Genomic DNA, 57,671 nt, shown 5'->3' on the forward strand with positions numbered 1-57,671 from the left:
GTTTTATACGACGCTTTACCTTCTAGATAAGCCAGGACAGCTTCTAATTTCTCTTCAGTTGAGTATTTAGCCAAAAAAACTACACCTCCAATTGTTAGACTGTGTCTAACAATTGGGGTGCAGTTCATCTCTGTGGCTCCTTTTATGAATTAAAGTAAAATTTCTAGAACGAAATCCAGTCTAATCTGAAAATTTGTTTCTTTATAAGGAACAGTGTAAACCGTTTGAAGGTAAGGCCGCTTCTTATTCTTAACGGATAATTCCCCGAATCTCATCCAAACTCTTAATATTCTCCTTCTCCATAAAGCTCTGCAGTCCGGCAAGAAGATCTTCTCCCGCACGTAGGTTCATGAAGTTGTAAGTACCGACCTGAACGACTTCCGCACCGGCCATGATGAATTCAATGATATCGGATGCCGACGAGATTCCACCCATACCCATAACGGGAATCGTTACTTGCCGGGCAACCTGATGCACCATGCGCAGGGCAATGGGTTTGATGGCCGGGCCGGACAAGCCGGCGTACAGATTCGAGAAGACGCTCCGGCGCTGATGAATATCGATCTTCATACCCGAAAAAGTATTCACCAAAGAGACGCAATCCGCGCCTTCCTCTTCGCACATGACCGCCATCTCTACGATATTTTCCGCATTGGGCGACAGCTTCACGGCAAGAGGCAGCGATGTGACCTGACGCACTTCACGGACGACTTCTCTGGCAATGGCTGTTTGGATGCCGAAGGCCATGCCGCCTTCCTTCACGTTGGGGCAGGAGATGTTCAGTTCGATCATATCTATGGCACGAAGCCCCGCTTTACGGCGTTCTTCGGTATCCTTCGTTATTTTCTGCGCACCCCGCACATATTCCTCGATGCTGCTCCCGCCCAGATTGGCAATTTTAACGGGCTCGATCGTTTCCCAGAACTTCATTCCTTCGGCGAGAAAGGCATCGATTCCCGGGTTCTCCAAACCGACGCTGTTCATCATGCCCCCGGATGTTTCCCACACACGAGTTCCGCTATTTCCAGGGCGAGGCTCAAGGGTCAGACCCTTGGACGCAATCCCTCCAAGCTTATTGATATCGTAGTACTTGGCGTATTCTTGTCCAAATCCGAACGTTCCGGATGCCATCACGATGGGATTGTTGAATGGAATGCCGGCGATATTACAAGCTAAGTTCCGCATGCCACTGCACCTCCTCCGCTAGAAATACAGGACCATCCGTACACACCTTGCGATTGCCGTTCTTGTTCATCACGGTGCAAACGTAACATGCCCCAATGCCGCATGCCATCCGTTTCTCAAAAGAGACATACACCTTCGTGTCCTGCCCTTCCGCCATCCTCGCAGCTTCCTTCATCATGCCGAGTGGACCGCACACAAATGCGTATTCGTATGAGCTTAGATCCAAGGCATCCAGCACACTGCCGCCGATCTGTACTACAAGCTTGTCCGTGTAGGGTTTAAAAGCATCCGTCAAATAGGATTGATCCTGGAAGCCAAGATATATATCCGGTTTATCCAGCTGCTTGGCGGTATACAGTAAAGGAGCAATGCCTATCCCGCCTCCTATAAGGGCAACCCGTCCTTTAACATGCGGAAATCCATTGCCTAATGGGCCCTCCAATTGGATGCTGTCCCCTTTATGAAGCTTTGCCAATAAGCGAGTGCCTTCTCCGGCAATTTTATATAGGAATTGAATGCTGTCTTTCTCTATGTTGAAAATACTAATGGGACGAGACAGTATAGGGGCATCCTGCCAAGCCCGCATCATAAAAAATTGCCCCATACGTGCTTCTTGAAATTGTCCCTCCACCGTCATGAGGTAAATGCCATCACAGATGCGTTCGTTGGAAAGAATCGTATACACAAGCATGCTCCTTTTTTCACGACTATGGAAAGTCTGATCTAGATGTCATATGGATAGAAAAATCGCGTGTTCTTTCTCCTATCTACTATGCCTGCTCCTTGATCCATCTGACCGTGATACGCATCACTTTCTTGTATAGAAAATTATTGATTTGACCATGCTGTCAATAATTCTATTGCTTCTAACCGCTGAGGCCACGTCTGATCCATAATACGCAGCAGCTCGCGGCTTCTTGCGCGGCCCGGGAATCGGAAAGCCGACCAGGGTTCCCGGGGCAATCGATATAATGCGGCAATTAATTTTCGCTCGGCGCGGCTTAAAGTTCTGCGTTCTTCGTATCCCTTCAGGAACGATTGGATGAACTTGGGATTGAATTGAGTTGTGTTCATGATCGATTTGGCTGTATCGACATAGGTGGAGCCAATCCGGATCCGGTCCCAGTCGATGATAAACAGACGGCCACCATCAGAAATAATGACGTTAGGTGAGGTAACATCGTTGTGAATCAGTGCAGGACGAGCCTTTTCCTGCTTCATCAGATTTACGATTTGCGGGTTTGCAAGATCAGTCCATGCCCGGTCCGAAAGAGACTTGTAGGATTCCCCATACTTACTGACCCATTGTTTGTACCCTGCTCTGTGGGAAGAGTGTGCCATGCCCTTACGGGAGAGACGATCCTGAGTTTTCCATAATTGAATTTGCTCAAAGGTAGGGGACCGCTTCGTACTTTTTATTCCGGTGGGTGTGGTATGAAGCACGGCGAGGGCAAGGCCCAGCTGTTCAAAGTCTCCCGCCGTTTCCAGGCGGCGCCCCTTAATCCATTCTGTTATATAGAAAGGCCTTCCCTGACTTAATATCCATAATGCGTCCGAATGGGACGGAAGCCATTTAGGCATATAACGGTACTCGCTGTTCATTAAGAGCTTGATATAACCTGCAGCTGTGCTAATTTGCGTCACAGTACCTGGGTGAAGGAGTTCACTCCGGAAAAAGGGTTTTAGCGCGTAGGTCCCAGCGTCTGTTTGCACCTGAATAACAGCGTTTTTACGGTAAAAGGAGGCGATCGGCGTTGATTTCAGCATGTTCAGACCGAATTGACGGGTGATGCTGCGAATTTGTGTGCTTTTGTAGGTATCAGCCATAGAATGAGCTCCTTTCATCGTAAATCGGATCTCTCTGTGAAGGCGGGCGATGGACGTTTGTTCATATTATATTCGCCCGAGAATAGAGTGTATGGATGAATGCCGTGTTCGAATCAAATACATTAGAGATATGCTGCACCATTTTCCGATCGATGAACGATCAAATATTTGCGGGGGTGAGTGAATTGGATCAACTCAAAAAACAGCGGGTAAACTACGGCATCGATGCGCCCGTCGTCGTACGTAACATTTTGCTGATCGGTGCTGGATTTCTCCTTCTTGGCATCGCGGCTTTTTTTATTTTTCCGAGACAGCTGCAATGGATGGGGATCGTGATTGGACTCATTTGCTTATTTTCCTTTCTGGTCGTTTCGGCCGAGGCATTGTACATGATATGGAGCAGCAAAGTAGGGAAGTTTCGCGAGCGGGAGAGGTTGCTTGATCTTGTGGCGCTTCGCGGCGACGAGAAGGTCCTGGATGTCGGATGCGGGCGGGGGCTTGTGCTGAATGCGGCCGCCCACAGGCTAACCACGGGAAAAGCAGTCGGCATCGATATTTGGAACAAGCAGGACCAGTCGGGGAACAACCCCGAAGTGACGCGTAGAAACTCCCTTATCGAAGGAGTGGCAGAGCGGGTAGAAATCGTGAATGGCGATGCGAGGAGCATGCCTTTTGTGGATAATGAATTCGATGTCGTCGTTTCCAGCCTAGCCATTCATAACATTCCTAGTTCCGATGATCGGTACCGGGCTATCAGCGAGGTTATGCGCGTACTTAAGACCGGCGGCCGCTTTGCTATTCTTGATTTCCAGCATACACGAGATTATGCGGAAGCATTCAAAACGCTCGGTGCTGTCCATGTACGAATTGTCGGGCCGCACTGGCTGATTTTTCCTCCTGTTAGGATCGTAACGGGTCGAAAAGGAACTTAAATTTAAATCTTGAATATCTAATGTAATCGGATAGTTAAAAATTTGAAGACAGACAGGAGTTAGATACGATGATAAAAGGTTTCGGGGGAATATTTTGGAGAACTAAGAATCTTGAAGTTATAAAAAAATGGTACAGTGAAGTATTGAAGATTGAAATAGAAAATTGGAATGGGACTGTGATAAAACCCCAATTAGGAAATGAGACCATCTTTTCTTTCTTTACCGAGAATGACAGTTATTTTCCAACAGATCAACAAGTGATGTTAAATTTCCAAGTACATAATCTAAACGAGACTATTCAGCATCTTGAACATATTGGTGTACCTCTTGCAAAGAAAGAAGAGATTAGTGAATTTGGAAAGTTTATTTGGATTGAAGATCCTGAAGGTCGACTGGTCGAGCTTTGGGAGAAATAACGAGTTGTAAATTTGGATAGGACCACGTGAGCACAGCTCCCGTCCCTTTGGGATGGGGCTGTTTCTTTGGACATCAAGGGAATTTTCGAATAAAAGCAGCAATTGACTGTTCGCCTTGTATTCGAACGCGATGGAGAGTTAAATATCCCTGTTTTTTCTCGGCGTAACCAGGTTTTGTCGTTACGGCAAACTCAAATCCAGCACGCTTAACCACCTGTACTACATCCTGATTGAACTTACCGGATGGATAAGCAAAAGCAATTGTGGGATGCCCCAATCTCTTCTCCAGCCTCTGTTTAGCTCCACAAACCTCATCCACAAGTTGTAACTGGTTGATTTTTGTTAATTCTACATGATGCCTTGTATGCACACCAATTTCAATGGAACCGGATTGTTCCATTTCTTTTATTTGACTCCAATTCAAGTGATTGGGTGAACCAATAAAATCGCTGGTGGCAAATATCGTTGCTTTCATTTGAAGCTTTTTTAAAATGGGATAAGCGACTGAGAAATTATCCAAATAGCCATCGTCAAAAGTAATCAATATCGGTTTATCCGGAAGCTCTTCATTCGTTTTCCATTTCATTAAATCCTTGAACGTAATGGTATTGTACCCAGTATTCTTTAAATGCTCCATTTGTTTATAAAATACCTCCGGAGGCACAAAAAGCGTAGATTGATTGATGCCAATCGAATGGTACATCAGAATCGGAATAGATTCTGTGTTGACTCGTGAGATCGAATGAGTTTTTGGTGCAGATTGATTTTTCTCTATTTGCGATGGGTCAGGAGGACTCGCTTTTTGTTCGCATCCGCTTATTAACATAATAAGTAACGACAGAAAAATGTGCATAGTATGCAATTTACTCAACCTCCTCAGTATAAATAACTTGTACATTTCAGTACAAAAAAAACTGGGAGTTTTATCAATGTTACTCGGTTTTGAGTGTAAAGTTGATTACACCTATTCATTACCTATATCCGATACATTGCCAATAGCAGAGGTTCCGGCCTCCTTACATAAATAGCTGACCATCCGGTGAAGGCGTACAGAACGAAGTTGACCAACTTAGGATGTCGTCGGCCCCTTTCCCTGGGCGAAGAGCTGGTCCGCCGCTTGTTGTTGCCGGAATTGTCCCGGGGTAAGTCCAGTCCTGGCTTTGAACAATTTGTTGAAATAGCTGACATTTGCGTACCCGATTTCCCGGCAAATCTCCTCAACGGAAGCGCCTGGCTGCTTCAAAAGCTCCATGGCCCGCTTGATGCGAAGCTGGATGAGATAATCATTGACGGTCATGCCCTTAGACTCCTTGAAGATGCGCCCTAAATAAGATGAGCTGCGCTGTACATATTCCGCCACCATATCCACGGAAATATTCTTGTTGTAGTTGGCGTCCATGTATTCCGTCGCCAGCTGGAGGGTTACATCCGTCATTTTGGAGCGCTTCTCCCGGTGGTAGGCAATGATCTTACTGCAAATAGCCAAGAGGCACTTTTCCATATCCTGTACCGTCTCCGCGCGCGCCAGCGCATCGGTGTAGGATGACCGTTCGCCGAACACCATGGTCATCTCGCCGCCGGTCTGGACCAGGGTCTTGACGATCTCTCCGCTCAGTTGTACATACAGCTGCTGAATATTGGCCTTTCCGAGCTTCTGTCCCAGTACCTCCCGGGTGACCGCCCGGATGGCCGAGGTGCATTCCTCCATATCGGTCTGCATCAGGGCTTGCAGGAGCTTTGTTTCTAGTGCATATGGGTAATAATAAGCCCCTTCCTCCGATTTCCATTCATCAAGTATGGAATAAGGCAGAATTTCGCCTTTTCCAATGTAGATTTTCAAATTCAGCGCCTCCAGTGTATCCTTGTAGGCGGTGCGGACCGATGCCTCCCCTGAGTGAATGCGGCTGACGGCCATGGTCACGGAGATGCCGTAACGGGTGAGAAGATACTGCTTCAGCCTCCTGGCTTGTTCCATCGGGAAGGTATCATCCTTCTCCAGAGGTACGGAGAGGAGGATGACCGTCCGCCTTCCGTCTTTGGCGAAGATCTCGCCGTCGATATCGGCACCCAGCTCTTCCATAAGTCCATAATGGAGCAGATGGAAGTGGAACGTATCGTCCGGCCCCTTCATCGGATAAGGTTCCTCCAGCTCGAGCGTGAGGATGGCGAAATGGTTGAAATCGAGCCGGAGCCCCAATAGCTCGCCCGCGTGGTCCGGTCTGCTGACAGGATCGTCCCTGCCGACGCTCTGAATTAAATCGTTCAGATACTTCTCCTTGATGGCCGTCCGGTTGCCGATGAGCAGTTCATCAACCTTGCGTTTCTCTTTCATTAGCAGTTCACGGTTGCGGGTCATCAGCTCGAAGGAATGCCGGATGAAGCCAGCCTCGTCTCCGTTGTGTGTCGTCCTGGATTCTTCGTGTCGTTCGGCTTCTTCCGAGCCTACAATATAGGAAATCACGCTTTGAAGCGGTCGGTACAATCTTCTGGACAAGTAATAGGAAATAGCAACAGCAGCTGTAATGTAAGTTAACGCAACGGTCCATACCATGATTTTAATACGGTCCATGCCATGCAGAAGGACGGAGCGCTCGGTGATATTGACAAATCTCCAGCCGGTCAATTCCGAGGTGGTGTAAGTGACGATCTGATCGTCCCTGCCGATGTAGAAGCCGCTCTCCGATGTCATACGGTCCGCATCCAATTGCCCGAGGAGCATTTCTCCGTTAGGGGCATCAGAGTAGAGCAGTTCCCCCTTTGGACCGAGTACCATGCTTGTTCCCTTCTTGCTCTGGTAATGGCTTAAGTAGTTGGAGAACAGTAGGTCCAGATTCAGATTGATGACGATGGCACCCTCCACTTGGCCGATCAGCGGCATCTTCTGGAGAAGGGAGGTAGCGGGATGGTCTGGTGAAAAGCCGTTCTGCCGGCCGGTTATCCAAACGGTACGGGATTCCGAATCTTGATTCCAGACATCTAGCCAGGACCGGTCTGCAAAGCTCAAAATCGGGGACGTCTTCACCTCGGGACGCGATGTCAGGACAAGCTCCAGCGGGGCATAATACAAATAAATGGAATCAATGTACGGGCTGAGCTTTTTTTGTTCTTCCACAAAGGCGGATAAATCGATTAGGGAGCTTACGGAGAGCTTGCCGCCTATGGTCCGATACAAGTAGGATTGGGCCATGAGCAGGCTTGTGGTGGCATTTCTAATGGTGGTCAGCTCCTTGTGAATCAACTCCTGCTGCTGGGTCAAGGTGGATTTATTATACTCGATGGAGTTTCGAACGCTGTTGTCGGCCGAAATCCTGTAAGTAATCGTAGAAATGAGAACGACGGTGGTCAAGGCGATGGCGGTCATAGACAGGAGAAGCTTGACGAACATCGAGTTGTTCTTGATTGCCCAGGTTCCCCGCATGGCAATCCCCCTTTCTTATATTGTGGCAACGCTTACAAATTCAAAACTCAACCGATCTAAAAACACCGTTAAAGTGAATTATATCTCACAGAGGCGTCATTCGGACAGATGAAAACCGAAAAACATACTAAAAACGGAATAACATCATTCGGTTCAAAAGCGTTCGGTAGCCAAAAACATAATAAAAATGGAATGAGAGGATTGTGTATCGGGAAGGAGAAAGCTTATGTTAAAAATGTAATCGCTCCCATTCCAGCCGGGTCGTAATGCTGGGTGCGGATCACTTCATCCTATTACAGGGGGGATATTCTTTTGAACAAAAGAATCAAATTCGTAAGTGCTGTCTTCCTGGCGGTAAGTATAGCAGCCAGCCTGCTCACCGGCTGCAATTCTGGAGCAGACACCGCAAGCCCGGGTACAAGTACAGGAGAATCGCCGGCTGCGAAATCCAAGCCGGTGGAAATCACTTGGGGAATCCATTTCCAGGCTGCCGGAGTGGTGAATGACTCCGAAATTCAGAAGTGGCTGGAACAGAAGTTCAACGTTAAGATCAAACCGGTGAAGGTAACCGACGCCAGCATTGCATCCGGGGAGGTTCCGGACATCTTTATGCTGGGTGATCCCGCCAACGTGGCAGCTTATCAGAACCAGGGCGTGCTGATGAGCATCGATCCGAACATGCTGAAAGAGAAAATGCCGGAGTATTACACAGATATCGAGAAAAAGAGCGAGCTGTTCCAAACCGTCACGATTGATAACAAGCTGTGGGCCATCCCAATGTTCATCGATCTGAAGCCGTACGACTTGGGCATGCTTTGGCGCAAGGACTGGCTGGATAAGGTCGGCATCGGGAAAGTGCCGGAGACATTGGATGAATTCGAGAAGGCCGTCTATGCCTTTGCCCAGAAGGATCCCGACGGTAACGGGGTAAAGGATACGTACGGTTTGACCGGCACGGCCACCTCCACTTGGTCATCTGGCTTCTATTCGATCTTCGGAGCGTTCGGAGTGGAGCCAACTATGTGGATGGAGAGAAACGGTCAAATCGTGAACGGATCGATTATGCCGGAGACGAAGGAAGCTTTGGCTAAGCTGCGGCAGTGGTATGCGGACGGAGTGATCGATCCAGAATTCATCACTGATACACAGGATTCATACCGCAAGAAACTTTACAACAACCGGATCGGCGTAATCGAGGAGCAAATTAGCAAAGGCGCGCTCCCGGAATCTTCAACGGTGAAGGAAATGCAGGCCTTGAACCCAGATGCCAAGCTGGTGTTCGCCAAAAATCCGAAAGGCCCCGGCGGAGATGGCTCCTGGGATTGGGGAGTGAAGAGTAACTTCATCGTCATCGGCAGCAAAGTGCAGGATCAGCCTGAGAAGCTTGAAAAACTGTTCGAGATCCTGCGGGCGGAGAGCAGCGATGAGGAGACCATCAACATGACCAGCCTAGGAGTGAAAGGGACTCATTGGGACTTTGCGGAGAGCGGGGCTGCTTCAGGCGCCACGAAGTTCATACCCGGTTTTGAGAAGCAGGAGCAGCGCGACCAGCTCGGCATCCGCCTGTTCTCACTCGGAAACATTACGACCCAGGCTTATCGGGACAAATACTCCAATCCAGCGTTGAACGAGGCGATCAAAGCCACCTCTTCCGCTCCAAGGTGGACCGATGCGCTGCTGTTCTCGTCACTGCCTTCCGATGGGAAGTACAAGAAAGACCTGACATCACTTATGCAGAAATACTTCGCCCAAATCATCAGCGGCGAAATCCCGCTGAGCGATTTCGATACATTCGTAGCTGAATGGAAGGCCAAGGGCGGCGACGAGCTGACCAAGGAAGCCAATGATATGTACCAAAATCAGTTCAAAAAATAACGGGAAGTGCGTCATGAAAACCATAAAAAAACACGGAGAGCTGCTCACGCTGTTTCTTTTCTCCTTCGCATTCTTCTTCATATTTAAATACGGACCCTTATATGGAGTCATCATCGCCTTCAAGGATTTCCGGGTGGTAGACGGAATATGGGGGAGTCCGTGGGTTGGATTCCAACATTTTCAAGAATTGTTTCAAAATAACGAGTTTTATCGACTGCTAAAAAACACTTTGCTATTGAACTTGTACCAGCTGATCTTTGCCTTTCCCGCACCGATAATCCTGGCGCTTCTGTTAAACGAGGTCCGGTCCCGGCATTTCCAGAGGTTCATCCAGACGACCATGTACTTGCCCCATTTCGTATCCTGGGTCATCATGTCTGGCCTGATCATCTATTTCCTCTCACCGACCTCCGGGATTGTGGGCGAAATCATGGGATGGTTTGGATTGGAGCCGGTATTCTTTATGGGAAAGAAAGAGTATTTCCGCTCGATCGTGGTCGTTTCCGCCATTCTGAAGGATCTGGGCTGGGGCTCGATCATCTATTTCGCCGCTTTATCGGGAATCAATCCGGAGCTGCAGGAATCGGCCATCATCGACGGGGCGAACCGCTGGCAGCGGATCATTCGGATCAATATCCCGTCAATCATGCCTACCGTGGCGATTATGTTCATCTTAAGTCTGGGCGGTTTCTTGAGTGCGAATTTCGAACAAATCATCAATCTGCTCAACCCGGTCACCTATGAAACCGGTGACGTGATCGATACTTATGTCTACCGGGTTGGCCTGCAGCAATTCCAATACAGTTACACCGCGGCCATCGGCCTGTTCAAATCGGTGGTAGGGCTTCTGCTTATATTGGGGGCCAATCTGACCGTACGGAAACTGAGCCGCGGAGAGAGCGGGCTATGGTAAAAGCAGGAGGAAGCCAGTCATGAAAATGAAAAGATGGCAAGATCTAATAGCTCCAGGTATCATCTATTTCGCGTTATCGGTATTGGCGCTCATTGTCGTGTACCCGTTCATCCACGTCCTTTCCGTCTCTTTCAGCGGACGGGGTGAAGCCCTCCGGAGCGGGTTTCATTTTTATCCGCGGGACTTCGAATGGGGGGCATACCGGGAACTGCTGGATTATCCGTTTATCTGGTCGGGTTATGCAAATACGCTGTTCCGCATGGTGGTAGGGACGGCCTTAACGCTTCTCGTTACCGTCTGCGCCGCTTATCCGCTTTCGCGTCCCGATTTTCCCATGAAGCGCGTGCTTGTTCTGCTTCTGCTGTTCACTATGATCTTCGACGGGGGGATTGTGCCCAATTATCTATTGATGAAGGAATTGCACCTGCTCAACACACGCTGGGTCTACGTGCTACCATCTGCGGCCAATGCGTTTCAGGTGCTGGTGATGATCTCGTTCTTCCGATCGATTCCGGATGCGCTGATCGAAGCGGCCCGCATCGACGGGGCCAGAGACTTACGGATCCTGTTCCGCATTGTGCTGCCGCTGTCCATCCCATCCCTCGTAACGATCGGACTCTGGTCTTTGGTTCACCACATCAATGCCTTCATGGATAATCTGCTCTATGTCACCGACCAGTCAAAGTTCGTGCTGCAGCAGATAGTCCGCCAGATTCTCATCGAGAACAGACTGGACCCGTTTACAACGGCGACGGACATCACCCCTCCCGCACCAGAGAGCTTGAAAATGGCGGCGGTGATCATTTGCTCTTTACCAGTGCTCGTGTTGTATCCGTTTTTGCTTCAATATTTTGAGAAGGGAACAATGATCGGATCTGTGAAGGGGTAGGGACATGGCAAATGCCGATTTTAAAGTACATCTTGATAGGGAGGGAATCATACTCATGAAGAGAAGACGGATCATGGTTTTATTGATCATCGTTTTGTTATTAGGGTGTGTGCCGGTTCCGGGAGTTTATGCGGAGGAAACTGAGAACCCTGGGACTGTCTTCTATGTATCAATTGATGGAAACGATTTGAATCCCGGAACGGAGGAGGCTCCCTTCCACACCCTGGAAAAGGCCAGGGACACGATCCGGCAAATGAAGCTGGAATCGAGGCTGCCGGAAGGTGGAGTCACGGTCTATTTGAGAAGCGGCACGTATAACCGAAGCGAAAGCTTTCTTCTAGAGGAACAGGATTCGGGTTCGGCGGATAAGCGGATTACCTACCGGGCTTATCCGGGTGAAAGTGTGCGATTGAACGGCGGTCTGGAGCTTCAAAAGAGCTGGTTCACCCCGGTGACGGACCCGGCGGTCCTGAATCGGATCATCAGCACCGATGCCAGAACGAAGGTGCTGCAGGCGGACTTAAAAGGACACGGCATCACCGATTACGGTGTATTGAGCCGACACGGTTATTATAAAGCCAATGACGTCAGCCAGGTCCCCCCGATGGAACTGTATGTCGACGGCCAAGGCATGACGCTGGCCCGCTGGCCCAACAAGGGGACGGTCCAGATGGGCACCATTTTGGATCCGGGCCCGACCCGCAAGGATCCGGACCTGCAGATGCGCGGAGGCACCTTTAACTACACTTATCAACGGCCGGATCTCTGGACGCAGGCGGACGATATCTGGCTGGACGGCATTTTCGGCTACAGCTGGGAATGGTCGTACAACAAAGTCGCGGCTATCGATACGAACAACAAGACCATCACCTTGGCGTACGGGGAAATGAGCGGCCTGTTTAAAAACTGGTACCCTGACTTCCATTTTGCCCAGAACTTGCTGGAAGAGATGGATATGCCGGGTGAGTATTATATCGACCGGAGCCAAGGCCTGCTTTACTTCATGCCTACGGCCGCTTTTGAAGGAGATCATCCCGAAATCACCGTATCCTTGCTGAAGACCCCGATGATCAATGCCGTCAATGCCTCGTATGTGACCTTTGAGGACCTGATCCTGGAGAACGGCCGGGACTCGGCGGCGGTCATCATGGGCGGCAATAGCATGCAATTGGTCCATTGTGAAATTCGCAACTTCACCAACGGAGGCGTGCTGATCAATACTCAAAGCCGTTGGATGTACAACGACTTCGCCAAGGCGACGGGGGTGAACCATGCCGTTATCAGCTCCCATATCCATCATATCGGGGGCACGGGAGTCATTCTGAACGGCGGGGATAGGCTGACGCTTGAACAGGGCAACAATGCGGTGGAGAACAGCCATATCCATGATTTTGCCTACTACCATAAAGCCTATAACCCCAGTGTGATCCTGACCGGAGCGGGGAACCGGGTCTCCCACAGCGAGATCCATGACGCCCCCCATCCAGGAATTCTGATCTTCGGCAACGACCATCTGGTGGAGTACAACAACATTTATGACGTCTGCAAAACATTCTCGGACCTCGGCGCCATCTATATGAACCTGGGAGAATCGCCCCAGGAGCGAGGGTCGATGATCCGGAGGAATTACTTTCACCACATCGGGGAAGGCAAGGCCGGAGTTCAAGGCGTATATCCAGACAACTTCACCATGGGGCTTACCATTGAAGAAAATATTTTCTACCGGATGGGTAATTCCGCCATATTGAACAACGGAGGCGCTCATATCCGGACCCGCAACAACCTCTTTGTCGACGCCAAAGTACCGTACGATTATGCGGATTTGTACTTGGGCGACGGCTCGGATCAGCAGATCGCCAAGAACTATATGCCCAAGTGGCAGGCTTTGTTCGAGAAATACAACAACTTCGAAGGGATGCCGCACTTGGTGAAATACCCGGAGCTGGCGGATTTCTTCACGGAAAACCGGTATTATCCGGACACCAACACGTTCCAGAACAACGTGGTGTACAACCCAACGAAACCACGAAGCAGCACGACGAATGCGCAGGGTGCATATGACAAGTACAATTTGGTCCAATACGCGAACAACTGGGTGACAGATCATGATCCAGGCTTTGTGAACCTGGCGGGCGGCGACCTGAATCTAAAGGCGGATGCGGAGGTGTTCCAGAAGATACCGGGCTTCCAAGCGGTCCCTTTCAGCGAAATCGGAATTATGGGCAAAGCCGGTCCTTATTTGGCTCCAGACAGAATCCCTGTCCAGGGAATCAAACTGTATGACGAGAACGTGACCATCGGCATAGGGAAGTCGTATCCTTTGTATTCGGCGGTACTTCCGTGGAACGCTACAAACCCGGTGCTGCAGTATACTTCCAGCGACCCTTCCGTCGTGAAGGTGGATGCGGACGGCAAGCTGAAGGGGGTTAATCTGGGGAATGCCACCGTTACGGCAGTCTCCGCCGAAAACCCACTTCTTAAGGATGAGGTTCAAGTTACGGTCGAAGTCGGGGACGGTATCATCGATTATACAGACTTCGAGACCGGACGGAACAGCTGGCCGAGCGACCCGAACCGGAGCATCGTAGAGGTTGACGGTGGCAACCACATGTATAAGCTGCTCAAAGGGGCGACAGCTCTGAACGAGAATGATTTTAACAACTACGAGCTGACATTTAAGCTTAAGACGCCGATTGTGATTCCGGATGAAGCTACGTTCTATGTGTTTGACCGGCTGAATCCCAGCGGAAGCGGAGGCAGGATCGGGTACCGGAAGTATGCCGACGGGACCTCATCTTGGATTCTTTATAACTCGACCTGGGCCACCGTAAAGCAGAATACGCTGGCTACTTCGGATTTGCAGCCGGATACCGTCTACAACATGAAGGTCATCGTCAAGGGATCGGAAATTAGCATCTATGCCGATAACAAGCTTAAGCTCAAGGCCAGCGATTCGACATTTAACTCTTCCGGCAAGGTAGGGTTTTATGCCGGAGGCTTTGGCGGGCTCCTGTTCGACGATATCAAATTCTCGGTTCCCACAACGGATGTGTCTGGTTTGCTGCTGGATGAGAGCAGTGTCAACATGGTGATGGGGGAACAGCACCAGCTGCAGGTCAAATTTGATCCGTCCGATGCCGAGAACCGCGATGTCGTCTGGCAAACCTCCCGACCGGAGATTGCTTCCGTCGATGCAAGCGGGTTGGTAACCGCTTTGGCCGAAGGAGAGACCGAAATTACCGTTACATCGGTTGCAAATCCGGCAGCCACTACTTCAGCCCGGGTCCACGTATCGAATATTCTGCACTTTACGGATTTCGATTCGGGGGCGAACGGATGGCCGGTGGATCCGAACCGCAGCATCGTAACCGTGAACGGTAATAAGAAATACAAAATCCTGAAGGGCGCTTCCGCTCTTCATCCGAAGATGTTTACGGATTATGACCTGACCTTCAAACTGAAGACCCCAGCTGTCATGCCGGATCTGGGAACACTCTACGTGTATGACCGTTCCGTCTCCGGAACATCGGGCAAAATCGGCTACAAGAAGTTGGCGGACGGCACCTCGCAGTGGATTCTATACAACGCGGCTTGGTCCACCTTGAAAACGACAAACCTGCCTTACGAGGATCTGAAGCCGGATACTGAGTATAACATTCGCATTCTGGCAGATGGCGCCGATATCCGCGTGTACGTAAACGGCGAATTGAGGCTCGAGGGCTCTGATCCCAAACACAATCCGTCGGGAACGGTAGGCTTCTATGTAGGCGGGTTCAGTGAAATCTGGTTCGACGACGTGAAGTTTACGCTGATCGACCGGACCGCTCCCGAGACCACGGCTGTAGTGAACCCGTCGGAACCGGACGGCGCGAACGGATGGTATATCCAGCTCGTTACGCTCTCCTTGAATGCCTCCGATGCAGGGTCGGGAGTAACGTCCACGGAATATAGCGTGGACGGAGGCGACACCTGGATGCCTTATAAAGACTCCTTAACCTTCAGTCAGGATGGCCGCTATTCGATTCTCTATCGTTCGCTGGATCTCGCCGGTAATGCGGAGGAAGCGAAAACCCTTGAGTTCATTCTCGATACCGAGGTCCCCGCCGTTTCTGTTGCGGAACCGGTCGAAAAAGCCTATGCGGACACGGAATCCCTGACTCTGTCCTGGACCGCCTACGATGCGATGTCCGGGATCGATTCCGCGAAGACCACCGCACGGCTGGATGACCGGATCGTTGAGCAGGGGACGGAGGTCCCGCTATATACGCTTTCCTTAGGAAATCATACCTTCACCGTATCCGTCATCGACGAGGCGGGAAATACACAGGAGTCCATCATCACGTTCTCTACTTACGCGGATGCGGACACGCTGAAGGCGCTGGTCTCCCTCTTTAGGGAAAAGTCTTGGATTGACAATGATGGAATCGCAAACAGTCTGATCCAGATGTTGAATAACAGTCAAGCGGAAGCATTCCTCTATGAGGTTCAAGCCCAGAGCGGCAAACATATTACAGAAGTAGCGGCAGCCTACCTGCTTCGGGATGGGCAGGCCGTTGCGAACAGATAAACGTCAAGAAAGGCCTTTTCGATGAAGTTCGGAAAGGCCTTCTTTTGATTTTTTAAATCCCTAATTGCAGCTCGGGGTAAATCCAGGTGTAGGATTGATAATATCCGCTGTTTTTGTTTGTATTGCCTGTGATCGGACGGTAGGGGGAGACGAAACGTTCATAGTCCGGACTCTTGTAAACTTTAGACATGGCTTCGAATAAATCCAGAGGCCATGTATCGGCGGAGAGCGGTGCAGGGAAGATCGGATCATCGTCATACGGCCATTCCTTAAGACGCCCGTCGGTATAATGGAAGAACCGGTCAAGTGCAGTTTTGAGGCTTTTGCCGCCTGGGGAGACCCAATGGAATAAATCCTCGCCTGTTGTGTCTAGAATCAGCTTGGCGGCTGCCGTCGCGGGAGCGAGGGCGAAATAATGATACCATAAGGAATGTTTCCCCCGATGCGTTTCTTCCGGGATGAATCCCTCCAAGGATAGGGAGGAATCGAGATGTTCCTTGAACGCAGTTACCTCTTCTGAAAAGCGGGCTTTGTCATCCATAAAGCGAAACAGGGCTAATTGGGCATATAAGCTCCAGTTCCACCAGTTGTTCCGGAGGGGAATGCGATCCCACTCCGGCAAGCACACCTGGGTCATCCAACGGATATACTGATCTTGCTCCTCCTTGCTCCAGTCTGAGAATTCCTTGATCCACTCCGCCGCCAGGATCAGGCCGACTCCTAGATAGGCGGATACCAGTGGACCATCAGGACCCGTGATTTCTTGATTGACGGCTGCCCAGCCCATGATCAGTTCCTTCGCTTTGCTTGCATAGGCAGCTGTTCCCGTCAGCCGATAGGCCAGTGCAGTCGTATAGGCCGCCCGGGCGTCCGACTCCATCATCCGCTTTGCCGCCGTATGCCCGTCAGCATCCCAATAAAAGCCGGGAATATTCCATGTCGGAACGGCATGACAGTCAACCGACAGACTCTCGTTAGCTTCACCAAGAAGAAGTTCAAGTGCAGTTGAATGTTTCATAAACATGCAATCTTCCTCCCTTAGGATTTTCCATATATACATAGGATTCTGCTTTATAAATCCAGTCTCCTGTTTTTCCATTGCAATGCGTGAAATCATAGCAGGAACAAATGATCGTCTCTTTGTTCGTCATGCCCTACCTAATCGGGCGCTCCGATACTGACCCGGCGAGATTCCCATCTGTTTTCGAAATAGACGTATGAAATAATTAGTATTCTCTATACCGACTTGCACGCCGATTTCAGACACGGAAAGCCCCGTATTTTCCAGAAGAGATTTCGCTTTTTTGATTTGTAGTTCGTGCTTGTATTGAAGCGGACTCAGACCCGTGTATTTTTTCAGGCACCTTGCGAGATAGTCGAAATGGAAATGAAGCGTCTCTTCCATATGTTTCGCATCAAAGGGGCGGGTCAGATGTTGCTGAAGATAGGCGATCGTTTGATCGCAGAGCAGTCTGGAGCGGGAGACGTATTGCGAGCGCACCGCCATTTGCAATTCTGTCAACAAGCCGGCTATCTGTGTCTGAAGCGGTAAGGAAGTTGCGGGTGATAAGGTTTGATGAAGCTCCAGCATCTGCTGCAGGAACGGGAGAATGACTGGGATATGCAGGCCGGTGAATTTAGGAATATACATGACTTGCTGGTGTGGGGTGACATCGAGGTTTGTACTTTTGGTGAAAGGAATGGACCAAGGGATTTGCCCGCTCTCAATCGTTCGGACAGGTGCAGGATGGACAAAGTGAATCCAATAAATTTCGGTTTCTTCCTCACAGGGACGATGTCCGACATGCAGGCGGTTCGGCTCGAGCACAAGTATGGAACCTTCTGTGACTTCGTAAGCCGCATCATCTTCTGACATAAACAAGGTGCCCCTTATCACAAGCAGCATGTCATACACATTGAAGGAGCGGATCAAATGCTGTTGTCCCGGTTGCCAGATGGAGTGACCGATCGTCACTAATTGTGGCAGCGGAGGGATGGTTAGCTCCAGGCAATTCATGACAGGCATCACCTTTCCATATGCGAATTGTATTCCTATTGTATCATGGTCAAAATCCCAAATGGTAGGAAATGTGCTATAAAAAGTCGACTATGCACCTATCCGATCAACGGGGGAACGACTATATTTAGGGTATACGAATGGGAAAGGAAGAGAAATCATGCGATTCCGACAAGTCCATCTTGATTTCCATACTTCAGAGGCGATTGCCCCGATTGGAGTCCGTTTTGACAAAAGGCAGTTTCAGGAGATGCTGAAGCTGGGCCATGTGGATTCCATTACGCTTTTCTCCAAATGCCATCACGGCTGGGCGTATCATCCTTCGGAAGCCAATGAGATCCATCCTGGGTTAAGCTTCGATTTGCTTGCGGCTCAGATCGAGGCCGCCCATGAAATTATCGTAAAGACACCGGTATACTTATCGGCCGGACTGGATGAAAAGCTGGTCAGACGCCATCCGGAATGGCTCATCCGCGACAAGAACGATCGAACGAATTGGGTAGAGGGCTTTATGCAACCAGGCTATCACCAGTTTTGCATGAACTCTCCCTATCTGGATATCCTGATCGAACAGATCCGGGAAGTAGTGTCCCAATATGATCTGGACGGACTGTTTCTCGATATTGTCGGGGTACGCAAATGCTATTGCCATAGTTGTGTAGAGACCTTGCGCCGACAGGGGAAGGACCCGCGTGACGAGGAAGCGATACGGAGGCTGTGGGAGACTACATACGCCACTTATACGGCGAGGGTGAAGGAAGTGGTCGAATCGGTCAAGCCAGGGCTGCCTATCTTCCACAATGGCGGACACATTGCGCGTGGCCGTCGCGATCTGGCTTCTATGAACACACATTTGGAACTAGAGTCGTTGCCAACGGGCGGTTGGGGTTACGACCATTTCCCGCTTTCGGCCCGATACGTACAAACGCTAGGAGTCGATTTTCTTGGCATGACAGGCAAATTTCATACCTCTTGGGGGGAATTCGGCGGCTATAAGCACCCGAACGCGCTCCGTTACGAAACAGCACTCAGCCTCGCGCATGGTGCAAGATGTTCGATCGGTGATCAGCTCCATCCTGACGGACAAATGGATGCAGCGACCTATGAATTGATCGGCAAGGCCTATCGCGAGGTCGAGAGCAAGGAAGCATGGTGTGTGAATGCAACGAACGTCGCGGATGTAGCACTACTGTCATTGGAAGCGACAGGCGTGCACCCGAAAGCCAAAGAGGAAGCGGGACGTTCAACAGATTCCGATGCAGGAGCTGCACGCATGCTGCTGGAGGGGAAATTTCTGTTTGATGTCATTGACAAGGAGCATGATTTCTTAGCTTATCAGGTGTTGATTTTGCCGGATTATGTTGCGGTGGATGACGAGCTGGGGAGCAAACTAAAGAAGTTCCTGCAGCAGGGGGGCAAAATTCTCGCCACAGGCTGGTCCGGGCTTGATACGGAAGGTACCCGCTTCGCCATCGACTTTGGAGTGCGGTATCTGGGGGTTAACCCTTACCGTCCCGATTATTTCCGTCCTTATTTCAAGCTGGAGAGCTTGGGGGAAGCCTCCTTTATTATTTATACCCAAGGACAGAAAATCGAACTTGCCGGGGGTACTGAGCTTGGACGCAGGGAAGACCCGTATTTTAACCGTGATGTCTTTACCTTCTGCTCACACCAGCATACGCCATGCAGCTATGTTTATGGAGGGCCCGGTATGGTGGAAAGTGATTGTGGAATTTATTTGGCATGGAATGTATTTGAGGATTACGCAAACAAAGGAAGTCTGATCCTGAAGGAAACGATCCTGCATGCGCTGAACCGACTACTGCCTAACAAAACACTGCATACCAGTCTGCCTGCGCAAGGCGTTGTCACCCTGCAGGAACAGAAGGAAGAGAAGCGTTTGGTCCAGCACCTGCTGTATGCATCACCGGTTCGCCGTGGAAAAAACATCGAAGTGATCGAGGATATTCTACCTCTATATGATGTTGAGGTTTCCATTCGGACTCTCCATCGCGTGAAGAATGTGTATTTGGCTCCGCAAATGCAGCAGCTTCCTTTCAGGTACGAGAATCAAACGGTCTTCTACACGGTACCCAAGCTGGAGTGCCATCAGATGGTTGTTATCGATTGTGAATGAAATAAGATAGGAAGGGTGCTAAACGATGGACTTCAAGCCACTGTCACAGTTTATCGACCGTATCACCTCCTGGCGGATCCCCTGGGCCGAGGTGCTTGTCCTGTACCGAAACGAAGAGGTGTTCCGCTACCGTAGCGGCTATGCTAACTTGGAAGAAAGCATTTCCATCGACGACCGGCGAATTATTCAGCTTTATTCGTTGACGAAGATTCTGACGTGTACGGCAGCGCTTCAGCTCGTAGAAAAGGGAGCAATGTTGTTGAACGACCCGCTGTCCGACTATTTGCCCGAATACGCCGAGATGACCGTGAAGATGACTCTGCCACACGGTGAAGTCGCATTCGAGAGGGCAAAGAGACCGATCAAGGTACGCGATCTCTTTACCATGACGGCAGGGTTCTCCTATGACATCAAAGCACCTTCTATCCAGGAAGTCGTGAGGCACACCAACGGCAGGGCTCCGACCCGCGAAATTGCGGCGGCATTCGCTAAGGAACCGCTGCTGTTCGAACCAGGCACCCGATGGAACTACAGCCTTTGCCATGACGTTCTCGCCGCTCTAGTCGAGGTGGTGGACGGAAGACGGTTCAGCGCTTATGTTCAGGATGAAATAACCGGACCGCTCGGTATGCGCGATACGGGCTTCGATCTCTCGGATGAAGAGCGAAGCCGTATGGCTCCGCAATATGAATATAGCGATTCGCTAGGCAAGCCTATACGCAAGGATGGGAACGATTATCGAATCGGTACGGAATACGAGAGCGGCGGTGCCGGACTGCTCTCCACCGTAAGCGACTACGCGATGTTTCTGAATGCGCTGACCAATCAGGGAACGAGCCCGGACGGCGTGCGCCTGCTGGCACCGGAGTCGGTGGAGCTGATGCGTACGGATCATCTGACTGAGGAGACGCGCTGTCATTTCTCCTGGGCACAGCTTGCCGGTTATGGCTACGGGCTGGGCGTTCGAACCCATATTTCCAGGGAGAGTAGTGGATCTTTGAGCCCGCTCGGTGAATTCGGCTGGAGCGGCGCCGCCGGTAGCCTGGCCATCATGGATCCGTCATCGCAGCTGACGGTCATGTATGCGCAGCATATGCTGAACAATCAAGAGCCCTATGTACATCCGCGTTTGAGAAATATTGTGTACGCTTGCCTGTAACATATGAAGAGGAGGACTGTGTATGCGAATTCGCTTTGATCGTTTTCCAGGTGGAGTACATAAAGCTCTTACACTCAGTTTTGATGACGGACGGATTTTTGACAGGAGGCTTATAGGGAAGTTTAATGAGTATGGCCTCAAAGGGGCTTTTCACTTAAACAGCGGTACTCTCGGGAAAGAAGGATTCGTTACGCGAGAGGAAGCATGTTCCCTATACATGGGTCATGAAGTATCGTGTCATACCGTTAGTCATCCTTTTCTCGAACAGTCTCCTATGGAACAAATGGTTCAGGAAATCATGGAGGACAGGAAGGGACTGGAGGCCATTGTTGGTTATCCTGTGCGCGGGATGAGCTATCCTTTTGGTACATATAATGATCAACTTGTTTCAATTCTACCTTCGCTCGGTATGGAATATGCCCGGACTGCAACGAGACAGGGTGGGTTTGATATACCATCAGACTTCTTAAGGTGGCATCCGACCTGCCATCATAGTCAGATGGTGGACTATGCAAATCAGTTTGTGGATTTAAAGCAAAGACATACCAAGATGGCTTTGTTTTATGTTTGGGGGCACAGTTATGAATTTGAGAACGACAACAATTGGGAGCTAATTGACCGGTTTGGAGAAATTGTCGCCCGAAAACAAGACATTTGGTTTGCAACAAGCGCTGAAATTGTTTCTTATATACATGCATTGAGACAGCTCCGCTTTTCTGCCGATTACCGAATCGTTCATAACCCATCCGCACAGTGTGTGTGGGTAAGCGTGGAGACAGATGTTGTTGAATTGGCGGCCGGCCAATTGACCGTACTCGGTTAACTCAAGTTTTTCAACTTGTTCATTTCCTCCAGCGTCATTTCATTGCACTTCCTGATAAAGCCAAGAATCAGCTCCATTTCCTGCACGTTATATTGCGAAAAGATCTTGAGCGTTGACTGCATAACCGATTGGAACATGGGTGAAATATGAGTCGTGCCTTCCGGAGCAGGCTTGACGACAACTCGTCTTCGATCGTTCGGATCCTTGTCTCTGACGACATAACCCGCTTTCTCTAAGCGGTCGATAACGCTGGTCACCGCTCCTGTAGTCAGTCCTGTCAGCTCCGCTAACTGACCTGCGGTTACCGGACCGGAGTGGTTTAGAAAATCGAGGCACTTGTGATCAGTGGCGTTAAGGCCTAATTTTTCCGAGATTAGCTGATGAAACATGACGGCTCTCGCGCTGTTTTGGCGTAGTTCGTGAAGCAAAGCCTGCTGCGTAGATGTGAGCTCGGGCACATCGGAAGGGAAATTATCCCTTGACATAAGGAAACCTCCAAGTTATGATGTATTTATCTTAATGAATTAAGATATAATATTCATTAAGAAAGCATTCTTGTTAAGATTCTTACACTCGTCAGTATATCACACCCTTCATGAACCGCCAAACAAAATTCATTTATGGAGAGGAAGATTTTACAATGACAAACCACCAAGAAGACCTGAAAGCTATCGGCGCATTATTTGCAAAGCTGAGCGAGGCTTGGAACAAGGGTGACGGAGAGCTTTACGGTAGCTGCTTTACGGAAGATGCCGATTATGTAACGTTTATGGGACAGCATCTGAAGGGAAGAAAGCAAATCGCCGATGTACATCAAATGCTGTTCTCGGGTCCGCTGAAGGGCACCATCCTCGTATCAAGCGCTACCACCGACTTACAGCCGCGCTTCATCACTCCTGATGTTGCCGTTGTAATCGCGATTGGTGAAGCACGACTCGCCGTGCCTGCCCAAGATCCTAACGACAGAGGATCGATTAATACGAATGTAATTGTCAAGCAGAATGGAGAATGGAAGCTGACCGCTTTCCAAAATTGTCGCATTCAAGAGATGCCAAGAGGAGCGCGGTAAGATGGGTTATGGTTAAGAGGCAGCCGGTGGCTGCCTTTTCTGCACTAACTGGAAGGAAAGTGAATGGTATTAAGTGAGGAGAATTTAGGGAAGCCTATTTACAAATGGAAATGTATGTAGTATTTTCGAAAGAGACCGATCGGTCTTTTTGATGGAGTCAGGGGGATTATGATGAGAAGTGGACAGGATACAAGAAATATGATCATCGAGAAGTCTGCAACTTTATTTAATCTACAGGGATACTCGGGGTCTTCCATGTCGGATATTATGGGTGCAACAGGACTCCAAAAAGGAGGGATTTATCGGCATTTCAAGAATAAGGACGAACTTGCTTTAGAAGCATTTAATCACTCTGTGGAAGTGTTGCGAAGGACGTACCGTTTTGCGATTTCCGGCAAAAAAACAGCCGAAGAAAAATTGCTTGCGGTTTTGTCGATTTATTTGAATATTGTAGAAGAACCTCCGGTGAAAGGCGGATGTCCATTATTAAATACGGCGGTGGACACGGATGACACGCATCCTTTATTAAATTTAAGAGCGCGCGAAGTCATGAATGAGTGGTTGTCTTTTATCCAATCGATTCTCGAAGAAGGAATACAAGCCGAGGAATTCAAATCAGACCTGGATGTTCAGGAAGTATCTATCTTTCTAACATCAACTTTTGAAGGCAGTGTGATGATGGGGAAGCTATACAATGACAACGATTATGTGAAAAAGTATTACAATCAACTTAAACACTACTTAAATTACTGCATCAAGCAGTAATTTTTATGTGTGTTAGAGACCGAACGGTCTCTTTAAGAGAGGAGTTTAATAAATGAAACAACAGTGGAATGTAGGCATATTAATGTTCGATCATGTTGATGTTTTGGATTACTCGGGGCCATTCGAAGTATTTTCATTGACCGTCAGGGATGCCAATCAAGTTTCGGATTTACTGAACAATAGCATTGCATATGAAGACAAACCCTTTATAGTCAAAACGGTCTCGCAGAACGAACTAGTAACCGCACATAATGGGCTCAGAGTACTGACGGATTACAGTTTCAACGATCATCCCAAATTCGATATCCTCGTTGTTCCCGGGGGACCTTTAAAAGCAATCAAGAATTGCGTCAAAAATGTAGAACTACTTCACTGGATCGCGTCTCAGCACCGTTCAGGGGTCATAGTTGCTTCCATTTGCTCAGGCGCGATTTTGCTGGCTGAGGCTGGTCTTCTAAATGATAAAAAAGCAACGACGAATTCGTATGCCATGGGTTACTTAGAGAAGAAGTATCCAGATGTAGAAGTCGTGCAGAATGTGCGATATGTAGATAACGAAGATGTATTAACCTCCGCGGGAGTATCCGCCGGCATCGATATGTCACTCTATATGGTCGCGAAGCTGCTAGGCGAAGACACTGCTCAAACGACCTCAAATACAATAGAATATCCGTATTTTAGAACACTTGCGTAGGAGCTACTTTATTTTTACGAGCAAGGCAGATGGAAAAGAAATGGAAGTTAAAGGAGGGAGATGCTGTTAGGTATGAAGAATAACCCCTGTCTCGCAAGGACAATCTAAACCGGAAAGGATTACATTTCCTTAAGGAAGGGGTTATTACCATGGCAGAGGAACAACCGTCAGTCAAGACGATTGTGGCAATCGGATCGATTCCACTGATTATGACGCTGGGCAACTCCATGCTCATTCCGATATTACCCACAATGAAATCGGAACTTCATCTTTCTTCCTTTCAGGTTAGTCTGACGATTACCGTTTTTTCGCTCGTTGCGGCATTTTGTATTCCGATTCTGGGATATTTGTCCGACCGGTTTTCCCGGAAGGCCATCATTATTCCGTCGCTCCTGCTCTACGGCATTGGAGGTGTCCTCGCGGGATTGGCGGCTGCGTTGTTCCCTAGTCCATATACCTGGATCATGGTTGGGCGGACGCTTCAGGGAATGGGTGCGGCAGGAACGACTCCGATTGCAATGGCGCTTGCGGGGGATTTGTTTAGAGGCTCGGAAGCGAGCCGGGTGCTCGGATTGGTTGAGGCATCCAACGGTTTGGGCAAGGTCATTTCGCCGATTATCGGGTCGCTCATCGCTCTTATTGTCTGGTATGGTGTGTTTTTTGCATTTCCGGTTGTGATGCTGGGGTCTCTGACCCTGACTTGGTTATTTATCGAAGGCAAAAAAACGACCAAAAATCCGCCGCCTTTTAAGAAATACATTCACGGATTGGCAAGCGTGTTCAAGCAAGAGGGTAGATGGCTGTTTACGGCTTATCTGGCCGGTGCGACTTGTCAGTTTACGCTGTTTGGCATCCTGTTCTTTCTGTCGGATGTTTTGGAAGAGCCCCATAACATCGTGGGAGTCGTCAAGGGGCTGGTTCTGGCCATCCCGCTGCTTGTGATGTGCACAACTTCCTACATTACAGGCAGCAAAATCGGAGAAAATCAGAAGCTGATGAAAAGACTGATCGTTTTGGGTTTTATCCTCATGACGATATCTTATGTCCTGTTATCTTTTATCGGACATTTAACGCTGTTCATCTCCGTTCTGGCGATCAGCAGTCTGGGCACCGGGCTTATTCTGCCTTGCATCAACAGTTTTATTACGAAAGCGGTCGGCAAGGAAAGACGGGGATTTGTGACCTCGCTGTATGGATCGGTTCGTTTTTTCGGGGTGGCCATCGGACCGCCGCTGTTCGGATGGATGATGGGATGGTCGCGTATTGGCATGTTCCTGTCCATCGCCGGGCTCACCTTTGTGGTGGGGCTGTTAGCGCTTTTCATGATTCAGGTGAATCAAGGCAAAAAAGAAGGAGGACAGTCCGGCGGCGGCCCTGTCGAGATCAAACGCAAAAAGCCTGTTGGCTTAATGAGTCCTACCCGGTGATTGATAGGCTTGACGGAATTATTTTTCCAAAAAGGCATCTTGGATATGTACGGATTTACTTCTTACTTCTTGCTGCTTCTCCAAGCCATATCGTACCATGGTCTCGTTCTCGGTCTTGAAGAGTGAACCAGCCAGTTAATAATCCGGGTGGAAATCAGTTGGCAGCCGATAGCCAAAATGATGATTTTCCAGTCAATGACGTAAGCGGTAAGGACAAATACAAAACCGTTCATCCAAAATAAAGAGGTACCAGGCTTGATTTTTTTGAACTTATAGAGCGCAAGGGCGGCATATCCGATCCCTCCGTTGGATACCCGCTGCCTCATCAGCATCGAAATGCCTGTCCCGAGAAAGATGGAACCGATGAGCAGATCGATCCATACATTCGAAAAGGGCGGGTTCACGTACACCTCGAAAAAATTAACAGACACCGATGTGACTGTAATGACATACACCGTCCCTATGGCGCTCGTGTTCCCAAGATAATGGGCGGTAAAAATGATAAAAATAAAGTTCGCAAACCAGAACCCGAGGCTCATCGGTAATCCAAACGCATAATTCAATAGAACCGCAATTCCGGATCCGCCTCCAGAAGGGATGGCATGGGGGAATAAAAAGATAGCCATGGCAAAGCCCTGGAGCACGGCTCCGGCGGTAATTAAAGAGAACTTCTTGCAAAGTCGACGGTAAAGCATCGGCCTATTATGGCTCGGGATCATCAGAATTTTCACACCAACTCATCCTTCAGAAAATGTTGTGGCAGGCCAGTCCTGCTGTTATTAGTGTATGCTTGTCTTCTGAAGGGGATGCCGGAAGTTATAGCGAAAATAGAACGACCTGGGTATACACCTCCACCAATCACGAATTCTCTACATACGTTAAGAATATCAAGGCTAACAAGTTGCCGATATTCTTAAGGCGTTGCAGGGGGTGAAACGATGAAGGGATTGCTGGAGAAGGTACAAGCCGAAATCAGCCGTCTTACGGCCCGGATTCATTCAGAGCAGCAAAATAATGGGTCCTGGAAATATGATTTTGAAACCGGTCCGATGACGGATTCCAGCATGATCATTCTCCTCAGCGCCCTTTTTCCGGATGAAAAAGAGCTTCTATCGCAGCTGGCAAGGCGGCTTGTACGCAATCAGGCTGCAGGAGGCGAGTGGAAGCAATACGACGATGATGACGGGCATCTCTCCTCTACTATTGAAGCTTATACCGCACTGCTGTTATCCGGTTACTTGGACCGGGAAGCTCCTCCGATGAAACGGGCCGAGGATTATATTGTCCGCAGCGGCGGCGTTGAAAAATCCCATATCTCCACCAAATTTATGCTGGCCCTGAACGGACTATATCCTTGGCCCTCCTTTTATCCAATTCCGCTGTTTTTAATACGTCTTCCCAAATGGATGCCGCTTAGCTTTTACCGCTGGAGCTCGTACGTAAGGACTCATTTTGCGCCGATTCTCATTTTGGGACATCTCAAATTCACTATGCGGCATCCCTCAGCTGCAGATATCACCCATCTCTATAAAACGCAGAAGTACCGCAAGCTGCACCGGCAAGGGCGCTGGAGCAGATGGTTTGCGACGAAACGAAATCATGAGGCCATCCGCAAGGCCGAGCATTTTATGTTGGAACATATTGAAGGGGACGGTACGCTGTACAGCTATGCGAGCGCCACTTTTTTCATGATTTATGCACTGCTGGCAATCGGCTATAAGCCGGACTCCCCCGTGATTACCCATGCGGTGAAGGGGCTGCTTTCTTTTGTGACGCAGACGGAAGGCGGGGAGATGCATGTCCAAAACTCTCCTTCTACCATATGGGATACGGCGCTTGCTTCATACACGCTACAGGAGGCGGGGCTTCCGGCAGAGGATGAAGCGATTCAACGGGCAGCAGCGTTTTTGCTATCCCTTCAGCACAAAGAGAAGAAGGAGCAGGCAGAGGGCATACTCACGCATATGACAGGCGGCTGGGGATTTTCGGAAAGCAACACGGCGAACCCCGACGTGGACGATACGCAGGCAGTATTGCGGGCGCTAACGCGGTGCATGCCCTTTCATCAAGACTGTAATGAAGCTTGGCAAAAGGGCGTAAGGTACTTATTCTGCATGCAAAATGATGACGGCGGCTGGGCCGCTTTTGAGCGGAACAGTACTTTTTTTGCGAACCGCCTGTTTGCACTTGAAAATTTCGAGGATACGGCGTTTGATCCTTCGGCGGCAGATGTGACCGGACGTACGCTGGAATTTCTGGGGAACCACGTGAAGCTGACGACGAATCATCCAAGGATTCAGGCGGGGGTTCGCTGGCTCTTGCAGCAGCAGCAGCCGGACGGTTCCTGGTATGGACGATGGGGAGTGTCGTATCTGTATGGGACATGGGCTGCGGTGACCGGACTTACAGCAGTTGGATTCCCCGCCACGCATCCTGCGATTCAAAAAGCTACCGATTGGCTGCTCCGCATCAGACAGCCGGACGGAGGGTGGGGCGAGTCCTGCAAAAGTGATGTTGCAAAAAGCTACGTTGCCGCTCCTTATTCCACGGTCGTTCACACCGCATGGGCACTGGATGTGCTCATTGCGGTTTATGACACACCCGTGAAGGAGATCCGGGAAGCCATCTCTCTTATGATTAACTGGAACCAAGAGGGGAGCAGCAAGCGGGTGACGTATCCGACCGGAGCGGGGCTCCCGGGGCATTTTTATATCCAGTATCACAGCTACCCCCGAATTTGGCCTTTGCTGACACTCAGTCACTATAGGGAGAAGTACAAATGCTGCTGAAAACGCCCTATTTGCCAGGAAAACAAGGTATATACCCTGTCCCTATTGCCCGAATCGCATATGCTGGATTAACCGTCTTAAGCCAGGCAAATGAAGTTCTCAAGCAAAGTCCTCGGCTTTAGACGAGAATGGAGCATACGCGAAAGGAGATCACATGTATGGCCCAGCTTGATCCCCGCTTGATGGGAACATTCCGCTGCAAAATGATGGATCCGCGATATTTCCACAAGGTGTGCGGTATTTTACGCGCCCAAAGACTTGAGGATTTAAGATGTCACCACCGTTGCTGTAGCTTGATTGATCGGCTTTCCGATTGTATGGGCGTACCGGTATCGCCTGCCGAACGGGAAAATGCGGCACGGTGGCTGATGGGATGCGGCGTAGATCCTCAAAACCGATTCCACCGCAGACAAATGTGGAACATGCTGTGGGGAAGATATTAGAGAAGCAACAAAATCCGGTACCCTGAGTGGGACCGGATTTTCTTTGTTCAAAGCTGTGGCAGTAGCAGAGCTAATCTTTACTTTTTTGAGAGCAGATTCAACAGATTTTCCGGGATCTTAAGTCTCTCATTATCAAATAGAAATTGAATGTCATCTTTGGAATCGGACTCATGGGACTGCTTGATTTCTTGCATCTCGAGGTGAAGCTGCTCCATGGTTGTGTCGAGCTCATATGCAGTGTCGGCGGCTTTTTTTAAGTCTTCAATCAACCGTTCCGGCACGGTTTTGTAGTATTTATAGAAGATCTTATGCTCGAGACTTGCCCAGAAGTCCATTGCGATGGTACGGATTTGAATTTCAACACACATTGATTCCTCATGGTCGGACAAGAACACAGGGACTTCGACGAGAAGATGAAGGCTTTTGTAGCCGTTTGGCTTAGGGTTCTTAATGTAGTCTTTGACGGATATCGTCTTCAAATCATTCTGGCTTTGCAGCATTTCACTGATTCGGTAAATGTCCGAAATAAAAGAGCAGGTAATCCGTATGCCCGCGATGTCCCGAATGGTATCTTTCATATCAGCAAAAGAGCTTCCCCCGCCTTTGCGCAGCAGCTTTTTCGCAATGCTCTCCATAGATTTCAATCTGGATTTCGTATGTTCGATCGGATTGTAATCATGGAGCAGTTGGAATTCCTCTTGCAAAATTTTGATTTTGGTCTCTACTTCCTTTAAAGCAAACTTATATTTCATCAGAAACCGCTGCATCTCTTTTTGGAGGGCTCTGACTTGTTCAATGGTATTAGGATGTTCTATCATGGTATACCTTCCTTCTAGATCTGATATCGTGAGGCATATAATTACATTATAACTTACTTTAAAATAAGCTTTCCAGCTGCTCGACTGTACAGTTTCTTCAAATGGAAGAAGCTCCTGCCTCATTAGAGGCAAGAGCTTCTTAATAACCCTGTCAAAAAATAAGGGCATTTCAAGTTTGTTGTCAAAAATCAGCAAAGAAATTGTGTATTTCATAACGTGATGGTATACTACACAGTAAAGATGTGTATACATAAACAAAGAGCAAGGATGCTGGTAACATCCTCACTCTTCAACAACAGCCCTAAGAGCGGTCGCTTTTAGGTAATTAGTCGCGAGATAGACCGCAAACCTTTGCAGAGGGCGGTCTATTTCTTTTTAATGTAGGTAAGTAACGCCAGAATGAACATGCCGAAGCTGAACATCAGGATTAATGCGTCTTTGACCTCCATTGGCATCACCTCCCTTCGGGGGAGATTAGCCGACCGCCCATAAGCTTTTTGCTGTTGTTAAAATTTATTATAACATGAATATATTGGGTATAGCTATGCCTACATAAAACATAAAACATATAAATAGTTAAACAGGCAATCGGTTAGATGCCTGTTTTTTTGCGTACGCCAACCGATTAATCATTTTCCCATTCATTTCCGATAAGTCTTATGTGTTGGTTTTTAGCAGAAACCGGATAAACAGATAGCACATTTGCTAAAAAAAGGAGTGGAGATCGTGTTTAAACGGGTAGAGAATGAACTGGAGCTGGCTATGTTTAACGGAATTTGGACAACCGTGTGGCTGGAAAAAGGATTCGAGCTTGAATTTTCTAGGCAAATCCTGGAGAGATATGTGGTCGTTACGGACGAGGGGCATTATGTCGGAACAACGGAGATCAAGCCATACAGCAGTGAAAGTCCTATCAATGAGGTTGCGGCCTTTGATCGGCATCCCAAGGTGATAAACGCTGTAGGTGTCGTAGCTGAAATTGATAAGATGGCGCTGCTTCGTACTTATCGCGGCAATTTTTTATCGGATTTGCTGTCTGCCCTGGTGGAATTTGGGGAGAAGAATAAGCTGAAGTATTTTGTCGCACTGCTTGAACCTGTACTTCTGCGGGCCCTGCGGATCTCGTTCCAAGTACCGCTGGAGAAGGTGGCGAATAAAATTTTTTATAAGGGAGATTACGTCATTCCAACAATTGTGAATGTCGAAGAGGTGTATACCCACAAAGACGATTACCCATGGCTGACTCTTCCCCTGAGCGCTACGTAAACGGGACCAGGAATCTAATCGACAGCTAAGTGTTTATACTTTACAGAAGGGGGAAGAGAAAATGAAAAATGGAGTTCTCACCGAACTGGATAAGCGTAACCGCCTGTTTGTTAAAATTTTATGGATGATGTTGGCCCTTGGCGTTATTACGGATTTGGCGATCGGACTTAGCATGAACATGATTATGCTGCTTGCCGGAGTTGGGCTGGTTACCTGTGGTGCCGCCACATTCATGACCTACCGTCGCTTGTTGGTATCCTACATAAAATATTTTGTAGCTTGTATTTTTACCTCAATCGTATTGCTACTGATCTTGTCCGATCCCCATCCGATCATCAGCACGTATTTCTTGGTTTATGTTAATTTGGCCGTCATGACGCTGTATTCGGACTACAAGCCGATCATTTTTACAGGGGTTTTGGGAGCGGGGGTAACCACGTATTTGTTTATGACGCCTTCTTTTAAGGAACAGCTGTTTCCTGGAGAGTCGCTTGTTTATTTGTACCTTTACCTTGCATTTGCGACGGCGGCCCTGGCATTTTCGGCTGGATTCAGCCAGCGATTGCAGCGGCAGGTGACCGCGAAGCAGCAGGAGACGCTGGAAGCAAAGCATACGGTGGACGGTTTGCTAGACCAGCTCAAAGCTTCCGTACTGTTGTTGAATGAATTCAGCAGCAGCCAGCAGGAGAGTGTACGGGCGACTGGAGATATCTCCAAAGAGGTGACGCTTAGCTTTTCGGAAATGTCGGCGTCTATCGAGAAGGAAACGGATAGCATTATGAATATCAACGAATCGACCCAGATCATTAACGATGCCGTTGGACGTCTGCTCGAAGGGGCCAGCCAGCTGCAGAACTATGCGGCGGACAATGCCAAGCTGACGGAGAGAAGCAGCCAGCAGATCGGAGTTCTGTCCGGCGAGGTTGAAAGCGTACATCGGATGATTGATCATACGGTTCAAATGATGCAGCTTTTGAATAAAGAAAATGACCGCGTCGGGTCCATCGTCATGGTCATCCGTGAGCTTGCCGAGCAGACGAACCTGCTTGCGTTGAATGCGGCCATTGAAGCGGCGCGTGCGGGAGAACATGGGAAGGGATTCGCTGTTGTATCCGGGGAAGTACGGAAGCTTGCCGACAGTTCAAGGAAGGCCGCATCCGAGATTGAGGGGATTCTGTCCGGCATCCGAGGCCAAATCAGCGCCGTTCATGTACAGGTTCTCGACGGCCAGACGGCCGTATCCACCAGCAGTGAGGTCTCGCAGGAAGTGAAGCATTTGATCCAGCTCATTCACGAAAATATGGAGCAGGTGAAGGAGCATGCCGACAATGTCAGCGGATCGACGGACCATCTCCATAAGCGGCAGCTTGATATGGCGGACGACATGGCACATATTGCGGCTGCAACGCAGCAGAACATGGCTTCGGTTGAAGAAATGCACGGAAGCATGCGCGGCCAGGATTCGAAGATCGGCGAGATGGTGAAAGATTATGACAAGCTGGATCAGCTGATATCCGATATGAAACTGCTGGTATCCAAATATTAAAGGCATACGAATATTATCCAAATGAATGATTTGAATGAGAGAGCTCCCGTGAACGCGGGGGCTTTTATTCATGTCCACCAAATAGGTGCACCTACTCAAATAAAAAGGAATGTAAAAATCCTCGGAGTCTTGTAAATATCCTCTGTTCCAGGTTAGGTACGCTCTTTCTATGATAAAGATAGATTCTTCGGCTTCTCTGATGCGAGGACCCGAAAGTCAGACTATCTTACGAACTAAGGGTTCGTAAAGCGGAAGGAGTAACAACATGACGCCGAAATTAGATACGCGCCGCCCCATGATTCAGCCGAAACCAAGCTTACATTCAAGACTGGGCAGACTGGGAAGCTCATCGACGTTTGTAGGCTACCTGTTTGTAGCCCCCATCCTGATTCTTATGGGAATCTGGTTTTATTATCCTCTGTTGCAATCGTTTATGTACAGCTTCCAGGACATCAGCTTTCTAAATCCGGATGCGGCCAAATTTATCGGATTCAGCAACTATATCGAGATTGTTAAAGATAAAGATTTTTGGACAGCTCTAAGCCATTCTGCGCTCCTGACGGTCGTGGCTGTGCCGCTGCAAGCGCTCATCGCGCTCGTGATCGCGGTTAATTTGAACAAGGTACGGCGGCTGAAGGGTGTATTTCGTACGTTGTACTACATGCCTTACATTACTTCGACGATTGCTGTAACGACCGTATTTATGTATTTGTTCATGCAGCATGACGGGATTGCAACCAAAGCATTAACCTGGCTCGGATTCCGGGATGTATCATGGTATGCTGACGTGAAACTCGCGCTACCGTTTCTTATGATTTTAACGATTTGGACCTATGTAGGTTTTTATATGGTGGTGTATCTCGGAGGCCTCCAAACGATTCCGAACGATATTTATGAAGCAGGTCGCGTCGATGGCGCGAACGGCTGGCAGCAATTCTGGAAGCTTACCGTACCGATGCTGAAGCCTGTAACCTTCCTGGTCATCATGTCCGGGATCATCAATGTCATGCAGCTGTTCGACCAGCCGTATGCCTTGGCGAGAAATGGATCGCTCGGCAGTCCAGCGGGCGCAACCAGCACCATTGTGACTTACTTCTATAGTCAGGCGTTCAGCTATAACCGTGCCGGTTATGGCAGCGCAGCCGCATTCATCATCTTCGCCATTATCATTGCACTGTCCATGCTGCAAAAACGATTTGTTCGGGAGGAGATCTAATCATGGATAGTAGAAAGAGTCAGTTCTTCCGTTACTTACTGATGTTCGTTTTTTCGATATTTTTCATCGTACCGTTCGGCTATGCGATCTACACGTCGCTCCTGTCCAAAGCCGATATTGGCAAATTGGTCATGCCGACCCAGTGGACACTTGAAAACTACAAGGACGTTTTTTTTAATTCGGATCTGCTGATCTGGTACAAGAATTCCATTATCGTAACGTTAGGTATCTTGATCGGGAACCTGATTGTGAACACGATGGCTGCTTATTCTTTGGCCCGGCTGAATTACAGGGGTAGAGGAGTAGTGTTTTTCCTGGTGATCGGGATGATGATGGTGCCTTACCAGGTCATGATTATTCCGATTTTCTCGATGATCGTGGATTTGCATTGGATGAACAGCTATTACGGCTTGATTATTCCGTTCCTGTTCCAGGGATTCCTCGTCTTTCTGATGCGGCAGTTTTTCCTGACGATTCCAAAAGAGCTGGAAGAAGCGGCAGAGGTCGACGGGTTGAACAAGATCAGTATTTTCTTCCGGATCATGCTGCCCTTGTCTAAGGGAGCGATTGGCACTCAGATTATTTTCAGCTTTACCGGAACCTGGAACTCCTTCGTATGGCCGGTGACACTTGTGAATGACAGCCGGTGGTATGTGCTGACGGTCGGTCTGAACACGCTGAAAAACCGTTATTTTGAATGGCCGAACGTAACCATGACTGGCGTTGTCCTGCTCACCGTACCGATCATTATCGTATTCCTGATTTTCCAGCGTCAAATGGAGCAAGGGATCGCCACAACAGGTTTGAAAGGATAATTGATTTTTAATAGATGATGACAGACAGGAGGAAGAACATTGATCGAATATACAGCGCAACTTATTCATTGATGAAATCAGTCAATTCGGTGATAATGGTTTCGTTAAATCCGACTTATTTCCACAAACAAAACGGAGGATGGAGTATGCCGAAATGGAAACGCTTCCGGGATCGCAGCATCCGGCAAAAAATGTTTCTGACCTATGCCCTGCTGATTATTGTGCCACTTTTGGTCATCAGTATTTCTTTTTATACCTATGCCATGTCCATCTTTGAGACCCGTATTGTAAAGTCGTTCGAGGAGACGAACCTTCAAATGATTTCGACTGCGGATGCTTTCGTGAGCGGCATGATCAAATCATCGGAGCAGCCTTTTTATGACGAGAAGCTGATGCAAATTTTAGCGAAGGATTATTCCAAATCCGCCTATGAGACGTTTGAAAAAAGCATGGATTTCCGCTATATCAGCGACACCGTCTTCAAAAATTTAATGACATTCAATCCAAACATCGATTCGATCCTGATTTATCCGGAGAACAGCTCGCTCATTTACCGCAGGGGATATGACACGACCTTCAATTATAAGTACACTCCAGTCCATGAACCGTGGTACCAGCAGATTATTAACAATGCGGAAAAGCCGGTGCTCCTTGGCCTGCGCGAGGAAAAGCAGATGTATGCCAATCCTAGGAAGGTTCTGTCCGTAGGTCGGGTATTGGTGGATGCGGATACGTATCAGAAGCTGGGTGTGCTGGTTGTGAATTTCCGCGTGGAGCAGCTGGAGAAATTGTTCAGCGGACTGGATGCCAAGCGGGATGTCAATCAGTTCATTGTGGATGAGAAAGGGACGGTGATATTCAGCACGACGCCGGGCATGATCGGGAAAAATATCAGTCAGCCTCTTTCACAAATTCAGCCAAGCAGCAAGGATTATTATGTCGTTCGCCATGATTCCAAAGTATCCGGGTGGCTTTTTTATAGTGTCATTCACCGTAATCAGCTGTTTGCCGAGATCAATAAGCTCCGCGATTTTACGGCGCTGCTGTTTGTTCTGCTCGTAGCCATTGGATTCGTCATCGCGTTTCTGGTATCCGGCAGCATCTCGAATCCGATTCGAAGACTCAACCGGTTAATGCGCAGGGTGGAGAAGGGAGATTTCAATGTGATGGCCCACCAGGACAGTCTGGATGAAGTCGGTCACTTATCCCGTTCCTTTAACCGGATGACGGTGGAAATTAAAGAACTGATCGAGCAAATCAAGCTCGAGGAGAAGAAGAAACGGAGCGCCGAGTTGAACGCTCTGCAGAATCAAATCAATCCCCATTTTATCTATAACACACTGTCGGTTATTAAATGGATGGCCCAGGCGCAAATGGCCGACAACATTACGGAAGCGATCGATGATATGATCAAGGTTTTGTCTTTCTCTACTCGAAGTACGCAGGAGTTTGTTTCCATAGAAAAGGAAATGGAGTTTATCCGCAACTATGTCGAGTTGCTGCAGCTTCGTTATTACAACGTGTTTGACTGTGAGATTGATGTCGCGCCGGATGTTCTGCATTATAAAACGCTGAAATTTATGGTCCAGCCTTTTGTGGAAAATGCAGTTTTTCACGCTTTTGTCGGCCATGATCGTCCTTATGAATTGCACATACGCGTGGGAAAAACGGATAGCGGCGATATTCAATTCATCATCTGTGACAACGGCATCGGAATCCGGCAAGAGCAGCTTCAGGAGCTGCTTCAGCAGGAATGGTCTGACAAGGAAACCATGAATTCGATAGGCATTGGCAACGTTTCACGGAGACTGAAGCTTCATTATGGAGAAAAGTACGGGGTGGTTATGGACAGCAGCACGGAAGGCGAAGGAACTTCGGTGTGTATTCGGATTCCTGCGATGGAGCAGAGTCCAGCGTCTAGTCCGCCAAGAAAGGAGGAAGTGGTATGAGAATCATGATTGTGGATGATGAGACTTTTATTAGAGTGAACTTCAAGACATTTTTGGACTGGAAGCAAGAAGGTTACTATCTCGTGGGTGAAGCTGCCAATGGGGAAGAAGCGCTGGAAAAGATCGAAGAACTTCGACCTCATGTCGTATTTCTCGACATTCGGATGCCGGTTCTGGGCGGACTTGACGTGCTTCGGCAGCTGCAGCAGAGGAATGCTTCCTGCAAAGTGATTATTCTCAGCAGCCACAACGAGTTTGACTATGCCAGAGAAGCGCTCAGACTGGGAGCTTGCGACTATATTCATAAGCCTAATTTGACTCGAGATGCAGTGATTGAAGCATTGAACCGGGTTCAGATGCAGCTCAGCCATCATACAGAGGCGGAACAGCTTCCGGTGCAGCAGGAGAAGAATCGCAACGATCTGAAAACACTCTTTTTACGTGATTTGGCTATCGGTGTCATTCGTCATAAATGGGAGATCGACCAAAAGACAGAGCTGTACCAGCTGAAGCTGAGGCAGCCGAACGTATGCTGTTTTGTAATGCATATCGATCACTATGACAAGGTGATGGAGCGGTATAAAAAGGGAATGGAGCATTTGCTCGGATTCTCAATCCTGAATATTTTGCATGAGGTACTAAGCCGATATGATGAGCTGGAATTGTTTCAGATGAGTCCGAAGGAGCTTGTGTTTCTCCAATCTTTTTCCGGCTTGAGAAGTATGAATGAAATCCTGGAGGAACGCTGGAGATTGGTCCGCAAGATTGAAAAAACGTTGAAGCAATTTTTGAATATTCATGTCAGCTTCAGCATCAGCGGATTGCATTCCCGTCTCCTGGATATCCCCAAGGCTTATCATGAAGCGCAGGAGGCGGCAGAAATGCTGTTCTTTGAGGACCGCAGCAATGTCGTGGTCTATGAGCCGGCTTGCATCCGGGATGGAAGAGTCATGGAAATGCTGGTCCCACATGAGCAGCGGATTCGAAAGGCGATCACGGAAAAGAAAATTGCGGAAGCGATGACCATGATCCATGAGTTATTCATAGCGATCAAAGAGCGGCGCCCGGCGGGACGTCATGACATATTGGACCTGTGCGTCAATTTGCATTATTTGATTCAATCCCACCTGATGGAAGAGAATACGGGCGGAAAGACATCCGGCGTACAGGAGCTCATGTCCGCAGAGCGGGCTCAGCGGCTGCATCAGCTGCTCATTGAGGAGCTGGAGCATATATCGGAAAGCCAAGCGGAGGATGCCACATCTTCCAATTACAAGATCAAGCGGGTACTCGACTACATACATCAGCATTATGATCATGATTTGACGCTTGATGAACTGGCCGGCTACGTCGGATTGAACAACAGCTATCTCAGCAGAATTTTTAAGGAACAAACCGGTTCCATGCTGATTCCCTATATTAATCGTTACAGGGTGAAAAAGTCTTTGGAGCTGCTGAAGGATGGAAAGCTGAAGACGTATGAGATTGCAGAAAAGGTCGGTTTTAACAGCACGGACAACTATTATATCAGCTTTAAAAAGATGTACGGCCTTCCGCCGAATGAATACCGAAAAACTTGCATGGGAAAGTAAAAAATCACGGAGATATGTAAATATCCTCTGTTTGCCTCGTCATGCGGGCTAGCTAAGATGAAAGTAACACCACTCAAGGTGAATTCACTTAAAATAAAGGGGTAGTGACAGATGAGAAAGAAAGCATTCCTGTTATTGTGCTCCCTAATGCTGATGCTGACCGCAGCAGGATGTGGATCCAAATCTACTGATGGCGGCACGGATAGTGCTTCAGGCGGCGCCGGAGAGGCAAGCGGGGAAAAGAAAGAAACGGTCGAGGTGACGATGGCTTATTGGGCCAACGCTTCGGAACAAAAGAACTTTGAATACATGGTCAATGGTCTGGAAAAAGAATATCCAAACATTAAAGTTAAAATGCAAATGTACCCAACAAGCGATGAATTCTGGAAAGCGATTCCATCGGCGATTGCTGCAGGAGTAGGTCCGGATATCATTGCTATGTCGGATGAAGGAAACTACGAATATATCAAAAAAGGCGTTCTGGCTCCGCTGGATGAGCTGATCACCAAGGTCGGATTCGAGAAAGACCGGATCACCTCATCGCTGTATAAAGGCTGGACGGATGACAACAAGCTGTACGGCATTCCTTATGATTCGTCGACTTCGATGCTCGCGATCAACAAAGCGATGTTCGAGAAATCGGGAATTACGAAGACCCCGGAAACGATGGATGAGGTTGTTGAACTGGCCAAAGCCATGACAACGAAGGACGTCAAAGGGATTATCGGGAGCATCGATCCGTTTCACATTACGCAATATGTACACGCTTTCGGCGGAGACTGGGGCTATGGCAAAACCATCAATTCCAAAGAAAACATTGCAGGTGTACAATTCTTTGTTGACCTGTTCCTGAAACATGGCGTGGCTATCGCTCCGATCGAGGTAGGTGCTCCTTGGGATGGTGAAGTATTCAGCCAGGAAAAAGGTGCAATGTCTACAGCTGGTCCTTGGTATGTTGGTCATTTGAAAGAAGCGAATCCGAATATGCAAATGATCGCTCTGCCAATGCCTAAAGGCACGGTAGAAGCACAAAGCGCTTACTCGCACGGTTTGTCCATTCTGGAAGGCAGTAAGCATAAAGAGGAAGCGATGCAAGTCATCAAGTATGCGCTCCGCGACGAAGCACAATTGAATGCTATTGAAGAGGTTGGTTATTCCCCAGCGGTTTCTTCATTGCTTCCTAAATACCTGGAGAAGAACCCTGAGCTGAAACCAGTATTTGATAACATGGAAAAAGTGGGTATGCCTTTTGCTTATCCTGAGCAAACCAAAGCGTTCCACGCCGATCTTTTGAAAGGTGTAGAAGAAATCATCTTCAAAAAAGACGGATTGACAGTTGAAAAGCTGTTGAATGACCTTCAGAGCAAGTACGGAGAAAAGTAATTTAAAAGGGTTGGACTTTGGATCATCAAGGTCCAACCTTTTTTTAAATAAAATTTGCAAGGGAGGACTAGGGAAGAATGAAAAAATCGCTTAACACAGTCGTCTCCAAGATCTTGCTTATGTGCTTGCTGATCTCAACCATCGGACCGGTATACTCTGCTCAAGCAGCAGCCGATCTTCAGGTAGGGGAGGGCCAGGTATTTGGAGAATTTCCGCTGAATCTGACCCAAGTGGGGGACGTGGATTGGCTTCATCTGAAAGGGGATGGAGGAATCACTCAAATCACAAAGGCAGGATCGAGCTCGGTTACATTCGATGTATATGGAAATGGCACTACTGGAACCGAGGGGAAATTGAATAAGGGCGGGGATACGAATTACATATCTTATTCCTGGACGGACGGTATGGGGGGACATGAAACCTCTGCAAATGACACCGGCTTTGCCGTGTTTTTTCCAAAGTCGAGCCGGGATGCAGGTGATTATGACAATGTAGGCTGGAATGTTACCGTAGCTCCGCAGCCACAGGAGTCAACCATCCTATTCGGTGTTGGCATGTGGCAGGCTGAGACGGAAATCAGAATCTATTTAGATGATCAGCTTAAGGATTCACGAACACTTCAAGCAGGCGGTGCTTCCGAGGTATACAAATATCAATTCAAAATCCCTGCAGGTGTGAAGATGAAAGTGGAGGCAAGGCAAACGAAGGCTTTATCCCAGTATGGTAACATGTCATTTTCAGGCCTGGCTGTAAGCAGTAAGAACATTGCCGATAAGCTTGAGTTACAGAATGAATACAACAGAGTCAAGGATTTGACCCAGGGACTGTACACGGATGCAACCTGGCAGCCTTTCGGAGCCGCTAGGGACGAGGCCAAGAATGTTCTCGATGAGCCGCTTGCATCGCAGCAGGAGGTAGACAGCGCACTCAATGAAATGCAAGCAGCGCAACAAGCTCTGGAGAAGAAAGACACCCATATTAAGATAGACTTTATGGGGAATGTATCCGGTGGATATACGTTTGGTTCTGTAGGGGATCAGCAGGACAGATATCAAACCTTTACTCCTAAAGAAAGCTTTGAAATGGAATATGTTCAAGTGAAGGTAATTAGAGAAAGAGAGCCGGTTAGCGATCTTGTTGTGAAGCTATATGCTACAGATGCTCAAGGATTGCCGACAGGATCGGCATTGGCAGGGACTACGGTGAAAGAGGATCAGGTTGTTAGCAGCGAAATTATAACTGCTCCATTGTCTTACAGCCTTGAACAAGGCAAGCGTTACGCTATCGTATTATCTCAGGAAAAGCTTGGCTCAGGGGAATACCGCTGGTATGTCATGAACAAAAACTCGGAATCGAAGAGTGAGTTTTATGGCAAATCAGTATCCGGTAATTTTGTATCAGAAGCTCAACTTGGAACAGGATTGATGCGGATTATCCAGAAGAGCAATGTGGATCGAAGTTTTCTTCAAACACTGGTGAATGACATCGGGCAATATAATCGAAAGCTGTTCACCGTACCAACCTGGTCTCAATTGGAGAGCGCCTTGAATGAGGCGAAAGAGTGCTTGAGTAATGTAGATGCCAAACAGCAGGATATTGGCTCGGCCTACGACAAGCTGTTTGCGGCATTTAATAACCTGCAGCAGGGCTCAGGGTTAAATGAGGTTGCGGGCATCATTGATGCGATCAGCAGTGTGGACTTGAAGGGGTATACTAGCGAATCGACGGCTGCCTTGAAACAAGCCGTTCAGGAAGCGAAGAATCTGGGAGGAAATACGCCAGATCAAGAGCGGATTAAAGTCTATTCCAAAGTCATGAATGCCTTGGACGGATTGAAGCCGGATGGCAAATATCAGTATGAATCCAATCCCAGAATGACAGCAGCCTTTGGCTTCGAAGGCGATAAGAATGCCTCGCTCGCATTCCTTGACGGGTCGTACCAAATTGGCGGAGCCCGTCCGGAACAGCATGGGCCTTCAGCTCCGAAGCAGATGGTGACCTTCGGTGTCACGGACACAACCGGCATTAGATGGTATAACGCAGAAGGTTATCTGCCGGCATTTATCCACGAGTATTCCAAAGATAATATGGATTACAAAATCGAATCGTTCGCCAATAAACATACCGTAGAAGGCAAAGATTATGTCATCGATTATTCCAGAATGACCGTTACGAACCATTCGAATGAGACACGCTTGCTGCCGGTTGTGTCCAAAAACCTGATTCCACTGAGTATGGAGGCGAATCAGGTGTACACGATTAAACCTGGCGAGACGATCGTCAGAGACTATGCTATTGAAGCAGATAAGTATGAATACTTTGATGAGGGCAAAACCTCTTTCACTTCATTAACGATAGAGCAAGTAGCTGGCCAGGGCGATTTTGACCAGAATTACGCCTCAATGAAATCGTATTGGGACAACCGGCTGTCGGCAGTGGTTCATATCGATCTGCCGAATAAAGAGTTGGTGAATGCTTATAAAGCAGGATACATCTATACGATGATTATCAAGGATGGCAACTACCTGCATGTCGGGGAGAACGGGTATGCGAGGTTGTACTCCCATGATACGATCGGAATTCTCGTTGGACTAATTCAAAGCGGAGACTTTGCTCATGCCAAGGATTATTTGAAGAGCGTTCCATTAACCGGAGGAATCAATATCGAGACCGGTGAAGTAGATGGTAACCTGTACTGGGATGCCAACTGGAAGCTTCCGTGGGCATATGCAGTATATCTAAGCAAGACGGGCGACACGTCCATCTTCAAGGACCTCATGACTGCAGATGATGGAACGAAAGGTACCGTGTTCGATAAGAGGGTCAAATACAGTGCAAGAAGTATCGAAAAAGATCGCAAGGGCGATGGCAAGATTATGAAGGAAACGTATGCGATCGACGACCCGGGCTATTGGACGGTTGACAACTATGCTGCGCTGACAGGTCTTGCTTCGTACGAATATATTACACGCGAGCTGTATAAAGCTGAAGGGGACCCAAGTTATTTGAATGAGGCCGAGTGGGCCAAGGCGCAATATGAGGACCTGCTGGCGGCGTTCTCAGCCAGACTGCAAAAAACAATTACGGACAATAGCCTGAACTATATCCCGGCTTCAGTAATACAGACCAATGATGTGAACCGGATGAAGGATCCTAGGGATGCGAACTGGGCTTCTATGCTCAGCGGAACCTGGCTGTGGGATGGATACCTATATGGTGCGATCCAGCCTGAGGACAATATTAACCTGAAGATGCTGGACGACACCTATACCTACGGAATTGAAAGACGTACCGCAGCGAAAGTAACCGATTCTCCGTATAACTTTGGCGGTTACCCTCACGGATTCTATTCCAGTTCATACAATGCCGGTTACGGAAGCTCTGCGCTTCGCGGCGAACAATACAGAGACATGGGCATTAAAGCCTATGAGTTCATGCTTGAAAACTCTATGAGCGGACCGTTCAGCTGGTGGGAAGGTGTTGCTTATCCTACCACAGATCCGAGCCCTTGGACAGCAACCAATGAGAAGCTTGGCGTTCAAAATACTCCAGGAGGCGGCGGATCAGCTCAGCACATGTGGGGGCAAGCTGTTAACTCCAAGGTTTTGGTTGACTCATTGATCGCAGAGCGTATTTACGAGCAGAACAAGAAGTACGAAATTATCGTAGGCCGCGGTATTCCGAAAGAGTGGGTTACTGATGCTGCTAAGAACAACAATGTAGTGGCTAAAGTTCATAACTATCCGGCATTCCAAGGCGGTAGAGTTGGATACGATGTAGTTAGAAATAACAACAAGCTTGAATTCACCTTTACAACCGACCTTACCCAAGCCAAGGCAGACACAAGTAATGCAACCTTTAGCATTCAATTGCCTAGTATGGTTGATAACATTCTAGGGGCTTCCAATGGCGTAATTGATAATGCCAAGGGCATCGTCACTGTTCCGCTAAACACGAAATCGGTCACAATTAAGCTAAAGGATCTGTCAGTGCCTGTTGACTTCGATGAAGAAGCACTGCAAATTGAATTTGCCGCAGGTGATTCCAGTACATCTGTCACCAAAGATGTGACTTTGCCGAAGCAAGGAGAGCATGGAAGCGTAATTACCTGGTCCTCCAGCGATCCGAAAATTATTTCAAATACGGGCAAAGTGACTCGTCCATCAAGTACCACGCAAGTGACGCTGACAGCTACATTGTCCAAAGACGGCGTTCAGGTACAGAAGAGCTTCTTGGTAACGGTAGTCAAGGCAGCGGATCAAGGAAACCCTGGAAATGGCAATGGAAATGGAAATGGCAACGGCAACGGCAACAACGGAAACAATGGTAACAACGGCAATAACGGCAATAACGGCAATAATGGAAACAACGGAAACTCGAAAGGGTCGGTGTTGACCGACATTTCCAATCACTGGGCTCGTGAAGCTATTTTGACTGCCGTAGAACGAAAGATTGTCAATGGCTATGAAGACGGCACATTCCGTCCGAATGCCATGGTGACTCGCAGTGAGCTCATCGTTATGCTTGGCCGGGCACTAGGCCTTCAGCCGGAAAATACAGTGTTGTCATTCAAAGATGAGGCAAAGATCCCGGCATGGGCAAAGCCTTACGTATCTAGTGTAATCAAATCGGGATTTGTAAAAGGGTACGACGACGGTACATTCCGTCCTGAAGGGAAAATGACCCGGGCTGAGTTCGTGGCAGTAATTTGCCGTGCACTTGATTTACAGATGGATGCCAAAGCTTCCTTGCCGTTTGCAGATGCAGATCAGATCCCTGCATGGGCAAAAAGCTATGCGGCAGCTGCATATCAGGCAGGTCTGATTGAAGGCAAAGGGGATAACAATTTTGCTCCAAACGATGTCGTGACCAGAGCAGAAGCTGTTACCTTGCTTTTTCGGATGTCGCAATACTCGGCTTCCAAATAGAATGGCCTTACGGCGATTAAATTGAAATGCTATGCTAGAGTTTTAGGCAGCTGTACCAGGCCGCTTGCTCCATTATTATTCGGAGCAAGCGGCTTTTGTTGTTGAAGAGCGGTTTGGTTTTTAATTCAAGTAGGTTGTTTTAACTATTTGTTTTGGGCACTTGCTTGCTTTTGGAAACAGCAGTTCTTCCCTCTGATTCATCAACATGTGAAGCGGATTTCACTGTTCAGCCGTAAGGTTTTTTTTATCATTACGCCACTGGGACGGGGTAGCGCCTACGAACCGCTTGAACACGGTAGCGAAATGCTGGCTCGATTGATATCCAAGCCTATGAGAAATATCCGTTACGGAATCGGCGGTCTCCGCAAGCTGCCGGCAGGCTTCCATCACACGGAGACGTTCCGAGAAAGTGATCGGAGCCTCTCCGGTATACTCCTGAAACGTACGGTAGAAGTGGGAGGAGCTGACGCCGGCGAACGAGGCAAGTTCATCGATGGACGGCCGCCACTCCGGCTCATTGCTCATTTTCGCGATTAGAATGTCATATTGGCGCAGTAAATCAATGGCGATCGTTCGATTGCCAATTCCGGGCTGGAGAAAAGCAAGCAGAATATCCGTTAGCGAATTGCGTACGGCAATGCTTTGTTCCGGTGTTTGATTCAGCAATGCTTTTCTTAGCTTTTTGAATGATTCGACCGGAGACAGCCCGACCGGAATAGCACGCGGCAATTGTTCTATCATGTGCTGCATAATCATGCACTCTTCCGATGAAAGCCGAAGCCATCCTTGGCTTTGGGGGGCAGCAACAATCAGCCACCAAAATTTACAAGGCTCTATGGCATTGAAGCCGCCTCGATGCTTTTCGCCGGGGCGCGAATGGAACAGATCGCCTGCCTGCGATCGATAGAGAACGCCTTCAAGCTCCCAGCTTGCCTGACCTCGTTCAATGAGAACGAATTCATAGCACCCCGGATGTTCATGCTCGTGTAGAGGTGACGCGCTGCGCAATTCATCGTATCCGAGCATGATAAGCTCCGGCACATGACGGATGGGGGGATCGTGGTGGATGTCATAAGTCCATCGTGACCGGCTGCTCGGGGAGGATTGCCGGGTTGCGTTCGGGTTCAGGGCGTCATCATCCGAATGCTTTTTCATGAGAAAGATCAGCCTTCCTTGTTTCAAATCGTGCTTAATGTTTCTAATGCTACTTTGTACTCGGGTGAACGTCAAGCCACTCTTCTATACCTTATTCTTATGTCGAACACATCAAAGGAGGAGTAGATATGACATTGAAAGCCGAACGCCAGTACAAAATTACTCAAAAGGATAAGGAAACCTTTAACAGGGACGGGTATTGGATCAGTCCTAAGCTGCTAGACGACGAGCAGATCGCGCGCTTGCGCGAGGCGCATGAGCGCATTTGGTCCAGCGATTTCGACGGGGACGGACTCTCGATGCATCCTGTGACAGTGAGCAGCAATCCCGAAGCTCTTCGTAAATTGGATAACGGCTGGTGGATTAATGACGAAGTGAAAAAAGTCGTGACGGATCCGCTTATTGGAGAATTGTCAGCAGATTTGCTGGAGACGGATGAAATCAGGCTGTGGCATGATCAAGTCATCTATAAGCCTGGCATCGGAGACAAGGTGACGAAGGCCGGCAATGTGGGCTGGCACCAGGACTACGGTTATTGGCAATGCTGTGACACTTCCGATATGATTACCGTCTGGATCGCGTTGCAGGATACGGACTTGACGAACGGCGGGATGATGACGATTCTGGGGTCGCATAAATGGGGATTAATTCCCGACAGCGCCAGCTTTTTTAATCAGAACATGGAAGAGCTAAAGACGAAATACTCGGACGGCCGCGACTGGGTAGAAGAGCCATGTATATTGAAGGCCGGCCAAGCCAGCTTCCATCACGGCCTTACGTTCCACGGTTCGGGACCGAACCGGACGAATGAGCCCCGGCTTTCCGTCGTAGCGCATGTGATGAAAGGCGGAACCGGTTATCGCGCCGGCATTCAGAGGCATGACAACATTCGTCATCTTGGACCGCGTCCCATCAATGGACAGTCTTTTGCAAACGAATATTTCCCCATTTTGTACAAACGGTAAAAATCAATTTTGCAGAAATAAGGTGGCGTGAATATGGAACTGAAGAAGATAAAGGCGTTATGGGGAATGGAGGGTACCATCCAGGATCAGTTCGCTCGGGCAGCTGCGGCCGGCTACGACGGAATAGAAGGGCCGATGCCATCCCAATCAGATGAATCCTCGTTTAGAGAAGCTCTTAAACGCCATAAGCTGGACTATATTATCCAGGTTTATACGCATGACGATCATTTAGCTTCGTTTAAAAGCCAGGTTGAACGGGCTGCAAGCTTTGAGCCGCTGCTTATTGTGGCTCATAGCGCAAAAGACAGTATGCCCGAAACGGAGCAAGACCGATTCTTCGAGGGAGCGCTGGCGACCCAGCACAAGTCCGGCATTCGCATCGCGCATGAGACGCATCGGGGACGGGCGATGTTTACGCCATGGACGACTGCGAGATTATTAAGAAAATATCCGGATTTGCGAATTACGGCAGACTTTAGCCACTGGGTTAACGTATGCGAATCACATCTGGAAAATCATTCGGAGGAAATTACTTTGGCCGTCGATCGGACGATTCATGTTCATGGCCGGGTAGGGTTCCCGAATGGACCGCAAGTCCCTCATCCGGCTGCTCCGGAGTATAAGTGCGAGCTCGAGTTGTTTACGGACTGGTGGTATCGCATATTCGCCAAGCAAGCGGAGAACGGGAACACCTCGGCCACATTTACTGCGGAGTTCGGGCCTCCAGGCTATTTGCCGACGCTGCCTTTCACGAACAAGCCTGTCGCGGATTTGTGGGAGGTCAATCAATGGATGACCGATTACATGGCTGATAGATTCAAGAGCTGGTTCAACGCTTGACCGGAACCCATTCCTTCCTAACCATTAGCAGCAAATGCATCCTTTAGAATGAATATTGGAAGCCCCAAGGGTAATCCAATGAATTCTATGGGGTGCATTTTTGCTTTTCAAGGGGTCCGTGGGACGAATAGTCTAGAGGAGTTTATTTCTTCATAATGTAGAAAAGCAGAAATTATAAGGGAGGAATGCCGGTAATGAGAGTACCCATTGTGAAGCCCGGCACCTTTTCATTTGTTGCCGTGGCTGATCGTCTGCGGTCCGTCTACGACGGCTACATAAAACGGTGAGGCATGAGACTGACATACTCCGGTTGGGGGACCAAATGGCTACTTTATCCCGTAATCGGTTAATTTGTTCTCTCACATCAGACGGCAAATAATGATAGAACTTATCTAGTGCGGATTCAGCTTGATCACCGAACGGAAGCGCACCAAAGTATCGCAGAGACTGGGCGGCGAAAAAAATCGCAATAGCCTCGCTTTCAGTAAACGCTATTGGTGGAAGCAGACATTCATTTAGAAGCCTGTAGCCGCCACCACGCCCTTGAATGGAATAAAGGGGTATCCCTAGTTCTCCCAGATCGATTAAGTCCCTGGAAATCGTTCGTGGTGAAACAAACTTTATGATGTCCATTTTGTAGTCGTAGTTTTTCAGGCTGAGGGGACATTGAATAAACAAGCTTATCGCAATGAACTTACGGTAGTTTTCGAATTTGAGGGCGATCAAATCAAGTCATTTAAAGAATTTGTTGGTATGCCACTAAAAAGTTACGAGAATTAGACGAAATTCCATCAGAAGCATCGGTTGCGCTAACGAAGACAAGAGCTCAATAAACAACAAAGCTAGGCTGCTGCGGGATCGACCGGTAGCCTTTGCCCACCTATACCGGGCAGCATTCCTATTATGAAGAAATACGAGGTTTGAGAGTTCGGGAAGCCCATTTCTTTTGAAAATAATCAAGAAGGATTCGAATTATTTGTAGGCTGGTTCCGAAAGATCTCAATGGAACACGGTTTCCAAGATGTCATGGTAGGCATGGAACCAACCGGCCACTACTGGCTGAACCTAGCTCATTTCCTACGTGAAAAATAAATAGCGTACGGTGTTGTAAATCCGCTGCACGTGAAGAAAAGCAAAGAATTAGATGACAATTTCAACGAAAAATGACATCAAGGATGCAAGGGTCATTGCACAATTGGTCAAAGACGGGAGATACGCCGTACCGAGCCTTCCTCAGGGGATTTATACAGAACTGAGAGAAGCGATGAAAATTCGCGATCACCTCGACTGACTTTTGTGTGATCCAAGCACGTGTCCATAACTGGCTGGATCGGTATTTTCCAGAGTTTCTGACGGTATTTAAAGATTGGGAATGCAAGTCTGCCATCCAAATGATGAGCCTCTATTTACTACCGCATGAGCTTGTTCATGTGCCGGATGAAACCTTGTATCATATTTGCGCAGTGCTCCGTATATCGACTTGCTGGAGGAACTGAATGAATAATACCTCCGGGAGCATCCAATCAAGCACGACGAGATCAGGATGTTCAAACCGGGCAATCATGAGTGCTTCCTTGCCGGCACAGGCGGTCAATACACGGAACCCTTCACGTTGCAAATAGGTCTGCATCTCCTCCAGCATGCCCGGTTCGTCCTCCACAAGCAACAATTTCGGTTCCATTCCCATCACATCTTTCCCTTTTAGTCTGCTTCGATTGACGAGAGTTATATCGCTTACCGAAATTATACCGTGATTTAGTAGGTCCTTAAAGAAATCCACACAAAGAGAGGAAGATCTGCATAAGTTCTCGACATTTGTTGTGTAAACTGGATGTGAAAGGAGAGAAATCATCGTGAAAATAAAACTCATTTCATTCATAATCCTTTGTACACTTCTACTTGTGCCAACGATCGCCTTTGCTGAAGGGACTGGTGTTGGTTATGGGAGTATCACCCCTGGGCGGCTCTTGACTTTCGGGGCTGGGGTGATTGGGCTAAGCAGCGCGGTTGTTGCTGGGATTGCTCTTGCCCGTCCAACCAATCGTTTTGCCACTGGTCAATGGCCTGTTCTGTCCATCGTATTGGGTCTGTTTTGTGTGCTTCTCTCCATGTTTCATCTAGCCGTTACGCCTGCTGGTTTTGGTGCTGGCAACGGGCGTGCTGAAGCGATCATAGCGATCGTGATTGGGCTGATCGGCTTGGTGCTCGCTGGAATGGCTTGGTTCCGCTCTCTTCGTGACAAATAATTCGACTATTTTTTCTGTTTCTCTTAAGAACGTGCAGTTAGTTTGTAAACTGATCGTGAAAGGATTAGTGTGGGGACGCAAATGGGAACTCAATATGATAATAACGGGAAAGCTTGCTTGGAAATTAAGGAAAATTGCATGGGCTGCAGGCAGTAAGCTTCTACAGAAACAAAGAGACCAAGATGGCTATATTTCTGATAGCCCGGAAAAGGAGAGACAGCGAATGGAAAAATTGTACAATCAATATTACACTGGCTTATCAGTTGACAGGCTCTCCAGAAGACGCGGAAGGTGTAGTTCAGGATGTGTTTGTTAATGCGTGTGTGTACAGAATAAACATGAAAGGGAGATCGAACTATGTCAATCTCGAATCATAAAGCACCTCTACTCGATTTGTTTTCTGCTGAATTTAAAGGTAAAGCCTATTCTTTTTACACAAGACTCAGGGAAAATGAGCCCGTTTATCGTTTCATGCTTCCTAACGGTCAAATTGCTTGGCTCATTACACAATACGAAGATGCACAGGCAGCATTAAAAGACAATCGGTTTATTAAGAATCCACATACACTGTTGAGCCAAGAACAAATGAACAAATTGATTCTCATGCAGGAAAGGGATTTACTCATTAACAATATGGGGCTCTCTGATCCCCCAGATCATACCCGCTTGCGTAACTTAGTTCAAAAAGCTTTCACGCCAAAAATGATCAAGGAATTGCGTGGTCGAATTCAAGAGATCACTGACACGTTACTAGATGAGATTCAAGACAAAGGGAAAATGAATGTAATTGATGAGTTTGCTTTCCCTTTACCTATCATTGTGATTTTTGAAATGTTGGGGATTCCTACAAAAGACCGTGATCAGTTCCGAGAATGGTCTAACGTTATAATTGAGGCTATTACTATTGACATCCCCGAGAAAATGCAGGAGGCACTCCCAAAGATTCAGTCTTTAATTAAATACATTGGTCATCTGATTGAAGAGCGGCGAAAAGATCCAACTGAAGACCTTGTTAGTGCTTTGATTCAAGCTGAGACTGAGGGAGAAAAACTTACAGAAAATGAATTGTATTCGATGATTTTTTTGCTCATTATTGCTGGATATGAAACGACGGTTAATTTGATTGGAAATGGTGTATTAGCTTTGTTGCAGCATCCAGAACAATTTGAAAAGCTCAAAAGTAATCCTGAACTTATCTCATCTGCGATTGAAGAAATATTACGTTTCTACGGACCTGTAGAGTTAGCGACTAGTCGATGGGCAGGTGAAGATGTTCTGTTACATGAGAAGATGATACGTAAAGGAGATATGATTGTAGTGGCTTTAGCTTCCGCTAACCGTGATGAGACACAGTTTAAAAATCCGGATCTATTTGATATTACTAGAAAGAATAACTGTCATCTTGCCTTCGGTATGGGAATTCACTACTGTCTGGGTGCTCCACTAGCACGACTGGAAGGTCAGATTGCCCTTCTCACTTTATTGCGCAGAATGCCCAATCTTCGTCTGAATACAGATGCTGAAGCGTTGAAATGGCGTCCAACTTTTGTGATGCGTGGATTAATTGAATTACCAGTTGTGTTTTAATGTTTGGAGTAGGTTCTGCTATAAGCAAAATGATTCAGACAGCCAAATCATTATCCAATCTACGAACAATTGTAAACTGATCGTGAAAGGAAGGGTAGGCATGAAAATAAAACTCGTTTCATTTGTAATCCTTTGTACATTTTTACTTGTGCCGACGATTGCCTCAGCTGCCTCAGCTGAACAAGTCTACGGTTTTACTCCCGCACGAATCAAGATCCTCGTGACCGTGGTGATGGGGTTGGGCAGTGTGGGCATCGCTTGGTTGTCTTTGGCCCGTGCCTCTGATCGTTCTGGCAAAGGTAATTGGCGAATTGCGACCCTCGTGGCCATCGCGTTGGCATTGATTGCCTTTTTTATCGCTGGGCCGCATTTTGTTTACACTACCGGCGATATTGGTTCCGGTAACGGGCGAGGTGGTGCCGCCTTTGTCGTCATACTGTCGATCATCACGATCGTCCTCTCTGGAATGGCTTGGTTCGCCTCCCGATATCGCACTAGCTGAACCGAAATACAAGCCATGGCGAATGAATAGAGTGACGAGGCAATGTTCGGTGGTGAACGTGGCGAAACTTACGAGTTTTTCACACAAAAATGTACGAGTTTCGCTATGGCGCTAAAGCGCCAAGTCTCACTATGGTGCACCGTCCATCGAACAGCGACCCAAAACGGACGATGCAAGTCCATCTCATCATCCTCTGGTTTCGCAGTACCTGAAGAACAAGTATTTAAAATATTGAAGAGCGATAAAGCTGGAATGTCGTTAAATCCTTCACCAGAAGTAGAGCAAAAAAATGCAGATTTAACTAAACAATTGGAAGATAAATTCGGTGTAAAAGTAAAGCAACCGTTACAGTTTATCATGAATCACTCTGATGTGAATATCGTTTACACAAGCAGAGCATTTCAACCAGGTGTGGAATATTTGGATGATTCATATGTATTTATCGGTCCCTCTATCACCAAACGAGTGCAAGCAAATGATTTTCCTTTAGAAAAAATACATGATCAGAAAGTACTTTATATTTCAATGGGTGCTACCTTACTAGGATTGGAAGATTTCTTTCGAACTTGCATAGAAGCATTTCGAGATTTTGAGGGGAAAGTTGTGTTATCTGTGGGCAAAACAACCGATATATCCAAATTAGGTTCATTCCCGGAAAATTTTATTGTACGTAATTATGTGCCGCAGCTTGAAGTTTTACAGCATACAGACCTTTTTATTACGCATGGAGGAATGAATAGTACGAGCGAAGCTCTCTATTATGAAGTGCCTCTTATTGTCATCCCACAAACCTCAGATCAACCTTTGGTCGCAAACCGATTGGAGGAACTTCATGCTGGCTATCGAATTGATCCGCACGAAGTGAGTGTAGAAAAGCTACAAGAAGCAGTGCAAACAGTATTGTCCAACCCAGCTTATCGCGAAAATGCTAAAAAGGTAAGCAAAAGCTTTAAGGAGGCAGGAGGAGTAGAAAAAGCTTTGAAGGCGATAGATGCAAGAGTAAAATAAATGTATCCATCAAGCCCCATCCAAGAGCATGGATAAGGTTTTTGTTTTCTCTGAAAGAAATCCATGCAAAATAGAGGAAGATCTGCATAAGTTCTCGACATTTGTTGTGTAAAGTGAAAGCTGATATAGATTCAGCTTGTAAAAACAATAAAGAGGAGGAATGAGCATATGAAAATGAAACTAGTTTCATTCGGAATACTCTTACTCTGCGCGCTTCTACTTGTACCAACGATTGCCTTTGCTGAAAATAAAGTCGGATATGTAATCACGACCGGGCGAATCTGGTCCACGGTAGACGCGTTTGTGGGGCTGATGAACGCAATCTTTGCTGGGCTGTCTCTATCCCGCTCCATCCGTCGTATTGGCAATGGTGGGCGAAACGGGGCCATCATATCCGTAGTGGTGGCGCTGGTCGTCATTGTCTATGCTTTAATTCATATGACCATGTTCCCTGGTGATTTCGGCACTGGCGACGGAAGAGCTGCGGCTGTCATCGCCATCGTGACGGGGATCATTAGCATAGTTTTTGCCGGTATCACTCTGATCCGCTCCCGCCGTGCTGGCTGACCTAAATGGGTTTGAATACCTTGATCTGAATTTATCCTTAGGTAGAAGGTTATCTGGTTAATCAAAACCCAGATAACCTTTTTTGATAAAAAATAAAAAACGCTTTACATACCACTCATATTTCGCGCGATCAACGAAGTGCCACTGAGCATATTTAACCAGCCGTTTTAAATTTATTTCTTAGAAGGCCCACACAACGTATTGAATGAATAACAGATTTCAACATCGTTTTTTCACTACTCTCCCATCACTTTAAAGAAATCCACGTAAACAGAGGAAAATCTGCATAAGTTCTCGACATTTGTTATGTAAAGTGAAAGCTGATATAGATTCAGTTTGTAAAAACAATAAAGAGGAGGAATGAGCATATGAAAATGAAACTAGTTTCATTCGTAATACTTTGTACAATTCTACTGATACCAACGATTGCTTCTGCTGAAATGGTTGGCGGTAGTGATGAAATGACCATCGAACAACTCAAGGCCATCGTGGTCGTGGTAATAGGGTTGATCAGCGTAGTCATCAGTGGGCTGGCTCTGGCCCGTTCCATCGGTCTTTTCGGTAACGGCAACGGACGAAACTGGGCCATCGTAGCCATCGTGATAGCTGTGTTCAGCATCTATGTCGGCGGGCGGCATCTTTTCGACGCCACTGGTTTTTTCGGCACTGGCTACGGGCAAGCTGGGTCCATCGTAGCCATAGTGTTGGGGCTAATTGGCGTGGTTCTCGCTTGTCTGACTCTAGTCCGCTCCCGTCGCAAAAGCTGACCTAACAATGGGAACGGTTCTCTCGATTGCTGGTGTCAGCTACGCTAGCGATATAACCACTCTGGGTGTCCAGTCATAAGAATTTTGCTCGACATAAGATATTCGGAAAAAACGAAAGGAGCCCTCCTCCGACAATCAATACAGGTACGCGAACGTTCGCATTCATCGTAATCGTCTCCTTTGCTCTGATTTCAAAGGGAACAAATCGATGCTGACTATTTGCGTGCCACGCCCGCAGAGCAAGTCGAAATCTTTAAAGCTTATTTCCTTGACCATACGCGGCTGAATATGCTGCTCTCCGTCACGAACGGCGTGCGCTTGTTCTTTTTTGATGTGCTCGGGTTGTTCTCTCTTGGCTCTCTTCAAGGCATTCAAAGAAAGGGTGTATATGATGAGACTTATTGAAATAATACTACTGTTTGCCAATCTACTGGCTTTTTTTTCCTTGGTAATCCCATTGCAACGGTCAATAAAGTGGGTACAATATTTGGCTTTCGTACCGTTGCCAATAACCGGTGTTCAGGTACTGGTGGAGGGTTCGCGCTGGGGGATGATCCCAGCTTATATCATGAGTGGGATACTCTTCGTGGCCTGGCTAGCTAAAAATATTGTGCGAAAGCCTAAACTTGGCGGAACAAGTAAGATCAGGCGACTTGTTTCCGGTTTTGCTACTGGTCTAGGAGCACTGGGACTGATAGTTTCTTCCGCTCTACCGATTCTTTTTCCTGTATTCCACTTACCACAACCGTCAGGACCTAACCAAATCGGTACATTGACCTATCATTGGGTAGATAAAACTCGCCCGGAGATTTTCACAGATAATCCCAATGATCGTCGTGAAATCATGGTACAGATTTGGTATCCAGCCAAAGGAAATCTATCATCGCCGTACGCTCCCTACATTCAGGAGACGGACTCCCTAGCATCACTTGCCCACTTGTCAGGTTTTCCGGGATTTATCTTTGATCAATTTAAATACGTTCAAACTCATGCTATTCCTTCTGCAACTGTGTCGACAGATGAGTCTAAATATCCAGTGCTAATTTTTTCAGCTGGGCGTGGAGGTTTTCGTCAAGAAAGCACCCATATGTTTGAGGAGTTGGCGTCACATGGCTACATTGTGGCTTCCATCGACCATCCTTACACCTCTAGCGGAGTAGTATTTCCTGATGGTCGTTTGATATCCCTCGACTCTCGCCTTCTTCCCGGGCCTCAGAGTGGTATACCAGCTGATCGCAAATTCTTTGACAACATTGTTATACCCTATCTCGCTAAGGACGTTATTTTTGCACTTGATCAACTCACAGCCTTAAACCAATCTGATCCGAGAAGAATCCTGACTGGACGATTAGATCTTAAGAACGTTGGTATGTTTGGACCTTCAATGGGTGGTCTTGTAGGTGCCGAAGCCAGTTACTTAGACCCTCGTTTTCGTGCCTTCATAGCAATGGATGTTCATATGCCTGCCAATGTGGTTCGTTCTGGTTTAAAGCAACCAACCATGTTTATTAGTCGTGAAGCTAAGTGGATGAAGATGGAAGGGTGGTCGAAAGAGGATATAGATAAGACTCAAATAACTATGAGGTCGGTTTACAAGAAACTGCCGAAAGACGGTTACTTAGTTTTGATACCTGGTACTTTTCACGTAAACTTTTCCGATGCGCCATTTTTCTCACCACTGATGTCGTGGGCAGGCCTAACCGGACCAATTGATGGAGATCGGGCAAACAATATCATTGATTCTTACACATTGGCGTTTTTTGATAAGTACCTAAAGAGTCAGCCAGCAAAACTGCTTGATGGACCATCAAAACAATATCCTGAAGTGCACTTTGAAAAGCGGTGACTTAGATAGTACTAGGAAATCCACTTGAGGTTACAGCCCTTCATAGGAGGAGGGTTATTTGAAAGATAAAAAATCGAATATTCTATATCGTGAATAACGCAGCATAGCCCCCGTACAAGCGGCTGCCAATCCGAAAGAGGTGACTTTCATTCAAATTCAGATGTGGATTAAATATTATTTCTACAAATAAAGATCTTACTTTAGACATTATTAAAAACGAATTTAATTTCTGTAATATTAAGAGTAGTGCACTTGAAGAATGGGGGATTTTGACCTCTATAAGAATCATCTATGGTAATGGTTTAGTGTAAGAATGTTTTTAAATAAATTGTAACTCTATTCTTCAACTATAGGGTGTGAACTCAAGCTAACGGAGTACGATAGTTAAAATTTCCCGCCTTATTGAAAAGGAGGGTTTTGTTTTATTAGTTATCAACAATGAAATTGAACAAAGCCTACTATTTTATGCTGTCGAATCTCAGTACAATCTGGCAGATGCATATCTTTAATGGAACCTTTTCCCTAGTATTTAAGAACCTTGTATTTTTGGAATCAAATTTTATAGTATTTACAACTATATTTATTTAATTTTCAAAATAATATTTTACAAGGATTTAACGAAAACAAGGAAGGGGGCTAAACAAGCGCCTGTATACTTCTCCAGTACGGCGTTCTACGAATGGCCCTGATTTCTGCAACTAGAATAGGAGGAGAAAATAGAATGATAGGGAAAAGGACGAAAAAAATATGGTCTTCTGTCCTCAGCAGTGCGGTGATTCTATCCATGCTGCTTCCTGCCCAGCAACCGGTACTGGCAGAGAAAGCGAGTACGGCTGCGGCCACTGGTAGTGTTATCGATGAGAGACAGGTAGAGATTGGACCGGGTGCAACTTATACCTGGAGGAATATGAAGCTGGACCGTGGTCTAGAGAAGCTTAATATGGTGGAATTCGATCCTAAGAATCCGGCGCTTTCACTTGAACCGGGCATGACGAACGGTAAAGTGAATGGGATGCAGGGTGTAAGCAAGATGGCTAGTGATGCAGATCATGAAGGAAACAGAGTCATCGCGGGAATTAATGGCGATTTCTACGATATGTCTACAGGTGTGCCGCTTGGCTTGTTTATGGGTAACGGTACGATTCTTACGAGTCCGCCGGACGACTGGTATGCCTTCGGCATAAAGGAAGATGGTACGACATTGTACGGGCCAAGCCCGAAGCTGACAAGAACGCTGACGATCGGTGGCAAAACGTCCGAACTCAGCTCTATTAACCGGACGCGCGGGACTAATGATCTGGTACTATATACGCCGGATTTCGATGTGAGC

The 57,671-nt window shown here is 47.7% G+C and carries 46 protein-coding genes and 1 pseudogene (1 of these 47 running past the window's edge); 34 read left to right on the forward strand and 13 right to left on the reverse strand.

Going from position 1 to position 57,671, the window contains the following annotated elements; translation table 11 throughout:
* Positions 1 to 249: 249 nt before the first annotated feature.
* The 3 genes from MUG84_RS23175 to MUG84_RS23185 all read right to left on the reverse strand — a co-directional run bounded on the left by MUG84_RS23175 (position 250) and on the right by MUG84_RS23185 (position 3,012).
* On the reverse strand, positions 250 to 1,185 hold the full coding sequence (locus tag MUG84_RS23175) for a dihydroorotate dehydrogenase (RefSeq protein ID WP_244729445.1): 936 nt from the start codon (positions 1,183 to 1,185) through the stop codon (positions 250 to 252).
* A complete protein-coding gene (locus tag MUG84_RS23180) occupies positions 1,166 to 1,870 on the reverse strand; it encodes a dihydroorotate dehydrogenase electron transfer subunit (RefSeq protein ID WP_244729447.1) in 705 nt (234 codons plus the stop codon). The genes MUG84_RS23175 and MUG84_RS23180 overlap by 20 nt, the downstream gene beginning before the upstream one ends.
* A gap of 143 nt (positions 1,871 to 2,013) precedes the next feature.
* Entirely contained in the window at positions 2,014 to 3,012 is a 999-nt protein-coding gene (locus MUG84_RS23185) for an aminoglycoside phosphotransferase family protein (RefSeq protein WP_244729449.1), read from the reverse strand.
* Positions 3,013 to 3,197: 185 nt separating this feature from the next.
* Between MUG84_RS23185 and MUG84_RS23190 the strand changes: the two genes are divergently transcribed.
* Both MUG84_RS23190 and MUG84_RS23195 read left to right on the forward strand, forming a co-directional pair.
* Complete coding sequence (locus MUG84_RS23190) at positions 3,198 to 3,944, forward strand: class I SAM-dependent methyltransferase (protein ID WP_244729451.1); 747 nt, start codon at positions 3,198 to 3,200, stop codon at positions 3,942 to 3,944.
* Positions 3,945 to 4,012: 68 nt separating this feature from the next.
* Positions 4,013 to 4,360, forward strand: a complete 348-nt coding sequence (locus MUG84_RS23195; protein WP_244729453.1) for a VOC family protein — start codon at positions 4,013 to 4,015, stop codon at positions 4,358 to 4,360.
* Positions 4,361 to 4,433: 73 nt separating this feature from the next.
* On the opposite strand, the gene MUG84_RS23200 is transcribed toward MUG84_RS23195, so the two are convergent.
* On the reverse strand, positions 4,434 to 5,213 hold the full coding sequence (locus MUG84_RS23200) for a polysaccharide deacetylase family protein (protein WP_244729803.1): 780 nt from the start codon (positions 5,211 to 5,213) through the stop codon (positions 4,434 to 4,436).
* A 216-nt stretch (positions 5,214 to 5,429) separates the two neighbouring features.
* On the reverse strand, positions 5,430 to 7,778 hold the full coding sequence (locus MUG84_RS23205) for a helix-turn-helix domain-containing protein (RefSeq protein ID WP_244729455.1): 2,349 nt from the start codon (positions 7,776 to 7,778) through the stop codon (positions 5,430 to 5,432).
* Between the two features lie 312 nt (positions 7,779 to 8,090).
* On the opposite strand from MUG84_RS23205, the gene MUG84_RS23210 reads away from it, so the two are divergent.
* Genes MUG84_RS23210 through MUG84_RS23225 form a run of 4 tightly spaced genes read left to right on the forward strand, consistent with a single transcriptional unit; the run spans position 8,091 to position 16,022 of the window.
* Positions 8,091 to 9,653 (forward strand): extracellular solute-binding protein, encoded by a 1,563-nt coding sequence (locus tag MUG84_RS23210; protein ID WP_244729457.1) that lies wholly within the window; start codon positions 8,091 to 8,093, stop codon positions 9,651 to 9,653.
* 13 nt (positions 9,654 to 9,666) lie between these two features.
* Positions 9,667 to 10,566 (forward strand): ABC transporter permease, encoded by a 900-nt coding sequence (locus MUG84_RS23215; RefSeq protein WP_244729460.1) that lies wholly within the window; start codon positions 9,667 to 9,669, stop codon positions 10,564 to 10,566.
* 19 nt (positions 10,567 to 10,585) lie between these two features.
* Positions 10,586 to 11,455, forward strand: coding sequence for a carbohydrate ABC transporter permease (locus tag MUG84_RS23220; protein ID WP_244729462.1), 870 nt, complete (start codon positions 10,586 to 10,588; stop codon positions 11,453 to 11,455).
* A gap of 55 nt (positions 11,456 to 11,510) precedes the next feature.
* A complete protein-coding gene (locus MUG84_RS23225; protein ID WP_244729464.1) occupies positions 11,511 to 16,022 on the forward strand; it encodes an Ig-like domain-containing protein in 4,512 nt (1,503 codons plus the stop codon).
* Between the two features lie 52 nt (positions 16,023 to 16,074).
* Here MUG84_RS23225 and MUG84_RS23230 read toward each other — a convergent pair whose 3' ends face one another.
* Both MUG84_RS23230 and MUG84_RS23235 read right to left on the reverse strand, forming a co-directional pair.
* The gene (locus MUG84_RS23230) at positions 16,075 to 17,046 is read right to left on the reverse strand and encodes an alginate lyase family protein (RefSeq protein ID WP_244729466.1); all 972 of its coding nucleotides are present in this window, start codon (positions 17,044 to 17,046) and stop codon (positions 16,075 to 16,077) included.
* 123 nt (positions 17,047 to 17,169) lie between these two features.
* Positions 17,170 to 18,039 (reverse strand): helix-turn-helix domain-containing protein, encoded by an 870-nt coding sequence (locus tag MUG84_RS23235; RefSeq protein WP_244729468.1) that lies wholly within the window; start codon positions 18,037 to 18,039, stop codon positions 17,170 to 17,172.
* 160 nt (positions 18,040 to 18,199) lie between these two features.
* On the opposite strand from MUG84_RS23235, the gene MUG84_RS23240 reads away from it, so the two are divergent.
* The 3 genes from MUG84_RS23240 to MUG84_RS23250 are packed head-to-tail and all read left to right on the forward strand — an operon-like array spanning position 18,200 to position 22,158.
* A complete protein-coding gene (locus MUG84_RS23240) occupies positions 18,200 to 20,176 on the forward strand; it encodes an alpha-amylase family protein (RefSeq protein ID WP_244729470.1) in 1,977 nt (658 codons plus the stop codon).
* A 25-nt stretch (positions 20,177 to 20,201) separates the two neighbouring features.
* On the forward strand, positions 20,202 to 21,335 hold the full coding sequence (locus tag MUG84_RS23245) for a serine hydrolase domain-containing protein (protein WP_244729506.1): 1,134 nt from the start codon (positions 20,202 to 20,204) through the stop codon (positions 21,333 to 21,335).
* Between the two features lie 22 nt (positions 21,336 to 21,357).
* Positions 21,358 to 22,158 (forward strand): polysaccharide deacetylase family protein, encoded by an 801-nt coding sequence (locus MUG84_RS23250; RefSeq protein WP_244729508.1) that lies wholly within the window; start codon positions 21,358 to 21,360, stop codon positions 22,156 to 22,158.
* On the opposite strand, the gene MUG84_RS23255 is transcribed toward MUG84_RS23250, so the two are convergent.
* Positions 22,155 to 22,643 (reverse strand): MarR family winged helix-turn-helix transcriptional regulator, encoded by a 489-nt coding sequence (locus tag MUG84_RS23255; protein ID WP_244729510.1) that lies wholly within the window; start codon positions 22,641 to 22,643, stop codon positions 22,155 to 22,157. The two genes, MUG84_RS23250 and MUG84_RS23255, sit on opposite strands and share 4 nt — an antisense overlap.
* A 155-nt stretch (positions 22,644 to 22,798) precedes the next feature.
* Between MUG84_RS23255 and MUG84_RS23260 the strand changes: the two genes are divergently transcribed.
* The 4 genes from MUG84_RS23260 to MUG84_RS23275 all read left to right on the forward strand — a co-directional run bounded on the left by MUG84_RS23260 (position 22,799) and on the right by MUG84_RS23275 (position 26,113).
* A complete protein-coding gene (locus tag MUG84_RS23260) occupies positions 22,799 to 23,227 on the forward strand; it encodes an SgcJ/EcaC family oxidoreductase (RefSeq protein ID WP_244729513.1) in 429 nt (142 codons plus the stop codon).
* Between the two features lie 198 nt (positions 23,228 to 23,425).
* Positions 23,426 to 23,992, forward strand: coding sequence for a TetR/AcrR family transcriptional regulator (locus MUG84_RS23265; protein ID WP_280521473.1), 567 nt, complete (start codon positions 23,426 to 23,428; stop codon positions 23,990 to 23,992).
* Between the two features lie 52 nt (positions 23,993 to 24,044).
* On the forward strand, positions 24,045 to 24,686 hold the full coding sequence (locus MUG84_RS23270; protein WP_244729517.1) for a DJ-1/PfpI family protein: 642 nt from the start codon (positions 24,045 to 24,047) through the stop codon (positions 24,684 to 24,686).
* A 149-nt stretch (positions 24,687 to 24,835) separates the two neighbouring features.
* A complete protein-coding gene (locus tag MUG84_RS23275; RefSeq protein ID WP_244729519.1) occupies positions 24,836 to 26,113 on the forward strand; it encodes an MFS transporter in 1,278 nt (425 codons plus the stop codon).
* Between the two features lie 62 nt (positions 26,114 to 26,175).
* On the opposite strand, the gene MUG84_RS23280 is transcribed toward MUG84_RS23275, so the two are convergent.
* The gene (locus MUG84_RS23280) at positions 26,176 to 26,844 is read right to left on the reverse strand and encodes a YitT family protein (RefSeq protein ID WP_244729521.1); all 669 of its coding nucleotides are present in this window, start codon (positions 26,842 to 26,844) and stop codon (positions 26,176 to 26,178) included.
* A gap of 207 nt (positions 26,845 to 27,051) precedes the next feature.
* Between MUG84_RS23280 and MUG84_RS23285 the strand changes: the two genes are divergently transcribed.
* Together MUG84_RS23285 and MUG84_RS23290 are read left to right on the forward strand one after the other, a co-directional pair.
* Positions 27,052 to 28,902: a terpene cyclase/mutase family protein gene (locus tag MUG84_RS23285; RefSeq protein WP_244729530.1), complete on the forward strand. Its 1,851-nt coding sequence runs from the start codon at positions 27,052 to 27,054 to the stop codon at positions 28,900 to 28,902.
* Positions 28,903 to 29,060: 158 nt separating this feature from the next.
* Positions 29,061 to 29,345: a hypothetical protein gene (locus MUG84_RS23290; protein ID WP_244729532.1), complete on the forward strand. Its 285-nt coding sequence runs from the start codon at positions 29,061 to 29,063 to the stop codon at positions 29,343 to 29,345.
* Between the two features lie 77 nt (positions 29,346 to 29,422).
* Here the strand turns inward: MUG84_RS23290 and MUG84_RS23295 are convergent, their stop codons facing one another.
* Both MUG84_RS23295 and MUG84_RS23300 read right to left on the reverse strand, forming a co-directional pair.
* The gene (locus MUG84_RS23295) at positions 29,423 to 30,163 is read right to left on the reverse strand and encodes a GTP pyrophosphokinase (RefSeq protein ID WP_244729534.1); all 741 of its coding nucleotides are present in this window, start codon (positions 30,161 to 30,163) and stop codon (positions 29,423 to 29,425) included.
* 365 nt (positions 30,164 to 30,528) lie between these two features.
* Complete coding sequence (locus tag MUG84_RS23300; protein WP_342346140.1) at positions 30,529 to 30,618, reverse strand: putative holin-like toxin; 90 nt, start codon at positions 30,616 to 30,618, stop codon at positions 30,529 to 30,531.
* A 271-nt stretch (positions 30,619 to 30,889) separates the two neighbouring features.
* On the opposite strand from MUG84_RS23300, the gene MUG84_RS23305 reads away from it, so the two are divergent.
* From MUG84_RS23305 to MUG84_RS23340, 8 genes are all read left to right on the forward strand, one after another.
* Positions 30,890 to 31,429 carry a hypothetical protein gene (locus MUG84_RS23305; RefSeq protein ID WP_244729536.1) on the forward strand — a complete coding sequence of 180 codons (540 nt, stop codon included), beginning with the start codon at positions 30,890 to 30,892 and terminating at the stop codon, positions 31,427 to 31,429.
* A gap of 61 nt (positions 31,430 to 31,490) precedes the next feature.
* Complete coding sequence (locus tag MUG84_RS23310) at positions 31,491 to 32,975, forward strand: methyl-accepting chemotaxis protein (RefSeq protein WP_244729538.1); 1,485 nt, start codon at positions 31,491 to 31,493, stop codon at positions 32,973 to 32,975.
* Between the two features lie 265 nt (positions 32,976 to 33,240).
* Positions 33,241 to 34,191 carry a carbohydrate ABC transporter permease gene (locus MUG84_RS23315; protein WP_244729541.1) on the forward strand — a complete coding sequence of 317 codons (951 nt, stop codon included), beginning with the start codon at positions 33,241 to 33,243 and terminating at the stop codon, positions 34,189 to 34,191.
* Positions 34,192 to 34,193: 2 nt separating this feature from the next.
* Positions 34,194 to 35,006 (forward strand): carbohydrate ABC transporter permease, encoded by an 813-nt coding sequence (locus tag MUG84_RS23320; protein ID WP_244729550.1) that lies wholly within the window; start codon positions 34,194 to 34,196, stop codon positions 35,004 to 35,006.
* Between the two features lie 146 nt (positions 35,007 to 35,152).
* On the forward strand, positions 35,153 to 36,955 hold the full coding sequence (locus MUG84_RS23325; protein ID WP_244729552.1) for a sensor histidine kinase: 1,803 nt from the start codon (positions 35,153 to 35,155) through the stop codon (positions 36,953 to 36,955).
* Positions 36,952 to 38,547 carry a response regulator gene (locus MUG84_RS23330; RefSeq protein WP_244729554.1) on the forward strand — a complete coding sequence of 532 codons (1,596 nt, stop codon included), beginning with the start codon at positions 36,952 to 36,954 and terminating at the stop codon, positions 38,545 to 38,547. The genes MUG84_RS23325 and MUG84_RS23330 overlap by 4 nt, the downstream gene beginning before the upstream one ends.
* A 111-nt stretch (positions 38,548 to 38,658) precedes the next feature.
* Positions 38,659 to 39,930 carry an ABC transporter substrate-binding protein gene (locus MUG84_RS23335; protein WP_244729564.1) on the forward strand — a complete coding sequence of 424 codons (1,272 nt, stop codon included), beginning with the start codon at positions 38,659 to 38,661 and terminating at the stop codon, positions 39,928 to 39,930.
* Positions 39,931 to 40,007: 77 nt separating this feature from the next.
* Positions 40,008 to 44,858, forward strand: coding sequence for an S-layer homology domain-containing protein (locus tag MUG84_RS23340; protein ID WP_244729567.1), 4,851 nt, complete (start codon positions 40,008 to 40,010; stop codon positions 44,856 to 44,858).
* A gap of 219 nt (positions 44,859 to 45,077) precedes the next feature.
* On the opposite strand, the gene MUG84_RS23345 is transcribed toward MUG84_RS23340, so the two are convergent.
* Entirely contained in the window at positions 45,078 to 46,013 is a 936-nt protein-coding gene (locus tag MUG84_RS23345; protein ID WP_244729569.1) for a helix-turn-helix transcriptional regulator, read from the reverse strand.
* 128 nt (positions 46,014 to 46,141) lie between these two features.
* On the opposite strand from MUG84_RS23345, the gene MUG84_RS23350 reads away from it, so the two are divergent.
* From MUG84_RS23350 to MUG84_RS27705, 3 genes and pseudogenes are all read left to right on the forward strand, one after another.
* Positions 46,142 to 46,978 carry a phytanoyl-CoA dioxygenase family protein gene (locus tag MUG84_RS23350; RefSeq protein WP_244729571.1) on the forward strand — a complete coding sequence of 279 codons (837 nt, stop codon included), beginning with the start codon at positions 46,142 to 46,144 and terminating at the stop codon, positions 46,976 to 46,978.
* A 33-nt stretch (positions 46,979 to 47,011) separates the two neighbouring features.
* Positions 47,012 to 47,818 (forward strand): sugar phosphate isomerase/epimerase family protein, encoded by an 807-nt coding sequence (locus MUG84_RS23355; protein ID WP_244729574.1) that lies wholly within the window; start codon positions 47,012 to 47,014, stop codon positions 47,816 to 47,818.
* A 924-nt stretch (positions 47,819 to 48,742) separates the two neighbouring features.
* Positions 48,743 to 49,275, forward strand: a pseudogene (locus tag MUG84_RS27705) (IS110 family transposase); the annotation flags it as partial.
* On the opposite strand, the gene MUG84_RS27710 reads toward MUG84_RS27705, so the two are convergent.
* The gene (locus MUG84_RS27710; protein WP_425313271.1) at positions 49,269 to 49,697 is read right to left on the reverse strand and encodes a response regulator; all 429 of its coding nucleotides are present in this window, start codon (positions 49,695 to 49,697) and stop codon (positions 49,269 to 49,271) included. The pseudogene MUG84_RS27705 and the gene MUG84_RS27710 overlap by 7 nt on opposite strands.
* An 88-nt stretch (positions 49,698 to 49,785) precedes the next feature.
* Here MUG84_RS27710 and MUG84_RS23375 point away from each other — a divergent pair, with 88 nt between their 5' ends.
* From MUG84_RS23375 to MUG84_RS23410, 8 genes are all read left to right on the forward strand, one after another.
* On the forward strand, positions 49,786 to 50,064 hold the full coding sequence (locus MUG84_RS23375; RefSeq protein WP_244729578.1) for a DUF6223 family protein: 279 nt from the start codon (positions 49,786 to 49,788) through the stop codon (positions 50,062 to 50,064).
* 357 nt (positions 50,065 to 50,421) lie between these two features.
* Positions 50,422 to 51,651, forward strand: coding sequence for a cytochrome P450 family protein (locus MUG84_RS23380; RefSeq protein WP_244729580.1), 1,230 nt, complete (start codon positions 50,422 to 50,424; stop codon positions 51,649 to 51,651).
* Between the two features lie 100 nt (positions 51,652 to 51,751).
* Positions 51,752 to 52,153 (forward strand): DUF6223 family protein, encoded by a 402-nt coding sequence (locus MUG84_RS23385; protein WP_244729583.1) that lies wholly within the window; start codon positions 51,752 to 51,754, stop codon positions 52,151 to 52,153.
* A 42-nt stretch (positions 52,154 to 52,195) separates the two neighbouring features.
* Positions 52,196 to 53,161 carry a macrolide family glycosyltransferase gene (locus MUG84_RS23390; protein WP_244729585.1) on the forward strand — a complete coding sequence of 322 codons (966 nt, stop codon included), beginning with the start codon at positions 52,196 to 52,198 and terminating at the stop codon, positions 53,159 to 53,161.
* Positions 53,162 to 53,329: 168 nt separating this feature from the next.
* Positions 53,330 to 53,728: a DUF6223 family protein gene (locus tag MUG84_RS23395; RefSeq protein WP_244729587.1), complete on the forward strand. Its 399-nt coding sequence runs from the start codon at positions 53,330 to 53,332 to the stop codon at positions 53,726 to 53,728.
* A 368-nt stretch (positions 53,729 to 54,096) separates the two neighbouring features.
* Positions 54,097 to 54,495, forward strand: a complete 399-nt coding sequence (locus tag MUG84_RS23400; RefSeq protein ID WP_244729589.1) for a DUF6223 family protein — start codon at positions 54,097 to 54,099, stop codon at positions 54,493 to 54,495.
* Between the two features lie 388 nt (positions 54,496 to 54,883).
* Positions 54,884 to 56,341, forward strand: a complete 1,458-nt coding sequence (locus MUG84_RS23405; protein WP_244729591.1) for an alpha/beta hydrolase family protein — start codon at positions 54,884 to 54,886, stop codon at positions 56,339 to 56,341.
* A gap of 721 nt (positions 56,342 to 57,062) precedes the next feature.
* Positions 57,063 to 57,671 carry the 5' portion of a phosphodiester glycosidase family protein gene (locus tag MUG84_RS23410; RefSeq protein ID WP_244729594.1) on the forward strand. Its footprint extends 5,499 nt past the window's final position, so only the first 609 of its 6,108 coding nucleotides appear in the window; it begins with the start codon at positions 57,063 to 57,065; the stop codon falls past the right edge of the window.

It is taken from the genome of Paenibacillus mangrovi (assembly GCF_022898935.1).
GTDB classification, from domain to species: domain Bacteria; phylum Bacillota; class Bacilli; order Paenibacillales; family Paenibacillaceae; genus Paenibacillus_AQ; species Paenibacillus_AQ mangrovi.

What these genes read in the sequence shown, in the direction of transcription:
- MUG84_RS23245 (WP_244729506.1), top strand. Translation starts at nt 20,202, where the DNA reads ATGGACTTCAAGCCACTGTCACAGTTTATCGACCGTATCACCTCCTGG.
- MUG84_RS27710 (WP_425313271.1), bottom strand. Translation starts at nt 49,697, where the DNA reads ATGAATGAAATGAGTTTTATTTTCACGATGATTTCTCTCCTTTCACAT.
- MUG84_RS23345 (WP_244729569.1), bottom strand. Translation starts at nt 46,013, where the DNA reads ATGAAAAAGCATTCGGATGATGACGCCCTGAACCCGAACGCAACCCGG.
- MUG84_RS23400 (WP_244729589.1), top strand. Translation starts at nt 54,097, where the DNA reads ATGAAAATGAAACTAGTTTCATTCGTAATACTTTGTACAATTCTACTG.
- MUG84_RS23275 (WP_244729519.1), top strand. Translation starts at nt 24,836, where the DNA reads ATGGCAGAGGAACAACCGTCAGTCAAGACGATTGTGGCAATCGGATCG.
- MUG84_RS23175 (WP_244729445.1), bottom strand. Translation starts at nt 1,185, where the DNA reads ATGCGGAACTTAGCTTGTAATATCGCCGGCATTCCATTCAACAATCCC.
- MUG84_RS23390 (WP_244729585.1), top strand. Translation starts at nt 52,196, where the DNA reads ATGTTCGGTGGTGAACGTGGCGAAACTTACGAGTTTTTCACACAAAAA.
- MUG84_RS23225 (WP_244729464.1), top strand. Translation starts at nt 11,511, where the DNA reads ATGAAGAGAAGACGGATCATGGTTTTATTGATCATCGTTTTGTTATTA.
- MUG84_RS23310 (WP_244729538.1), top strand. Translation starts at nt 31,491, where the DNA reads ATGAAAAATGGAGTTCTCACCGAACTGGATAAGCGTAACCGCCTGTTT.
- MUG84_RS23320 (WP_244729550.1), top strand. Translation starts at nt 34,194, where the DNA reads ATGGATAGTAGAAAGAGTCAGTTCTTCCGTTACTTACTGATGTTCGTT.
- MUG84_RS23340 (WP_244729567.1), top strand. Translation starts at nt 40,008, where the DNA reads ATGAAAAAATCGCTTAACACAGTCGTCTCCAAGATCTTGCTTATGTGC.
- MUG84_RS23330 (WP_244729554.1), top strand. Translation starts at nt 36,952, where the DNA reads ATGAGAATCATGATTGTGGATGATGAGACTTTTATTAGAGTGAACTTC.
- MUG84_RS23195 (WP_244729453.1), top strand. Translation starts at nt 4,013, where the DNA reads ATGATAAAAGGTTTCGGGGGAATATTTTGGAGAACTAAGAATCTTGAA.
- MUG84_RS23265 (WP_280521473.1), top strand. Translation starts at nt 23,426, where the DNA reads ATGATCATCGAGAAGTCTGCAACTTTATTTAATCTACAGGGATACTCG.
- MUG84_RS23350 (WP_244729571.1), top strand. Translation starts at nt 46,142, where the DNA reads ATGACATTGAAAGCCGAACGCCAGTACAAAATTACTCAAAAGGATAAG.
- MUG84_RS23300 (WP_342346140.1), bottom strand. Translation starts at nt 30,618, where the DNA reads ATGCCAATGGAGGTCAAAGACGCATTAATCCTGATGTTCAGCTTCGGC.
- MUG84_RS23215 (WP_244729460.1), top strand. Translation starts at nt 9,667, where the DNA reads ATGAAAACCATAAAAAAACACGGAGAGCTGCTCACGCTGTTTCTTTTC.
- MUG84_RS23200 (WP_244729803.1), bottom strand. Translation starts at nt 5,213, where the DNA reads ATGCACATTTTTCTGTCGTTACTTATTATGTTAATAAGCGGATGCGAA.
- MUG84_RS23315 (WP_244729541.1), top strand. Translation starts at nt 33,241, where the DNA reads ATGACGCCGAAATTAGATACGCGCCGCCCCATGATTCAGCCGAAACCA.
- MUG84_RS23255 (WP_244729510.1), bottom strand. Translation starts at nt 22,643, where the DNA reads ATGTCAAGGGATAATTTCCCTTCCGATGTGCCCGAGCTCACATCTACG.
- MUG84_RS23270 (WP_244729517.1), top strand. Translation starts at nt 24,045, where the DNA reads ATGAAACAACAGTGGAATGTAGGCATATTAATGTTCGATCATGTTGAT.
- MUG84_RS23185 (WP_244729449.1), bottom strand. Translation starts at nt 3,012, where the DNA reads ATGGCTGATACCTACAAAAGCACACAAATTCGCAGCATCACCCGTCAA.
- MUG84_RS23335 (WP_244729564.1), top strand. Translation starts at nt 38,659, where the DNA reads ATGAGAAAGAAAGCATTCCTGTTATTGTGCTCCCTAATGCTGATGCTG.
- MUG84_RS23405 (WP_244729591.1), top strand. Translation starts at nt 54,884, where the DNA reads ATGATGAGACTTATTGAAATAATACTACTGTTTGCCAATCTACTGGCT.
- MUG84_RS23380 (WP_244729580.1), top strand. Translation starts at nt 50,422, where the DNA reads ATGTCAATCTCGAATCATAAAGCACCTCTACTCGATTTGTTTTCTGCT.
- MUG84_RS23325 (WP_244729552.1), top strand. Translation starts at nt 35,153, where the DNA reads ATGCCGAAATGGAAACGCTTCCGGGATCGCAGCATCCGGCAAAAAATG.
- MUG84_RS23285 (WP_244729530.1), top strand. Translation starts at nt 27,052, where the DNA reads ATGAAGGGATTGCTGGAGAAGGTACAAGCCGAAATCAGCCGTCTTACG.
- MUG84_RS23385 (WP_244729583.1), top strand. Translation starts at nt 51,752, where the DNA reads ATGAAAATAAAACTCGTTTCATTTGTAATCCTTTGTACATTTTTACTT.
- MUG84_RS23220 (WP_244729462.1), top strand. Translation starts at nt 10,586, where the DNA reads ATGAAAATGAAAAGATGGCAAGATCTAATAGCTCCAGGTATCATCTAT.
- MUG84_RS23230 (WP_244729466.1), bottom strand. Translation starts at nt 17,046, where the DNA reads ATGTTTATGAAACATTCAACTGCACTTGAACTTCTTCTTGGTGAAGCT.
- MUG84_RS23290 (WP_244729532.1), top strand. Translation starts at nt 29,061, where the DNA reads ATGGCCCAGCTTGATCCCCGCTTGATGGGAACATTCCGCTGCAAAATG.
- MUG84_RS23240 (WP_244729470.1), top strand. Translation starts at nt 18,200, where the DNA reads ATGCGATTCCGACAAGTCCATCTTGATTTCCATACTTCAGAGGCGATT.
- MUG84_RS23295 (WP_244729534.1), bottom strand. Translation starts at nt 30,163, where the DNA reads ATGATAGAACATCCTAATACCATTGAACAAGTCAGAGCCCTCCAAAAA.
- MUG84_RS23355 (WP_244729574.1), top strand. Translation starts at nt 47,012, where the DNA reads ATGGAACTGAAGAAGATAAAGGCGTTATGGGGAATGGAGGGTACCATC.
- MUG84_RS23250 (WP_244729508.1), top strand. Translation starts at nt 21,358, where the DNA reads ATGCGAATTCGCTTTGATCGTTTTCCAGGTGGAGTACATAAAGCTCTT.
- MUG84_RS23395 (WP_244729587.1), top strand. Translation starts at nt 53,330, where the DNA reads ATGAAAATGAAACTAGTTTCATTCGGAATACTCTTACTCTGCGCGCTT.
- MUG84_RS23205 (WP_244729455.1), bottom strand. Translation starts at nt 7,778, where the DNA reads ATGCGGGGAACCTGGGCAATCAAGAACAACTCGATGTTCGTCAAGCTT.
- MUG84_RS23235 (WP_244729468.1), bottom strand. Translation starts at nt 18,039, where the DNA reads ATGAATTGCCTGGAGCTAACCATCCCTCCGCTGCCACAATTAGTGACG.
- MUG84_RS23260 (WP_244729513.1), top strand. Translation starts at nt 22,799, where the DNA reads ATGACAAACCACCAAGAAGACCTGAAAGCTATCGGCGCATTATTTGCA.